Source organism: Xylanibacter ruminicola (assembly GCF_900142525.1).
GTDB lineage: Bacteria > Bacteroidota > Bacteroidia > Bacteroidales > Bacteroidaceae > Prevotella > Prevotella ruminicola_A.
The window spans coordinates 115344-173014 of sequence record NZ_FRBD01000003.1; the positions used below are offsets into that span (position 1 = coordinate 115344).

Annotated in this window: 50 protein-coding genes, 3 tRNA genes and 1 pseudogene (2 of these 54 cut by a window edge); 23 read left to right on the forward strand and 31 right to left on the reverse strand. The window is 45.6% G+C overall.

Features of this window, described 5'->3' with window-relative positions; all coding sequences use genetic code 11:
* The 4 genes in view from BUB86_RS02800 to BUB86_RS02815 are tightly spaced (at most 15 nt apart) and all read right to left on the reverse strand, a layout consistent with a single transcriptional unit that may run on beyond the window.
* Window positions 1-2015: the 5' portion of a DNA methyltransferase gene (locus BUB86_RS02800; protein ID WP_081373055.1), read on the reverse strand. 631 nt of this gene lie to the left of the window's left edge; only the first 2015 of its 2646 coding nucleotides appear in the window; its start codon is at window positions 2013-2015; the stop codon falls past the left edge of the window.
* 9 nt (window positions 2016-2024) lie between these two features.
* Window positions 2025-5693, reverse strand: a complete 3669-nt coding sequence (locus BUB86_RS02805) for a DUF6079 family protein (protein WP_073205024.1) — start codon at window positions 5691-5693, stop codon at window positions 2025-2027.
* 15 nt (window positions 5694-5708) lie between these two features.
* Window positions 5709-6134, reverse strand: coding sequence for a hypothetical protein (locus tag BUB86_RS02810; RefSeq protein WP_073205029.1), 426 nt, complete (start codon window positions 6132-6134; stop codon window positions 5709-5711).
* A 2-nt stretch (window positions 6135-6136) separates the two neighbouring features.
* The gene (locus BUB86_RS02815; RefSeq protein ID WP_073205032.1) at window positions 6137-6358 is read right to left on the reverse strand and encodes a helix-turn-helix transcriptional regulator; all 222 of its coding nucleotides are present in this window, start codon (window positions 6356-6358) and stop codon (window positions 6137-6139) included.
* 449 nt (window positions 6359-6807) lie between these two features.
* Here BUB86_RS02815 and BUB86_RS02820 point away from each other — a divergent pair, with 449 nt between their 5' ends.
* The gene (locus BUB86_RS02820) at window positions 6808-9579 is read left to right on the forward strand and encodes a PD-(D/E)XK nuclease family protein (RefSeq protein WP_073205036.1); all 2772 of its coding nucleotides are present in this window, start codon (window positions 6808-6810) and stop codon (window positions 9577-9579) included.
* Entirely contained in the window at window positions 9579-14015 is a 4437-nt protein-coding gene (locus BUB86_RS02825) for a UvrD-helicase domain-containing protein (RefSeq protein WP_073205039.1), read from the forward strand. The genes BUB86_RS02820 and BUB86_RS02825 overlap by 1 nt, the downstream gene beginning before the upstream one ends.
* Before the next feature lie 117 nt (window positions 14016-14132).
* Here the strand turns inward: BUB86_RS02825 and BUB86_RS02830 are convergent, their stop codons facing one another.
* Window positions 14133-14528, reverse strand: a complete 396-nt coding sequence (locus BUB86_RS02830; RefSeq protein ID WP_139261339.1) for a hypothetical protein — start codon at window positions 14526-14528, stop codon at window positions 14133-14135.
* 263 nt (window positions 14529-14791) lie between these two features.
* On the opposite strand from BUB86_RS02830, the gene BUB86_RS02835 reads away from it, so the two are divergent.
* From BUB86_RS02835 to BUB86_RS02850, 4 genes are all read left to right on the forward strand, one after another.
* Window positions 14792-16954, forward strand: a complete 2163-nt coding sequence (locus BUB86_RS02835) for a hypothetical protein (RefSeq protein WP_073205045.1) — start codon at window positions 14792-14794, stop codon at window positions 16952-16954.
* A gap of 93 nt (window positions 16955-17047) precedes the next feature.
* Window positions 17048-17410, forward strand: coding sequence for an HIRAN domain-containing protein (locus BUB86_RS02840; RefSeq protein ID WP_175549390.1), 363 nt, complete (start codon window positions 17048-17050; stop codon window positions 17408-17410).
* A gap of 8 nt (window positions 17411-17418) precedes the next feature.
* On the forward strand, window positions 17419-17709 hold the full coding sequence (locus BUB86_RS02845; protein WP_217653207.1) for a hypothetical protein: 291 nt from the start codon (window positions 17419-17421) through the stop codon (window positions 17707-17709).
* 18 nt (window positions 17710-17727) lie between these two features.
* On the forward strand, window positions 17728-18603 hold the full coding sequence (locus BUB86_RS02850; RefSeq protein WP_073205051.1) for a helix-turn-helix domain-containing protein: 876 nt from the start codon (window positions 17728-17730) through the stop codon (window positions 18601-18603).
* A gap of 74 nt (window positions 18604-18677) precedes the next feature.
* Here the strand turns inward: BUB86_RS02850 and BUB86_RS02855 are convergent, their stop codons facing one another.
* The 5 genes from BUB86_RS02855 to BUB86_RS02860 all read right to left on the reverse strand — a co-directional run bounded on the left by BUB86_RS02855 (window position 18678) and on the right by BUB86_RS02860 (window position 22914).
* Window positions 18678-20942, reverse strand: coding sequence for a hypothetical protein (locus BUB86_RS02855; protein ID WP_073205055.1), 2265 nt, complete (start codon window positions 20940-20942; stop codon window positions 18678-18680).
* A 194-nt stretch (window positions 20943-21136) separates the two neighbouring features.
* A tRNA-OTHER gene (locus BUB86_RS17475) sits at window positions 21137-21256 on the reverse strand.
* An 85-nt stretch (window positions 21257-21341) separates the two neighbouring features.
* Window positions 21342-21459, reverse strand: a tRNA-OTHER gene (locus tag BUB86_RS17480).
* 10 nt (window positions 21460-21469) lie between these two features.
* Window positions 21470-21561, reverse strand: a tRNA-OTHER gene (locus tag BUB86_RS17485).
* Window positions 21562-21741: 180 nt separating this feature from the next.
* The gene (locus tag BUB86_RS02860; protein ID WP_073205058.1) at window positions 21742-22914 is read right to left on the reverse strand and encodes an RtcB family protein; all 1173 of its coding nucleotides are present in this window, start codon (window positions 22912-22914) and stop codon (window positions 21742-21744) included.
* Between the two features lie 242 nt (window positions 22915-23156).
* Between BUB86_RS02860 and BUB86_RS02865 the strand changes: the two genes are divergently transcribed.
* Both BUB86_RS02865 and BUB86_RS02870 read left to right on the forward strand, forming a co-directional pair.
* Complete coding sequence (locus BUB86_RS02865) at window positions 23157-24185, forward strand: helix-turn-helix transcriptional regulator (protein WP_073205061.1); 1029 nt, start codon at window positions 23157-23159, stop codon at window positions 24183-24185.
* Between the two features lie 173 nt (window positions 24186-24358).
* Window positions 24359-25054 carry a hypothetical protein gene (locus BUB86_RS02870; protein WP_073205065.1) on the forward strand — a complete coding sequence of 232 codons (696 nt, stop codon included), beginning with the start codon at window positions 24359-24361 and terminating at the stop codon, window positions 25052-25054.
* 227 nt (window positions 25055-25281) lie between these two features.
* On the opposite strand, the gene BUB86_RS02875 is transcribed toward BUB86_RS02870, so the two are convergent.
* From BUB86_RS02875 to BUB86_RS02885, 3 genes are read right to left on the reverse strand one after another with little or no spacing between them, the layout of a single operon-like run.
* Window positions 25282-25617, reverse strand: a complete 336-nt coding sequence (locus tag BUB86_RS02875; RefSeq protein ID WP_073205067.1) for a hypothetical protein — start codon at window positions 25615-25617, stop codon at window positions 25282-25284.
* A complete protein-coding gene (locus tag BUB86_RS02880; RefSeq protein WP_073205071.1) occupies window positions 25598-26380 on the reverse strand; it encodes a DNA-deoxyinosine glycosylase in 783 nt (260 codons plus the stop codon). The genes BUB86_RS02875 and BUB86_RS02880 overlap by 20 nt, the downstream gene beginning before the upstream one ends.
* A complete protein-coding gene (locus BUB86_RS02885; RefSeq protein WP_073205076.1) occupies window positions 26370-26753 on the reverse strand; it encodes a hypothetical protein in 384 nt (127 codons plus the stop codon). Before BUB86_RS02885 ends, BUB86_RS02880 begins: the two co-directional genes overlap by 11 nt.
* Before the next feature lie 105 nt (window positions 26754-26858).
* Between BUB86_RS02885 and BUB86_RS02890 the strand changes: the two genes are divergently transcribed.
* Window positions 26859-27392 (forward strand): helix-turn-helix domain-containing protein, encoded by a 534-nt coding sequence (locus tag BUB86_RS02890; protein WP_073205079.1) that lies wholly within the window; start codon window positions 26859-26861, stop codon window positions 27390-27392.
* Window positions 27377-28231: pseudogene (locus tag BUB86_RS02895) on the forward strand (IS3 family transposase); the annotation flags it as partial. The gene BUB86_RS02890 and the pseudogene BUB86_RS02895, both read left to right, overlap by 16 nt.
* A 143-nt stretch (window positions 28232-28374) precedes the next feature.
* On the opposite strand, the gene BUB86_RS02900 reads toward BUB86_RS02895, so the two are convergent.
* The 7 genes from BUB86_RS02900 to BUB86_RS02925 form a co-directional block, all read right to left on the reverse strand.
* A complete protein-coding gene (locus tag BUB86_RS02900) occupies window positions 28375-29190 on the reverse strand; it encodes a hypothetical protein (protein WP_073205082.1) in 816 nt (271 codons plus the stop codon).
* A 20-nt stretch (window positions 29191-29210) separates the two neighbouring features.
* On the reverse strand, window positions 29211-30095 hold the full coding sequence (locus BUB86_RS02905) for an agmatine deiminase family protein (RefSeq protein WP_073205084.1): 885 nt from the start codon (window positions 30093-30095) through the stop codon (window positions 29211-29213).
* Between the two features lie 306 nt (window positions 30096-30401).
* Window positions 30402-31067, reverse strand: coding sequence for a hypothetical protein (locus tag BUB86_RS02910; protein ID WP_073205087.1), 666 nt, complete (start codon window positions 31065-31067; stop codon window positions 30402-30404).
* A gap of 36 nt (window positions 31068-31103) precedes the next feature.
* A complete protein-coding gene (locus BUB86_RS17490; RefSeq protein ID WP_175549391.1) occupies window positions 31104-31268 on the reverse strand; it encodes a hypothetical protein in 165 nt (54 codons plus the stop codon).
* A gap of 28 nt (window positions 31269-31296) precedes the next feature.
* Window positions 31297-32337, reverse strand: coding sequence for a hypothetical protein (locus tag BUB86_RS02915; protein ID WP_073205090.1), 1041 nt, complete (start codon window positions 32335-32337; stop codon window positions 31297-31299).
* 1 nt (window position 32338) lies between these two features.
* Entirely contained in the window at window positions 32339-32863 is a 525-nt protein-coding gene (locus tag BUB86_RS02920) for a hypothetical protein (RefSeq protein WP_139261341.1), read from the reverse strand.
* A 15-nt stretch (window positions 32864-32878) separates the two neighbouring features.
* Complete coding sequence (locus BUB86_RS02925) at window positions 32879-33766, reverse strand: hypothetical protein (RefSeq protein ID WP_073205096.1); 888 nt, start codon at window positions 33764-33766, stop codon at window positions 32879-32881.
* A 165-nt stretch (window positions 33767-33931) separates the two neighbouring features.
* Between BUB86_RS02925 and BUB86_RS02930 the strand changes: the two genes are divergently transcribed.
* Complete coding sequence (locus tag BUB86_RS02930) at window positions 33932-34375, forward strand: hypothetical protein (protein ID WP_073205099.1); 444 nt, start codon at window positions 33932-33934, stop codon at window positions 34373-34375.
* 167 nt (window positions 34376-34542) lie between these two features.
* Here BUB86_RS02930 and BUB86_RS02935 read toward each other — a convergent pair whose 3' ends face one another.
* Both BUB86_RS02935 and BUB86_RS02940 read right to left on the reverse strand, forming a co-directional pair.
* A complete protein-coding gene (locus BUB86_RS02935) occupies window positions 34543-34941 on the reverse strand; it encodes a helix-turn-helix transcriptional regulator (protein WP_139261343.1) in 399 nt (132 codons plus the stop codon).
* A 335-nt stretch (window positions 34942-35276) separates the two neighbouring features.
* Window positions 35277-37076 (reverse strand): DNA topoisomerase 3, encoded by a 1800-nt coding sequence (locus BUB86_RS02940; protein WP_073205105.1) that lies wholly within the window; start codon window positions 37074-37076, stop codon window positions 35277-35279.
* A gap of 228 nt (window positions 37077-37304) precedes the next feature.
* Between BUB86_RS02940 and BUB86_RS02945 the strand changes: the two genes are divergently transcribed.
* The 11 genes from BUB86_RS02945 (at window position 37305) to BUB86_RS02995 (ending at window position 48410) form a co-directional block, all read left to right on the forward strand.
* Window positions 37305-38075 carry a hypothetical protein gene (locus tag BUB86_RS02945; protein WP_073205109.1) on the forward strand — a complete coding sequence of 257 codons (771 nt, stop codon included), beginning with the start codon at window positions 37305-37307 and terminating at the stop codon, window positions 38073-38075.
* Window positions 38076-38085: 10 nt separating this feature from the next.
* A complete protein-coding gene (locus BUB86_RS02950) occupies window positions 38086-38550 on the forward strand; it encodes a hypothetical protein (protein ID WP_139261345.1) in 465 nt (154 codons plus the stop codon).
* A gap of 15 nt (window positions 38551-38565) precedes the next feature.
* Window positions 38566-39150, forward strand: coding sequence for a hypothetical protein (locus tag BUB86_RS02955; protein WP_073205116.1), 585 nt, complete (start codon window positions 38566-38568; stop codon window positions 39148-39150).
* On the forward strand, window positions 39147-39476 hold the full coding sequence (locus BUB86_RS02960; RefSeq protein WP_073205118.1) for a hypothetical protein: 330 nt from the start codon (window positions 39147-39149) through the stop codon (window positions 39474-39476). Before BUB86_RS02955 ends, BUB86_RS02960 begins: the two co-directional genes overlap by 4 nt.
* A 197-nt stretch (window positions 39477-39673) precedes the next feature.
* Complete coding sequence (gene mobV / locus BUB86_RS02965) at window positions 39674-41200, forward strand: MobV family relaxase (protein ID WP_073205121.1); 1527 nt, start codon at window positions 39674-39676, stop codon at window positions 41198-41200.
* A gap of 15 nt (window positions 41201-41215) precedes the next feature.
* Window positions 41216-41521, forward strand: coding sequence for a hypothetical protein (locus BUB86_RS02970; protein WP_073205124.1), 306 nt, complete (start codon window positions 41216-41218; stop codon window positions 41519-41521).
* A gap of 85 nt (window positions 41522-41606) precedes the next feature.
* Window positions 41607-42767 (forward strand): OmpA family protein, encoded by a 1161-nt coding sequence (locus tag BUB86_RS02975; RefSeq protein ID WP_081373058.1) that lies wholly within the window; start codon window positions 41607-41609, stop codon window positions 42765-42767.
* A gap of 3 nt (window positions 42768-42770) precedes the next feature.
* Window positions 42771-44780, forward strand: coding sequence for a hypothetical protein (locus BUB86_RS17910; RefSeq protein WP_254795078.1), 2010 nt, complete (start codon window positions 42771-42773; stop codon window positions 44778-44780).
* A gap of 23 nt (window positions 44781-44803) precedes the next feature.
* Window positions 44804-45523: a hypothetical protein gene (locus tag BUB86_RS02985; RefSeq protein ID WP_073205136.1), complete on the forward strand. Its 720-nt coding sequence runs from the start codon at window positions 44804-44806 to the stop codon at window positions 45521-45523.
* A gap of 92 nt (window positions 45524-45615) precedes the next feature.
* Window positions 45616-46221 carry a hypothetical protein gene (locus BUB86_RS02990; protein WP_081373059.1) on the forward strand — a complete coding sequence of 202 codons (606 nt, stop codon included), beginning with the start codon at window positions 45616-45618 and terminating at the stop codon, window positions 46219-46221.
* Complete coding sequence (locus BUB86_RS02995; RefSeq protein ID WP_073205143.1) at window positions 46221-48410, forward strand: type IV secretory system conjugative DNA transfer family protein; 2190 nt, start codon at window positions 46221-46223, stop codon at window positions 48408-48410. The genes BUB86_RS02990 and BUB86_RS02995 overlap by 1 nt, the downstream gene beginning before the upstream one ends.
* A 24-nt stretch (window positions 48411-48434) precedes the next feature.
* On the opposite strand, the gene BUB86_RS03000 is transcribed toward BUB86_RS02995, so the two are convergent.
* Window positions 48435-49607 carry a pyridoxal phosphate-dependent aminotransferase gene (locus tag BUB86_RS03000; protein ID WP_073205146.1) on the reverse strand — a complete coding sequence of 391 codons (1173 nt, stop codon included), beginning with the start codon at window positions 49605-49607 and terminating at the stop codon, window positions 48435-48437.
* Window positions 49608-49611: 4 nt separating this feature from the next.
* Window positions 49612-50109, reverse strand: coding sequence for a nitroreductase family protein (locus BUB86_RS03005; protein WP_073205455.1), 498 nt, complete (start codon window positions 50107-50109; stop codon window positions 49612-49614).
* A 95-nt stretch (window positions 50110-50204) separates the two neighbouring features.
* Here BUB86_RS03005 and BUB86_RS03010 point away from each other — a divergent pair, with 95 nt between their 5' ends.
* Window positions 50205-51203 (forward strand): 2-hydroxyacid dehydrogenase, encoded by a 999-nt coding sequence (locus BUB86_RS03010; RefSeq protein ID WP_073205150.1) that lies wholly within the window; start codon window positions 50205-50207, stop codon window positions 51201-51203.
* A gap of 102 nt (window positions 51204-51305) precedes the next feature.
* On the opposite strand, the gene BUB86_RS03015 is transcribed toward BUB86_RS03010, so the two are convergent.
* From BUB86_RS03015 to BUB86_RS03045, 7 genes are all read right to left on the reverse strand, one after another.
* Entirely contained in the window at window positions 51306-52247 is a 942-nt protein-coding gene (locus BUB86_RS03015; protein ID WP_139261347.1) for a hypothetical protein, read from the reverse strand.
* Between the two features lie 10 nt (window positions 52248-52257).
* Window positions 52258-53412: a leucine-rich repeat protein gene (locus BUB86_RS03020; protein WP_073205158.1), complete on the reverse strand. Its 1155-nt coding sequence runs from the start codon at window positions 53410-53412 to the stop codon at window positions 52258-52260.
* A 17-nt stretch (window positions 53413-53429) separates the two neighbouring features.
* Entirely contained in the window at window positions 53430-53999 is a 570-nt protein-coding gene (locus BUB86_RS03025) for an HAD domain-containing protein (RefSeq protein ID WP_073205162.1), read from the reverse strand.
* A 92-nt stretch (window positions 54000-54091) separates the two neighbouring features.
* Window positions 54092-54892, reverse strand: coding sequence for a hypothetical protein (locus BUB86_RS03030; protein ID WP_139261349.1), 801 nt, complete (start codon window positions 54890-54892; stop codon window positions 54092-54094).
* Window positions 54889-55692 carry an ADP-ribosylglycohydrolase family protein gene (locus BUB86_RS03035; RefSeq protein ID WP_254795079.1) on the reverse strand — a complete coding sequence of 268 codons (804 nt, stop codon included), beginning with the start codon at window positions 55690-55692 and terminating at the stop codon, window positions 54889-54891. Before BUB86_RS03035 ends, BUB86_RS03030 begins: the two co-directional genes overlap by 4 nt.
* A gap of 83 nt (window positions 55693-55775) precedes the next feature.
* Entirely contained in the window at window positions 55776-57179 is a 1404-nt protein-coding gene (locus BUB86_RS17825; RefSeq protein ID WP_317041752.1) for a DUF6804 family protein, read from the reverse strand.
* Between the two features lie 14 nt (window positions 57180-57193).
* Window positions 57194-57671: the 3' portion of a nucleoside phosphorylase gene (locus BUB86_RS03045; protein WP_073205173.1), read on the reverse strand. The gene runs 389 nt beyond the window's last position; only the last 478 of its 867 coding nucleotides appear in the window; its start codon lies off the right edge, out of view; its stop codon occupies window positions 57194-57196.

Consider the following 57671-nt stretch of genomic DNA (forward strand, 5'->3'; position numbering starts at 1 on the left):
AGCATTCTATCATATAGTATTTTGGGGTTTCTTTCTACAATTGAAGTAGTCGCGTTTCCTTTAATTATATGGACAGGAAGATGATTCAAATGATCATCTATGAAATCCCATATATTAATTGAATTCGACAAATTAATCTCTTTTAAAATAGAATCGTTAGGCTTATAACAGGTTATTATCAAATCTTCTTTGACAGATGTGGTATATCTCATGGATTTAATGCCTCCATGAACTTTATCAAAAGCTGTAACACTGGATATTACAAAGCCAGCATTCTGTATGGCAGTTTGAATTGCATTCCATATGCTTGCCTTGGTATTGCTAAACTCTACAGTCATCCATTTGCCAGGTTTTAATATTCTAAAATAGTCCACAAAAGCCCCCTGAATGAGTCTCATGTAATCAGCAGCCTCTTTATTTTGAGTTTTGTTGGCAATGGCTTCATCTTTAGAGTTAGTTATTACATTAAGCCAGGCTTCTGTTATTCTATTTAATTCTGAATACATAATATTATCACCAAAAGGAGGATCAGTAAAAATGTAGTCTACAGATTGATCCGGTATGATACTATTATGAAGAGCATCACCAACTTGGATAATATTATTTAAGTTCATATTTTCGACCTCAGGCGAATGTTTTACCTCCAAAAGATCGAAAATGTTTTGTTCTACTATTTCACTTGGAACATATAGAGTACCACTTAATGGACCATTAATACGCCCATTCATGTGGTATTTATTTACTATAAATCTATTTAGTTTAGTAAGGTTTCTTGCAATACTATTTGTGAGACAGAACTTGTTGTACATAGAACATCTTTCCCATAATTTTGAAAGAATAAACAATGTTCTGTCTGTATATAATTGATGGATATAATAAACCCCTTTTGCTTTAGGATCCTCCATCTTGTCACCTTCCCCTAGTGGCAAGGTTGGTACCCATGAGTTGTTGGGGGTATTTTTAATATCTTCTATTAGTGCAATATCTTCAGCATCAGGCGTTTTCCTGAATTTATGTCCATTATAATAATAAACAATAAGATAAGGCACAGAAACAGTTCGTTCTCGAGACTCTCCAAGCCTATTGTCGAAATAATTCTCTTTTTTCTTTTTGCACGTACTCCTTTTGATTTCAGCGCCACAATGTGGACAAATAGCATAATCATCAATTCTGCCTTCACCAATTCTTGAAAACAAATCCATAAATTTTGCTTCGCCACCACAACTGTCACATATAACTATATCTGACCATACCATAAAAAAGATTTCACCATATTTCCCGTTGGTATGCTTGGTCCGATACAAGTCACCATATTCTTGCTTAACATCTTCAAGTATGGCGGAAAAATTACGTAATTCAGCAGAATTATTATTGTTTAAATTAAAAGCAATAAAACTTGCAATAGGACTTAAGTCACTACAGATACAATGCCGCTTTCCTAAACTTCTTTCTTCGCCTCTAGTAGCATCTGAGCCAAATTCGCACATACCAGCTGCAACTCCTGTCATACCAGTTCCTGCAAAACCATCATATATAATATCGCCCGGTTGAGTATAATAGTATAACAATTTCATGATAGCTTTGTGTGGTACTTTCGTATGATAAGAATGCGCTGTGTATATTGGGTCATTCTTTCCAACACTAATGTCTTTAGAGTAAGGAAAAGGAACATTAAAAGAATTCGATCTTTTGCCTTCTTTTAATAAAGTTTCTTTTTCGTTATTCCATTCATTTATTATCTCTGGTGTCCACGGATTTGGACATGCAGTATAATATGGAGGATCAGAGAGATTAATGATATCATCATCTTCTCCGATGGGGAAACCTTCAATTTTTCTTAGTTCTGGTAGTTTCTTACGAAGTTCTTCTCGGAAATAAGATCGACGTGTTTCATCGTTTTCAAATTCCATACCAAGACAAGTGACAGGGGTGTTATCTTTAAAGTCAAAACCACCCATAACACGAGTCATCTCCTCTTCAGAGAATAGACTACCAGTTTTATCTTGATTTGCCATATTTTCCTTTTACTGTTTAATAATGATACGAACATCCTCTGGGCGCATGCCAGAAGTTTTACTAAGAATAAGCTGCTCAAAAGCATCCATAGCAGCCTGCTTCGTCATAGGACGTGAGAAAGAGTGTACAATTTCATCGAAAGATATCTCCACTCGCTCGAAACTATGGTTCAGTTTCTGAATAACTTCGACCAGTTGTCGAGCATAGGTGTGGTCTAATTCTATCTTGCCTTCAGAGAACTGCTTGATTAAGACCTTTTCTGGCTCATTGAGATATTGCTTGTTACGGTCAACAGAAGGATCGTCAAGAGCATCGTGGAACTGTTGTTCAATATCTGCAAAGATATCATCAAGCTCTGTTTTTAGGGCGTTCACATTGGGTTTCAGACCACTTTGAACTGTGGGATTAAAACCGTCTTGGAAAGGAGAGATTAAGATATTCTCACGTGTTACCAAGCTATTTGCCGGTTTCAGTTGTCCTATCTTATTCTTCCACTGGGTGAACATTACCATATTGAGGAAGTTAGCATTAATAACATCTTCGCACACCTGATATTTCTTGCTGCTCAGTATGTCTAGTTTCGTGGCATTTTCCATTTCTGTGATATGTGCTGCAGTATATCGAGCTAAATACCAGTCTGCATAATCTCCCTTTATCTGCTCTAACTCGCGAAGATAGGCTGTACGATCAGTATCATTCATATCAATGATGGACGATAGCTTCTGCATTCCCTGAATTAGTTTCATCATTAGTGGCTTATCACACATTGCAAGTTGCTGAGCCTGTTTCAGGTAACTGATAATTGCCTGGAACTTCTCCATGTCAGCAAACTTCTTTTCAAACTCATCGAGCTTACCTTTGTCATCCACAAGTTTTGAACGAACATTATCTACAGTCCATGTAATATTGCGAAGTTTAGCTTCATTGTTATAATTAGGTATTTGGTCACACATGCCTGCAAGTGCGGTAAATCTGCTATAATAGCTGTTTCCTTCCGAAGGTGAAAGGATTTCTGCACCAGCGAAAGTATAGCCATTACGAATTTCGGAAGCCATCTTTACTGCACGTTTAGAAATATCACGGGCAGCAATAGCGAGATCTGCGTATGTGCTTGCCTCTCCCAAACGGTTAGTACGGTCTTCTTCAATCAATGCTAGCATCAACTCTTTTACTACAGCAAGATTAATTCCCTTTGGTGGACATACACTCTTGAACTCATAGTAGTCATTATCATTAAGGCGGGTTACCATATCAATAGTACTAGCATTGATGCGACTGCTGTTGTTGAGTACAATCTCCAACTCGCCTTGTGCAGCCATTGCAGAAAGTACAATGAATTCGAGATCTGCCTCAATATGGAAGTCCTTACTCAGGAACTCATTACCTTCTACGTAGAATGCTTCCAGAATTTCTGAGCGGTTAACCACTTTGCCTCCCGCAGCATCAAGCATGGCTTTAATAGAACGTGCATATTGAGAATCTGATGTTGACAAACGTCCGTCTTTCCAAAGACCAAGGCCATGTAAGATTGCAATACCATTGCTGTTGGCATTCTGTGGCTTAGATATCACACTTCTTGCTGAAGACAAAATATTCTTCCTATTGTCATCAGCCAGGGGTTGTGAAAGCAAAGAGAAGCTAGGATACTCTGGATTCTCATGATCGAAGTGGGGCTCCATAATAACTGAAACAATACTGCTGACGGCATCAATCTTTGCTTGGCCAGTTCCGAAACCTACCATTGTTCGCATTGGTTGAGCACTTCCATTATACTCAACATTTGTCTTGTCATAGAATTCACGATCAAACACCTCACAACACTCTTTAAAGAAACGCTTTCTAAATGTTTCGTATTTGGGTTTCTGAGCAGAGTCAGCACCATTTTCAAGCTGCAAGGCTGCACCATAGTATGATACGGTCTCCTTAAATTTGTCACTTAATTCGTTCAGAAGGAAGAATACTCCATCCTCTTCATTATCGTGAGCCATAGCTGCCGCATCAAAGATGGGCATGAAATAGATGTAAAAGTGACGTCGGGGATGGGTTGTTGATTTCGCTGCAGGGTTACCCATGAAAATATAGCCAGCTCGAGTACACATACGTGACTTCCAAACGATATGATGTGGCCAAATAAGGAAACCATTACGATATGTCTCATCTTCTACAGGCAGCACCTTGGCCAAAAATTGGAAGAAATAATGGTCTTTTGTGCTATCGTCCATTTGAGATGCGTAATCCTTAATCTTTTGCTCGTAGTTGACACCACCCTCAATTCGAAGATGGTATTCATCATTGATGTCATTCCGCTCTAAATATTCGCCAATTGTTGCTTGAACAATATTGTCGGCTGCTGGTTTAACAGCCAATTCAACAAGGTCATCATATCCCTCGCACATGTCATCAACAGGACATAGGTCACGTGTTAGAGTCTCTGCTGTAGCACCATTTGTCTTGGCCAAATCTGCCTGAAGAATCTTCACTGCGAGAGCATTCGCTATCCTATGAGCGAGGGGCTTCTGAGAAGCGCGACCACCAGTGAAGTTGTTGTCAATCTTCTGATCAACAATGGTCATGATATCACTCACACGGCGTACATCTGGGATGGCCATAAGGTCAGTATTCCGTTTCATGTCATCCCAATATGAATCGTAGCTGATGATACCTGGTTCTTCATCTGGAACATCTTGGTCGAGCATCTTTGCGAACTTTTCTGAAAGGACTTTCAGCACCTCGCGTTGGCTCTTTCCAATACGTATCTCCTGGAAATTCTCAAAATATGATGGATGAACAGGGAACAAATTGACATAGGTATCAAAATCGTTATCCATGTCGGGGAAGAGGTTTCTGAATTTACCAAGATGATCAGAAATGGTAGACTTTTGCTGCTCATTCTTCTTTAACAGACGTTCCTGTGCAATGAATTGAACATCTGTTTTCAATATAGTAAGATTCTCGTATCGGTCACTTACATGTGAAAGCATGTCCTTTTCAAACTGGAACTCCGTTGACTGATAAATCAGTTCCTGAACACCAAACACCATTCTGAAATGTGTCCTGTCGCTTTGATGGCCGAGGGCCTGAAGAACCTGGAGGTCTGTATTAAGAGCAGCTGGTGTGGCATGTCCCTTTAGGAATGACAGCATCTCGTCAATGACTAGGAGGAAGCCCTTGTTAGGATACTTCTCTTCAAACTTAGCCATCATTTTTGCTATCTTGGTCGCATAGCTATCAGGTGTTTTGTCGTCAGAAAGGCTATAATCAATACCCCATTCATCAAGAGCTTTATCTATCTCCCATGCTACTATTGTCCAGAGATCTTTATTGCTGCCAATCTCAAATCGATGAACAAGATATTTTCCTGCGATTTTCCCCAAAGCATCCTTCGCTTTCTCATTCTGAAGCAAGTCAAGGTACTTTTCGTCTTCTGCAATGATAGAGAACAATGACATAAGGTGAGATTTACCGGTACCATAATTACCGACTATCTGAATGCCTTTGGTCTCTACTGGTCGTGAGAAGTCGAGATGCTTGCAGATTGTGGGAATTGTGTAGCTCTCGAAAGTTTCAGAACAAACAAAGTTCTTCACAACGTTAGTGCGATAATCCTCATTTTCAAGTTTCTCAAACTTGATAATCTCATCGATAGGATTAAATTGGATAAGTTCTCTGTATTTCATATTTGATGCTATTTATTATTCGACTATTGTGTAAGTTAGATTTTTGAGACTGAATGAATAGTTGTTTTGTTGTGAAAGAAAGTAAAACCTCTCATTCGCAATACCCCCCTTCGCTTGGATAATAAGCAATTCATCCTTTGCAGTCTGTTCTACAATCGTCTCAAGATTGAAGGAAAGAGCCGGTTCGAAAAGAATGCCAATATTGCAGAGTGCCACATAGCGACCATATTCTGGATGCTCATGTGTGTGTTGGCGAATCATTTTACGAATGGCATCAGACGCATACATGTTAAGATTTGCCTTCTGAGCTTTTGTTTGCAGGGCATCGGCAAGGTATGTACCAACATCAACACTCTCAACTTCTAATGATGACGAGAGGTCGAATACAAGTCTGTACTTGGGATTCTTAGACAGATATGAAGATAGGTTACTATTCATCATCGTTAAGCGATTGGTTCTGGAATGTCCTTGAAACGCATAAGCTCACCAGGCTCCACATTAAGCAGTTTCGCAATCTTCATAAGGGTCTCGAGTGTAGGTTGGCAACTGTTCGTACACCACTTGGAAACAGTTGCGGGATCCTTCCCCAACTGCTCTGCCAGCCATTTGTTGGTCCTCTTCTTCTCTGCCAACACGACTTTGATGCGGTTAATATCTTTATCCATCAGAGTAGTTATTAGTAAATTAATGTGGCAAATATAGCAAATAAAATTCAGAAATTGCATAAAAAGAAGGAAAAACTGATGAAAAATAACATTTTTATTGCATTTTTCTCACTTTTGGCACTGAAAATCGCCAAAAGTTGTGTCACTCAATGACACAACATATTATAATATATACTTCTCCTTCCTTGTCCCTTGCTACTCCCTTGCTACGGCCTTCCTATAATATCCAGATTGCGTCAAAAATAGGCGCAGATATTCTTCTATGAACCAAATGTCATCATCAAAATGGTGTTTTTCTCACTTTTTTGCACCAATATCCAATGAAAATTCGTAAATTCGCACCAAATTATTACTGTTGGCAGAAAAAAGTTATAGCTTGTGCCACGATTTGGGACAACTATATACTAATTTCGCAGCGGAATTTGAAAATTAAAAACCTAGTGAACGATATGAAGATACTGTTTTCGCCTGAGTTTAGCGGGCATGTTTTTATCGGATTGAGCGAGCAGCAGCCAGAACTGATGGACACAATGGTATGTGACACCATGGGGTTGGTTGCCATGTTGGAACTGAGAATAGGCATCCATGTGGAGGACGTATCGGGTAACAACCGCACAGTACTTTACTACAGGGCTTTGTCGGAGTATATGAAACGGCACCCCAAGAACATCCTGGCAGAGTCGTTCAGGCTGTCGGGACTAGGAACGGCAGAGCAAGCCCTGAGATGGCGTGACAGTCTGATGATGGACAAGTGGCAGCCGGTGGCAGACTCAGGCAGTGGCCGTCTGGATGTGCTGGCAGGAACAGAGCAGTACTTCGACTGCGTGGGTCTGGCAGACAGAATAGCCACGGTGCTACATTATATATATAATAAAGTAGAGAAGAGTGCCTTCACGGACCTGGAGATAGAACTGCCCTGCGAGAAGGATCTGCTGCATCCGGCGATCAAAGAGCTGTTGGAGGCCTTGGAAGGGTTAGGCGCTATGGTCAGCTATACGGCTCCCAAGGTTATGGGCGAGAGCAATCTGGCCAAGGTGACCCAGCTCTTGCAATCGGACACGAAGGGAAAAATAGAGCTGAAGAAAGGTGACACCTCCTTCCTGATTTACCGCTTTACCGACGAGAATGCAGCCAATGAGTACCTCTCCATGAAGGGCGAGGAGCTGGCTGCTGATGTCTGGATAAACAATAGCAACAAGTCGATGGACAACTGGCTGCGCATGATGGGTAAGCCAACGATGGGCAGCAGCATGGCAGAGGCAACACCGCTGATGGTGCAGCTGTTTGTGTTGGGGCTGGAAATGATGAAGGAACCGCTGAACATACAGAGCATCATCAGTTGGCTCTATGCACCTATGCAGCCACTGGGGACATACTTCGGAGGCATACTGGCTGAGAAGATTATAGGCGAAGGTGGCTACAGGAACGAGAACTGCCAGAAGATGGTGAACGACTACATCATGGGCAAGTACACCTTCCATGACAAGGAGGAGGATATGGAGCTCTCGGACAAGGAAAAGGCCAAGCGGGATGAGCGTGAGAAGAAGGAGCGCGAACAGCTGGTGAAGATCTATCTGCCACCGTTTGAGGTGCAGAACGACGTGAAGACCACCAGAATCAAGTCGTACCTGAACAGTCTGTCGGGGTGGGCTACCAGTCGTGCACACTTCCTTGGTGAGAAACCCAATAACGAGGGTTGGATCAGTCAGCTGCAGAGCCTGGCCCAGATGTGCGACACCTTTATCCTGTTGCTGGATTCATCGGGCATGGGCGAGCAGGCAGACTGGAAACAGGTGGACAGTTGGGTGAGCACCCTCTACAAGGGCGAGACCTTCCTGCAGTATGCCGCACAGAAAGGCAGTCGCGAACTGATAGACAGTCCGGCAAAGATGGCTGCCAGAAGCAAGCGCACCATCTGGATGAACTTCACAGGTGACAACGGGCGTCAGTTGGACTGCGGATTCCTCTATCCCAGTGAGCGTAAACAGGTGGAGAAGAGTCTGACGCTATGGGATGAGCGCAAGGAAACGGACTACCATCAGAAGATGGAGATGATGCCGATGCTGATGACTGACGAGCAGCTGATACTGGTGGTTACCGACTATGTGAGTGGTGAACCGGCACAGAAGCATCCATTTATGGTGCGACTGGAAAGCCAGATAGACAAAGATAACCTGAAGGACTTTGTTATCACGCCCAATCTGCTGGAGGAGAAGATGGAGGATGTGAAGCTGGTGAGAAACGAGAATGTGCAGTCGAAGATTGAGTTTGAACATGCCGACCTGCTGAAGTGGCCCAACCACCTAAGCTATTCCTCGCTGAGTACACTGGTGGAGTACCCGCTGGACTTTGTAATGGAGCGTATGCTGAACATTGTGAACACTGGTCCTGGCAGCATTGCAGACGTGAAAACCACCAAGGGTACTGTGGCCCATGCCGTGATTGAGGGACTGTTTGCACCCCGTGACGGCAAGGAGCGCAGCACTGCTGATGAGATAGAGCAGAGGGTGAAAGAGGAGTTTGAGGAACAGGTGAGAAAGAGCATCGAGGCCTGTGGTGCCATCCTGTATCTGCCCGAGAACAGGCTGGAGGCTGAACTGCTGACGGAACAGTTGCAGAAGTGTCTGAAAGTGCTGCTGACCATTCTCCGCGAGAATCGCCTGACAGTAACAGGCTGTGAGCAACGTATCACCAAGGACATGGGTATGATAAAGACCGAGGAAGGCTGGGATATGATAGGCTTCATCGACATGACCTTGGAGGATGAGAACCACCATCCTGTGATATTCGACTTCAAGTGGACTTCATCGAAGTCGTACTACAGAGACCTGCTGGAAGCCAACCGCTCCATTCAGTTGGAACTCTATCGTACCATGCTATCAGCTGAGAAACGTGATGCTGTTGAACGGGTGGCCTACTTCCTGATGCCAGAGAGTCACCTGTACAGTCTGGAGCACTTCGAGGGCTTGCACTGTACGCAGCTGGTGCCAGCCAACAACGACAACATCGTGGAGCAGTTGAAGAATGCCTTCTTCTATCGCAAGAAACAGATAGACAGTGGACAGATAGAGATAGGTGAAGGATTCCCATGCGGTATGCTGGACTACTATAATGCCACAGAGGCAGACTCTCTGTTCCCACTGAATGTCAAGGACGGACAGCAGGAAACCAATATTTTCAGCAATTACACCATATTTAAAGGATTGAAGGAGGGCGAATAATGAAGAACGTAACATATATCAATGCCAGTGCCGGTAGTGGCAAGACCTATACGCTGACCCATACGCTTGCTGACCTGATCAGCGACCAGAAAGTAAAGCCGGAGCAGGTCATCATGACAACCTTCACCGTGAAGGCTGCCAGTGAAATGAAGGAAGAAGCCAAGAAGGTGCTCTATGAAAAGGGACTCTTCGAGGAAGCCTCCCGACTGGATCAGGCCATGATAGGTACGATTCATAGTGTGGCCAATGCACTGATCAACAAGTATTGGTTCTTCCTGGGACTGTCGCCCGACATGGGTGTGATGGCAGAGGAAGATACGCAGTTCTATACCTCGCAGTCGCTGTCAGACCTGCCGACACAAGAGGAACTGAAGACGCTGCACGCCTTCTGTGAGGACTTTGATATCCAGTACAAATATGGTGTAGGCAAGCGAGGTGTCAACTACGACTATTGGAAGGAAGACATCCTGCGTGTGATTACGTATACCACCAATTATGAGCTGGACAGCTATGAGCGCAGTATCAAAGAGTCGCTGGACTATATCCGTCAGTTTGTGAGGTCGAATATCAAGTCAGATTACACCAAAGAGGAGCTGACGGCCATACTCAATGCCCAAAAGCGCTATGCCGAGACACAGCGTGAGAGCAAGAAGAAGCAGGACATTCTGGCTGAGATTCGCAGCATGCGACGTGGTTTAAGTGACCCCACCATCGGATGGTACAAGAGACTGGCCAAGCTGCTGAATGCCTGGACAAGTTGTGCGCCAGAGGCAGAGGAAATGAGAGACCGACTGGCTGAACTGTGGCACTGGCCACTGGTCTATCAGAAGCAGGAGGCATACATCCGTCTGCTATTTGACCTGGCTGCACGTTGGAGAGACAGATACACCAACTATAAGAAGGAGAAGAACCTGCTGGACTACAACGACATGGAGAAGTACATGCGAGACCTGTTGACCGACGAGAAACTGTCTGAGGAGATCTCGATGGACTACCGCTACCTGTTCGTGGACGAGTATCAGGACTGTTCTCCGATTCAGGTAAAAATCTTCGACCGCCTGTCAGAACTGATGGAACACAGCTACTGGGTGGGCGACTACAAGCAGGCCATCTATGGTTTCCGTGGTAGTGACATCACACTGACCAAGGCTGTGGTTGACCGTATTGCTACGGGCCAGAATGGCTGTGAGATGGCCAAGCCGCTGGATACGTCATACCGTTCTCTGCCTGACATCGTGAAGGTATGCAACGAGACCTTTAAGCGTACCTTTGCGGGTGTGCTGGATGAGAAGTCTATCACGTTGAAGGAGCACCGAGAGAACAAGGAGGGTATTACATCGCTCCGCTATTGGGATTTGTCATCTCAGGAGGATGTGGGTCTGCCGCACCATATTGCACATCTGATTCAGCAAGGTGTGAAGCCCAGTGACATTGCTGTTTTGGGTAGGGCTAATGCACCCTTGAACGAAATGGCCGGTGTGCTAACTGATAACTTCGGTATTCCTGCCAGCAGAGAGAACCTGCCCGTATCGCAGATGGCAGCAACACCGCTTGTACTGGCGCTGCTGGCATTAGTGGCCAGTGAGAAGGACTCGTTGGCAAAGGCCCAGATAGCTATACTGACCGAACAGGACTTTGGCACCAAGGAACTGATAGAGAGTAAACTGTTGTTTGATGCAGAAGAGGACACCAAGGATAAGGACTTCCTGAATGATGTGCCTCTGGTAAAGCGTCTGCTGGAACTGCGTCCGATGCTGAAACAGCAGTCTGTAGCCGCTTTGGTGGAAACCATGATCATTGAACTTGACCTGTATAATGTGGTGAAGAAGATAGGCCGTGTATCTGAGTCGCAGTCCTGTCTGAACACGATTATCAGGACGGCTTATACCTACGAGCAACACTGTGTGCAGATGAACCTGCCAGCAACCGTGAACGGCTTCATGGATTATCTGACGGTGATTGATCCTGTTGGAACGGGCGATGCCAATGGTGTGCAGCTGCATACCTACCACTCCAGTAAGGGTCTGCAGTGGAAGTATGTCATCCTGACTTCACTAAGGGAAAGAATGGATGATCCGGCAAAATGCGTGAAGCAGAGTATTTACGGCATCCACTTCAACTACTCGGAGCAGCCTTCTGCAGAAACACCTTATCCAGAGGTTTATATCCGTGTGATGCCGTTTGTCTATGGTTCTGGAAACACCAAAGTTCCCGAAGATATTCAGGAGGATATTGAGAAATCTGAACTTTATAAGAAGGTGAAGAGTGATTCGCTGTCTGAGTGCAATCGCCTGTTGTATGTCGGTATGACCAGACCGCAGGATGTGATGATTCTGGCCTTGGAGAAGCCTGCAAAGAATAACCATGAGCTTCAGTGGTTACAGGATGTGGGGCTGGATTGTGTACAGCCACAAGATAACAGCGACCTGCTGGGCGTAGGCATGCATTTCATTGATGAGACACTTACCCCAGAAGAGGGCGAGCAAATCAACTCATATCACTATATGGCTGATAACGAGAAGATGAAGACTCGTCGTATTCCTTATCAGCAGGAACTCTGTGAGGCTGACAGAAAGTATCTGTCACCAAGCTCACAGTGGGAGAAAGGTCATGTGGAGAAGGACTATAAGATCTGTGATAGCCTTAAACGTGGTACTCTGGTTGGCAGAACAATGGCTGATGTGGGTAATTGCATCCACCAGATTTACTGTGGTATTGAGCAGAAAATCGATAATGAGGCCTACTATAAGGACCTGATTGCCAGCTATGGTCTTTCAACTTACCTGATTGACTATGAGGGCATCAGAACTGCTTGGGAAGAACTGGTGGCATGGTTGACTGAGGAATATGGTCCGGCTACGCACATCTATCATGAGCGTCCCTTCTCCCATCTGAAGGATGGTCAGGTGTTTACGGGTAGTATCGACCTTGTATGGCAGACAGAAGAAGGTGATATTCTCATCGACTTCAAGACCTGTCCGTTGGGCCATAAGCATATTCTCAATGAGGAATCCGACCACTATGCAGGGTGGTATGCCGGACAGTTGGATGCCTACACCGATGCTTTGGAAGCAGCTGGCGAGAAGGTTATCAAACGTTACATCTACTATCCCGTCAGCGGTATGCTGTGTGAGATTAGCAGGGCTTTCAAGGCTCCCAAGATCGTGATGAACGCCAATATTTATTGTTTCGATGCCAGCAATGGCTTTGATATTAACAAGATGATTGAGGGTGCTGCCAAGGTACTTGATGCTGCCATTATGTGTGCCGAGCACGACCCTGACGAGGAAGAGATTGCAAGGACAACCATGTATATCAAGGGTGGTTCTTCCCAAGGTATTGAGACAATCCTGTTGAAGTCGGGCTTGTTTACCATCAACTTGCCTTATCTGGCATCTCGGACAGACGTTGCTTTGGCATTTACTCTCATGAGGGAAGCCAAGAAGCTCCGTCCTGATTTGGTCATCTATGATGGCGATGAAGAGACTTTCGCTGACTTGTCAGAGGATAACGAGGTTGAGACCTATTATTATCGTCTCGACAATATGTCAAACATCATCGAGAAGCAGGACAACCATATCGGAGTGAATGGTTTGATGCATGAGTTCCATATCTTCCCAGAGTACATCAAGGCACAAATGCCTGATGTTGAGCCGCAAGAATGGACGTACAAGGCATTTGAGGACTTCATTGACATTCAGTGGAACTACGGGGACTATGACAATTTCAGCCGTGCAGAGATAGGTGCTCCAGACGGTGAAGAGTTTATCGGGCGAATACTCGGCAACAACAAGGGTTTTGCCGGAGTATGCCAGAAAGTAATACTCTATAAGGATAAAGAGACGAAGATTGTACCCATCGATGACTTCTTCGAGGCGACAAAGGACAACAAGTACGTCAAGCGACTGGACTATGCCCAGTTTGTGATTGACGAAATGCCAGATGATGAGTGGGAGAGGTTCTATGACTCTTTTGAAGCAGAACCATTACGTCATCCCAAGACCTATCTGTTGCGCTGGAACCCGACTATCAGCAGCTATACATTGAATGACTATCGTAATGATATGGAGGAATATCCCGATGGATTCCGTTCAAACTGGAGCATCTATGAATGGGAAGAAGCTCATAAGGGTGACCGTTTCTTTATGCTGAGAACAGGTGATGACAAAGCTGGTATCGTATATCGCGGTGAGTTCCTCTCTGATCCATACGAGGGTGACGACTGGGCTGGCCAGAAAGGCAAAAAGCGTCAGTACATCGATATTGGCTGCTACGATTTTATTCCCGCTGATAATCAGTCACCCATTGACATTGAGCTGTTGGAAAAGGAAATCCCGGAAATAGACTGGCGCAAAGGCCACTCTGGAGAACTTCTCTCCGAAGAGACGGCAGATAAGTTGAATGATTTGTGGAATAATACATTTTTAGTAGAATGAAGGTATTATCAGTTCACTAAATCGAGATCTCAATTATGAGCTATAAGGTAAATTATAAGTAGGTTGTCATTTAGGCAGCCTACTTATGTTTATACGGAGTGAGACTTTTTCTATTTGCTAAGATTCGAATGGATACTCAAACCCACGAGGCTCGTAAAAGTCTTTAAAAATATGGTCAAGCCCCAAACTGATATATTGTTCTCTGTCTACTGGAGGTATATTGGTGGGGACGGTATGCTTGCTGAAGTCAAACTTAGCCTTACAATCAAGTACGTCGTCGCTTGTTTTATCATCTGCACCCCATGCTTCCATAATCTCCTGAATCAAGCACTCTGACTGGGTATCAATATAATCCCAGTCGTAATGAACGAACTCCCCTGTTTCATAGAAATGCTTTATAACTGCCAGAAATACCCAGCTATAATGCCTATTCCATAGGTCGTCAAACCATAGCGCAGCTCTTCCCTTGCCTCTATCACGTTCAATATTGGCCACAAATTCGTCATCGCTCATTGTGACGGTTTTGAGCCAAGGAAACTTTTTGCTGTCTTGGTCATAAAACCACTGCTCATCTGCAGTCATGTCCCTATATATTTTTCCCATTGTAATCCTTTTTACCTTTTGTTGCACAAAGGTACGATTTTTATTTGAAATAGGCAAAAGATAACCGGGAAAAACAACATTTTTACCATCTTTCCGAATAATTTCTGAGGTTGTCCCACGATTTGAGATAACCTAGATGTAATTTCGCCATCGTAAACTAAAAAAGTAAGGTTATGGCATACAAATTCACAATTAAAGGAATCCGGAAGTTCAACGAAGAAAAGGTCGTTGAAAAAGCTCTTTTGTCGTTTAGGGGAATTGCTAACGACCCCGAAGTCAAGGTTATGTACCATGAACCTTCTGGAGAAGAAAAGGAATCATATACTGTGATGACGGTGAATGTGTCTACACAAGGTGTTAACATCAAGCACCTGATTGGTGGAAACATCATTGTTGAACTACCTTGGTTGGCATCCCAGATGGATGTCCGTTTGTGCTATGCCTATCTCAATGCTGTGAAAAAGGCTCATCGGGGCGCCAGAATCATGGACGAGGAGGATAAAGGTGTAAAACTGACCGAAGCAGATGCCAAAGAGCAATGGCAGCAGCGGTGGCAGAATATGGATGAAATCATTAACAAGGGTGAGAAACTCGTGGTGGCTGGTGCGGTCAGAGACTTCCATCTGAACCCCTCGAAATACATCGGACGGGATGAAGCCACTAATAGAATTGGGGAAGCCTTTGACGATCTTGTCACCATCCAATGGGCCAATTTGGATGCCATTAACGTTAGAGAGGAAAAGCGTCACGTCTCTGAGGAGGAAGAGCTAAGCAGCATACGTATCGTAGATAATCAGGAGGATGTGTTTATTGGTGCTTGTCAGTATGTAGGCATGATGAAGGGTAATACCTGCAAGATGGTGAAATTCGAGGATTTCTGCCACTTGATGGAGAAACAGGATGAATTCCAACTCCTTGATGAAGCACAGGCCTTGCTTAACAAGATGGACGTTGAGCAGTGGAACGAGCTGTTCGATAGGGCAGGGGGGATCGTTCGTGAAAACTTCCGCAAGACATTCATCATGCGCTGGAATACGGACATCAGCAACTACACACTGTCTGAGTTTGAGGATGCTATGGAGGACTTCTTCGATGAAGGTTTCTACTACGACTGGAGCATCTGGGATTATCAGAAAGCCCATATTGGCGACAAGTTCTATATGATTCGCACTGGTGAGGGCGCTAATGGCGTTGTCATGCGAGGAACTATTATTGGTACTCCTTATCCTGATGAAGACTGGAGTGGCAAGGGTCGTAAGGTATACTATATCCGTATGAACCTCACAAATATGATTCATCCTGAGAAAACTCCGCTGCTGCTGACAACGGATGAGTTGACCGAGGCAATCCCTGACTTCAACTGGAAGGAAGGCCACTCTGGAGAAATCCTTAGCGACAGTCAGGCTGACAAACTGGAGGAGGTCTGGAAGGACTATATCGAGCGTACACATGCTATTTCTTCTGAAGAAGTGATGGAAGGCGACTTCAACGAGTTCTACAAAGAGAAGGGATGGAAGAAGCCCGAATGTTATCAGGGTCATGGCGACCACATTGACACCATCATGGAGCCGGAGGAATTCCTGACCCATCATCTTCCTGACGTTGGCAAATGGACTTTTTATGATACGGCCCATACGGAGATAACTCACAATGAATACGATAATGAAAAAGGAGATTTGCTTGTCGTAAAGACTGGTGGGGAAATGGGTATGGTGGCATTACTCCTGAACAACGAGAAGGTCGGACGTCTTGACTTTGTATGTACTTACCCTTTTCACAAGGGTATCCCTCATAAGCTGAAAATAAAGAAGGTCGCTGAGTGGGATAGCCAAGTGGAAGCTGTCGTCTATGCCGAGACAGAGGAGATGAATATTGCTTTCTATGCCACAGACTACTATACCAACAAAGCCAAGTATGTGCCTGGCGCAGAACTCGACATTGAACTCGCTGCTAGTGGCTACAAGGTGGTTGAAGGCGAAGAAAAAACGGTGCTCGATGCTGAGACTTCGGCCAAAATGCGCAACGACATGGGTATTGAACCTGAATATGATGATGAGGGCAATGTCCTTCCGATGGAGCTATATCATAATGAACTGGTAGCATACTTGTCCCACAACGAGGAATATCCTGATGATGCAGAGTTTGCTTCACCCATCAAGTCAGTTGAACAGGTTTCGCTCTTTGGCATCGACTTCATCAAGGCAGTCATCTCCATCTGCCATGAGCCGGAAGAGACTTATGTGCATCTCTATTTCAAAAAGGAGTATCTGCCCAATGCCAAGAAAGGCACGTTGGTAAGAGGATTCTTATGGATGCAAGGTAAAATTAAAGCTTAAAATTATTATTTTGGAAGGTTGTACCACGATTTGAAGCAACTTGATGATAATTTTGCAGTGAAAATTGAAGTTGAACACTAATAATGAATGGTTATGAAGGCTAAGAAGTTATTTTTTAAGGAATGTCATCTGGCAGGTCGTCAGTATCATGACGTAGATGAAGTATGGAACGAACTTCATGTTGGTACCCAGCTGGAACTTCAGCGTGATTTGGACAACAGGCATGACAAAAACGCTGTGGCAGTGGTTTATCGCACCGTTGACGTGGACACGGGAATCGTCGAGGAATACCTGCTTGGTTATATACCCAGTGGTGAAAATGAGACCATCGCTCAACTCTTGGAAATGGGTTGGGAAGACATCTTTGAGTGCCGTATCAGCAAAATTAATCCTGAAGCTCACTACGAGAACCAGATACGTCTGACGATTCGCATTGTCAAAAACGAGAAGGAATAATTATTGTCATGGCAGAGCCAGATTACGACAAACTACGTGAGATGATTGCCCGCTGTCAATGGACATTTGCTAAGACGATGCCCTGGGCACCGCATGAGTATATTGTGCGAGGCAAATGTCCGCTGGCAGACGAGGGTTTCGTATATTTCGTCAATATGCAAAGAGAGCATGGCGTTAAGGAACATTGGGGTAAGTATTTCCATCCATACCTCTATATTGACGATTCTAAATATTGGACGATGGGTGCTCCTATTGAGGAGACTATCATAATAAATAGAGCGAAAGTCGCCAATAAATGAAGAGAATTTCAGGATAACATGGCAAGACTGGTTACACGACAAGAAGCGGCAAGATTGCTCAATGTGTCAACCCAGACGGTGAGCAATTGGATTGAGAAAGGCTATATCAAAGCCCACATGTTGGATAATCACTTGTTAGTTGACAGGGAAACCATCGAGCAACACTTTGATAGCCTTCAAGACTTGGCACATCTGGAGAAAACAGTAAAGGAAAAGACAGAATATTTGCGTAAAGAGGACTTTAACCTTGAGTTTGAGATAAATGATCTCCTTGAAGCCCGTGATAGGCTGAAAGATGAACGTCTGTATGGCGTTTATCGCTGGATTGCCGATTATGCTACAAGGTCTGCAGATGGTATGTTCACAGAACAACAGCAGAAAATATTTCATCGGATGATGGATAATGGAAGTGCAGACTATATTGGCAAGGAATTAGGGCTTAGTCGTAGTAGAGTCGTAGATACTTTTTTCAATTGCCTTCGAAAAATCGCTAAAGTGATTGACTTGGCGAAAACTCAGGAAAAATGGGATGAAATGGAACAGGAGAACAAGCGATTGAAACTACAGAATGCCTCACTGATACAACAGCTTAATGAATACAAAGCGAACATGGCTGCCCAAACGGCTACACCCTCAATCCCTGAGAATGAAGCAAAAATCAAATTGCTCGGAAGCAATTTTGAAGAGTTCGCTTTCAGCGTAAGAGCTACCAATGTTTTAAGAGGTCTGGGTTGTGTTACCATGGCTGATGTAGCCTGTCTGAAAAAGGCTGATCTGATGAACGCAAAGTTGTGTGGCAAAAAAACTGTCGAAGACATTGAGAAACTCCTGGCAGAGCATGGACTTTCCCTTGGTTCAAAACTACAGCTCCTCATGCATCCATCTGTCAAGTAACCCCCCCAGACAGAAAAGGATGGCAAGGCTTTTATACCCTGTCACCCTTCTCATTATTGAAAGCTGTAAAGATTCTATCCGTTCAAAAGCTTTGTCACATCAGCCGGATTAAGCGCCCACTCGTAGGTGTATGCTTCATCTGCATCCTCCACATTCTCCACTACGATAAGGTTCTGGGCCTTTGCCTTCATGTCGAGCAACTGACCAATGGAAAGCTTGGCCTCCAACTTATGTAGCAATGCCTCGATGGCCTCACTGTTGGCTCCTCTCAGTGTCTGTGAGGTGAATGGCATTTCAAGCCAGATGATCTCATGCTTTGCTACGTCGAGTACACCGAATACCAGACCCTTGGAGAGATTACCCTCACTGATACGGACCATGTGCTGTACGCAGGAAGGATCGTAGGCCACACCCTTCTTCTCGGAAATCTTCATCGGATTGGCTGAGTCCATCCATCCAACCACCAAATTTGGGGAGAGAGCACCTACAGAGTAGGCATTGCAGGTGAAGGTGACATACTTGGCACCAGCATTTTCCAGTTCCGGCAGCGACAATTCGATATACTCGGCAGTTCCTACCATCTCCGGGATGGAACGGATGTCTCCTGAGTGCTTAGCACCAACGCACCTTAGACTATAGTAAGCACATTCAGATACCTTTCCATTGGCCAAAGCAATACGGGCACTCAAGTCCATGTCGAGGTGCTGCGCATGCAAGCCCTTACCCCACTGAAGGAACAAGCGGACTGCGTCATCTTCTACAGGGAAGCGCGTTCCCATCAGAGCACAGGATGTATCCTGAATGGTAGTTGAACGGTCACCAACGCTGACAGGAATGTTGTAAAGCGAAGAATCAATAAAGATTGTCTTCGCCTCAGTTCCCTGAGCAGCAAAGCGTCTCGCCATAGAAGCCTTGTACAGGCCATCGACAGCATCTACCATTGCCTTACGAGCATCATCATCGTAAAGCGCCAGTAGCTTGTTGGGCTCTATCTTGTGAGTGACACCTGTGATTGGACGAGCCAGACGTACTTCCTTGGGATCGAAGTATGTCTCTGCAGCATTGCCCAGTGACAGGAGCAGACGAGCTGGCAACTTGTCGGCAATCTCCTCAAAAGCTACAATTACCTTATCACTGCCAAAGCGGAGCATGGACGCGAACAGGCAACGAGCGAAGAGACCTGGACGTTCCTTCAGCAATGCCAGAGTCATGTCAGCATCGTTCTCTGAACGAGCCCTATCCACACGCCCCTGCCATGTAGAATACTCCTGCTTGTAGAACACATCGAGAATCTCTGCAAGATGGTCGAAACCATTCTTGCGTGAGTATTCTCCCAGACGGAGCGCACGAATCATGCGTACCCACATGCCGCGCTTCGGGTTCATATTCTCAGCAGCCTGCTTTGCAGTCAAAGGAATCGCGTTCAGCCATAGTGCCACACGTAGACATGCCCTGTGGTCGTACTTCAGCATCAGCTTCTTCTTCATGTCCTTTGCGGCATCTACACCACGATCAAGCGGCCCCCACATGTGGTAGTACAGCTTACGGGCATGGGCAACAAGTGTCTTTGGCTCGATAATCTGAACGTAGCCGGTCTTCTCATACCAGAGGTAACGCAGTATATCGGTAGGAGTCTTCAGCAGCTTTGCTGCCTCGCCTGCCTTATCTTGCTCTACCAACAGCTTGATGACGAGCGTGGCCGTTTCCTTCATCGTGATATTGGCATCCTCGGGTATCGGGAACTCGCGTAGCAGTTGTTCCAGCGAATCCTTCTGGGTTGCATCCAGAGGAGTAGAAGAAGCCAAGAGCGACGTGAATACATGTTTCATGTCGCTGATAGTGAACAGTCGCAGTTCCTTCAGCTTACTTCCCTGTCCCTTATAGACAAAATCGGCAGTCTCGAATGGTGTACCGCAGAACGGGCAACCATTATAGCGCTCGATGGGGAAGGTTCCTTCAGGAATAAGGTGTCCGCAAGGAAGTGTCGTTCCCTTGAAGCCAGCCTCCTTGCCAAAGAAATTGGCAATGAAAGTGATAAGATGGTCTGCAAGTGTTTCATCTGTAGGAACATTCCAACCCTTTACGAGCGATGCCCAGTTGAGCTTAACACCCATAACGTCATTGATGCACTCAGTTATCTCGGCAAGACGATCAGCAGGAACAGCATTCAGAGCATGAAGCAGTTCCTCACTAACGCAGAAACCGTTTTCCTTTAAACGCTTTGTGAATGCCAATACTGGCACAGAAGCCTCTGATCTCATGTTGATGTCCTCACGGTTAATGTCGAGGAACACAGCCCTGTAGCGCAAAGCTACTCTTGTCAAAATCTCGTTATTCATATCGTTAATAATTTAAAAGGTAATTGGCTGGCAGCGACAGGTTGCATGTCTGTCTCAATGTAGAGCACAGGAGTATGCCAGCCTTGACCTTGTTAATACTAAGAGGTAATTGAGAAACTGAGCTTGAAAAGTTAGAGCCGTAGCCCTATCCGAATTGAAGTAAGTCCCACTTAGACCTCGTTGTCTTGTCTCTGAGCTGCGAGCAGGGCTCGAACCTGCGACCCATAGTACCACTTTAGAAGTATGTGGCGATTGGTCCTTCTCAGGAAATGTCATCACAAGACCTATTGCTCTACCAACTGAGCTATCGCAGCATAAAGAGAGGTAATTGAAACGGCTAATTGGAGCCTCTTTAGCGTAAAGTCATAGAAGTAAGCCGTTCTTGACCTTCTCTTTTTGAGGTGCGGGGCAGAGTCGAACTGCCGACACTTGACGGAGTATGTACTAATTGGCCTTGCCGTCTGGAAGGAAATTTCAGCACAAATTATCAATGCTCTACCGTCTGAGCTACCGCACCAATATGTTTGAGCGGCGGGCTGGAATCGAACCAGCAGTAACCATTTAGGAGTAAGCAAGCGTTTTGGCCATCTCTTTGGCAATTACGAAGCTTAACCGCCGCATTTGGAAAAGACGGAAAGTGCGACTCTAAACACGCCCCACAGTTAGGGCTCTAACTGGCAAGGAGTAAGAACTCGCTTGGTCCGTCTATTTAATTTCTGTGTGCAAAATTACTTGCACGTTGTGTCAATTTGTGGGACAGGATGAAAGAAATTTCGTTTTGATTCAATTTTTCTTTTCTTTATCCCTTAATCACTGCCACAGGAAGCAGTCTGGTCTTCACTTTTACAAGGTCTCTTTCATTGGCAATGACCTCCTCAATGTCCTTGTATGCTCCTGAAGCCTCCTGCATGTCCTCCTGAGAACGAATGGCATGGACGATGCCTTTTGCCTCAAGCTGTGCCACCTCTTGCTGCAGGTCCAGCGTCTTAATGGCCATCTTTCTTGAAAGGACGCGACCGGCTCCGTGAGAGCATGAACAAAACGAATCGGGATTACCCAGACCTTCTACAATGTACGATGCAGTACCCTGTGAACCAGGAATGATGCCGATGACTCCTTCACGGGCAAGTGTTGCACCCTTGCGATGTACAATGACATCCTGCCCGAAGTGATGCTCAAAAGCTGCATAGTTATGGGCGATGTTAATCATCGGCTCAAACTCTATGCCCTTAAGAGAATCTGCCAGCACCTCCTCAATGCGCTCCATCATGAGCTTCCTGTTGCAAAGGGCGAAGTCTATGCAGTACCTCATCTCCTTCCAGTACATCTCAAATTCCCTGCTACCTCTGGCGAGGAAAGGCAGATGGATGTCTGGAGATACATTAGAGTACCATTGTGCATTGAGAGTAGCTGCTATCTTGTTGTAGTAATCACCCACCTGCTTACCGAGGTTACGTGAACCGGAGTGAATCATGATCCAAAGAGTACCTTCTTCGTCCTTCTGAAGCTCAATGAAATGGTTTCCACCACCCAGAGTACCTACTTCGTGACGAATAGAGTGCTGACGGCGATTAGCCACCTCCAACTTATCTATGTCATGACCTTCAGGCAGGTATTTCTCATCCTGTGGCTCGTTGTGGTGATCCATTCCCAGAGGAATACGCTCACGGATTCCCTTCATGATTCCCTTTCGGAGAACCTCTATAGGAATCTCACTTACCTTCCAGTTCGTCTTGACGGCACACATGCCACAACCGATATCCACACCTACGGCATTCGGGATAACTACATCCTTGCATGCAAGCACACCACCGATAGGCATTCCCATACCAGCATGCACGTCAGGCATGATGGCCAGGTGATGGAAGAGGAAGGGTAGGGTAGTCAGATTTTCAATCTGACGCATGGCCGACTCTTCTACATTGTCCGTCCAAATCTTAACAGGACAGTTGTTGATCATCTTAACTTCCATTGTCGTTTTCTTTTTAATTGTTACACATCTTTAATAATAAGTGGTGCCTCGTAGCTCATTTCTAAACGTATCCGTTTTTCAGGAACGCGATGCAAAGTTAACTATATACTACGCAATCTTTCTGCGTAGTCGGAAAAAACTTTCAAAAATCAGTGAAAAAAGTACAAATTTTGAGTTCTGCGCAAATAGGTTGCGTAGAAATTGCTTATCTTTGTGACGTCTTAATCAAAAACGTGATAATTATGCCTGCAAACAAGAATGCTTTGATTCGGTACAAGACTATCGATAACTGTCTTCGCAACTACTATCGTCGGTGGACACTTGAAGACCTCGTGGATGCCTGCTGTGATGCCCTCTATGACATGGAGGGAATCCGCAAGGGTGTTTCTGTCAGAACCGTTCAGGGTGACATACAGATGATGCGTTCTGACAAACTCGGTTACAATGCGCCCATTGAGGTGTACGACCATAAGTATTATCGGTATGCGGATAAAGGCTATTCCATCATGAATATGCCGATGTCACAAAATGACTACGATGTGATGCAGGAGGCCGTTGACATGCTTCGCCAACTGGAGGACTTTGAACAATTCTCGGAAATGTCGGACGTGGTCAGCCGCTTGCAGGACAAGCTGGCCATTAGCCGTAATAATCGCAAACCCATCATCCATTTCGACAGTGTTCCGAATCTGGCAGGTATCCGTTTGCTTAACCCTCTCTACAACTATATCGCTCACAAGCAGACGCTGCGCATCATGTATCAGTCATTCAATGCGAGGAAACCTACGGAGTTTATACTTTGTCCGTATCTCTTGAAGGAATTCCGTAACCGCTGGTTCCTTTTTGGCTCTAAGCAGGATGACTTGAAGCTTTATAATTTACCCCTTGACCGCATCAAGAGTGTAGAGCCAACTAAGATTCCGTTCAAAGAGAACCCAGACTTTGATCCGGAGCATTTCTTCGATGATGTCATCGGTGTCAGCAAGAACGTCGGCAACAAACCTCGAACGATTAAGTTTTGGGCCAATAGAGAGCAGAGCCATTACATCAAGACAAAACCAATACATCGGTCTCAGCAAGTAATAAGTGAGAACCATGAAGATGGCAGTTGCATATTTCAGATTGAGGTGGTCATCAACTTCGAAATGTATTCAGTCTTCATGTCGTATGGCTCCGGCATTAAGATCATCTATCCCCGCAATGCCTCAATGTATATGCGAGACAAACTTAAAGAGGCTTTGGCACTCTATAATACTGAAGAAGAAAAATAAGGTATATTCAAGACCGAAACAGGTTTTGACTGCATCCCAAATGGTGGTAATGTAGGAATCGTGGTCCTATTTGGTAATTCCAAGTGAGGGAATGAAAAGTGAATGAAACTGTTTTTTTCCTTGTTTGTTTCTAAATCAATGTGTACTTTTGCACTCAAAAATTGAAATTAGGAATGAATACAAACAAAATGAATTCTTGTAACATACGTAAGATAAACGATGGTATTTCACAGAGATTTGTTCAAACTGCAGAAGAGTTACGCCTCACAGGAGCGCAGTTGTTCCGTGATGGTGTTGTAGCTAATGAGCAAGTTTTGAGCAAAATAAAGCATGGATGGCAGAAACCATCAGAAAAGTCAATCAATCTGTTTTGTAAGAAATATGATGTTAGTTTAGGTTGGATGTATTCAGGCGAGGGGAAACCATACCCTAACAAGAATGATCAATCTGAAAAATGCAAGAATGTGGGTGACGTAATGTTATTATACAACACAGGATTCGACTCTTGCCTTGACAACAAAGGTCAGTTGGTAGCTACAGGCAACGAAGTCTCAATCTTATTCCCGAAGGCTGGCGACACGGATTTTTGGTGTATCAATTATGATAACTCACTTATGCCAGTTATTATGCCGGGAGATACCATTGCACTGAAGAAATTAGATGCTTGGCAGGAGTATATACCTGGGGATTATATCTGCGTATTTGTTACTGATTCTTATAAAATACTCCGTAAGGTATCTGCCAGACAAGATGATGAACAAAACATATCCATCATCCAAATGGAAGATGGAGAAGCTGTAGAATCGAAAATTCCTAAGAACATTATCGTGGAGGTTTACAAGGTTGTAGGCTACTATCGTAAACTATAGTATCCACACTGCAGCCCCTTCCTTGTCCCTTTCTACTTCCCATGCAACCTTCGCACTTTTTCCAACGGCTTTTTGTGGAATCACCGTCATTTTTCCAACGACTTTTTGTTAAGCCGTCGTTATTTTTCCAACGACTTTTAGCTGAATAATCATACTTCTCGCTTTTTAGTAAAATAGCACCACCTTTGCCAAGAGCAGACGGCAAGGGTAGGGGAGGTGTTGAGGAATCAGTCTTCGTTAGCATCGAAAATCTCAGGAGGGAAACGGATTTCATCCTCTGGATCATCGAGATAGTCATCATAATGGTCTTGAAAGTACGATGCTTCGTCAAACTCGTGTTTAACCCCGCAGCCTTCCGAATCAACGGGCCACTCAGGAGGCAATGACTTAAGCTTCTTTGGCGTAGCGCTTGGGCGAGGAGTTGTAGCCTGATGCACCACCACATCATCTTTCTTACTGTTCTTTTTCTTCGGCTCAATCATCCAGGCGTAGCCAATCATATAGAGTGCAAAGATGATGACAATGATGATAACATCGGTTCTTTTAAACTTTGATCTGTTCATCGATGATTTCTTTCACAATACGCCATGCTTCCAATTTTTCATCAAATGCCTTAGCTAAGGAATTCGATGTAGAAGGCAAAGAAATGACTCTGTATTTTTGCCCAAGTCTTGCTACTGCAAAATTCTGCTCAAAGATTTTTGTTGTTTCTCCTGTTCCATTCAAAACGATGGTTGTTATCGTCGGATGAAGAGCCAGAAAACTTTCTATCTCATTAGGCACATAGCTCTTAATGTTGGAATCGAGACTTCCTTTCCTATCTGCCTCCTTCATGCAATCCCAAAGTGAAATGTGATTCTGGGTGATGAAATCTTTATCAGATATGCCAACAGGACGGCTAAATAGCGTTTCCATTATCTTGTAAAAAGAGTTATGTGCCCTGTCTTGATAATAAGCCTGGGCTGACAATGATTTTTCGCCAGGGAAAGTACCAAGAATAAGTACGATAGGGTTATCTCCAGACCATGCATCAAGGCCTGCTTTCATTGGGCTATCCATTTTGTGATTCTTGCTTTTCTCGACTATGCTTGTTGGTGCGCTAATGACTTGCTTGGCATCTGATAATTTAATTTGGCCTGTCTCTATCAATCCACGGAATTTTTCTATTGTCATGTCATTAATGCCGTAGTCACTCCCATAAAAACCCAAACTACGCATCTTACTGCGTATGTTCTTCTGCTGAGACTTGTCAGCATTACATCTTTGCTGAATTAATGATTCTATCAATTCAACTTCTCTTTTGCTGAAGACACTTTTACCCTTCATAAATGTATTTTATTAGATGATTCGTATTCTCTTCAAAATTCTTTGTGGCCATCTTTTTTGCTTTTTTCCAACTCTTCACAACTTCTATTCTGTGCTTTCTTAGTTCGTCGCGTAATTGGTAGAGCGGCTTATAGTTTTCAGAAACGGCCCCTCCCATCATGCACAGAAAATGGTGGACATTCGTCTGAAATAAATCTCCATACTCATCTTCGAGGACGAGATATACTTGGTTTTCGTCCTCGTTAATGAACAAACTTTTGAAGCAAAGTTGCCTCTGAGAGCCATCCCTAAAGAAAAAGACTTGCTGGACATCGTAATGCCCAGCATCCGTCCAGTCTTGCAGATAGCAATATAACTGATGACCTATTCTCATACATTATTCTTTAATGTTGTCCCCATATATGTCCCCGTGGTTGTCCCTGCATGTGTCCCCAAAGTGAAGTGAACCCAGAAAGTTGGACACAACTTAAAGGTTCAAATGAAAAAGGAATTTAGTTTAGAAGAGAAGTTGGAAGCGATTTCTTTAGTGTTCCAAGGAGAGTCTGCCCGTTCTGTCTCAGACAGGCTTCATCTAGGTCATCATTTGCTTTATGAGTGGTTGGAGGCATATAAGAGTAAGGGTACATTAGGTCTTAAACCCAAGAGAAAAGGCAGAAATAGGCTTCGTTATGAAGAAAAATGCAGAATTGTTCGTGAATATCAGGAAAGTGATTTAACTTTGTTCCGGCTTTCCGTGAGATATGACATATCGAGTTCACTATTAAGTAACTGGGTTAGATTGGTAGAAGAAGGTGGATTCGAAGCACTGCTTCCCCAAAAACGTGGGCCAAAGACTGGTATGGTAAGAACAAAACGACTTCCAAAAGAAGAGTACGAGAAGGAGAATGAGCGCCTTCGCAAAGAGAACGAACGCTTAAGGCTGGAGAATCTCCTGCTAAAAAAAGTGAGAGCCTTAGTCGAGGAAAGAGAAGCCCGAAACAGAGCGATTGGGCGCAAGCCATCGAAGAACTAAGGCGTAATGAGCATGCGGACTTGGATGTTCTGCTGGAGCTCAAGAAGATGGCACGTAGCACGTTCTATTATCACCTCAAGCATGGCAAGAAGAAAGACAAGTACAAGGAAGTAAAAGATATGATATACACCATATTCCATAAGCACAAAGGTCGTTACGGCTACAGGCGTATAACGCTAGAACTCCGTAATGAGGGGCGTCTTATCAATCATAAGACGGTCAAGAAACTTATGGATGAACTTGGGCTGAAAAGCGAGGTAAGGAAGGTGAAATACCGTTCCTATAAAGGAGATGTAGGTAAGACTGCTCCCAACATCATCAACAGGAATTTTACGGCAGAGAGGCCTTACCAGAAACTTGCGACGGACGTGACTCAGGTGACGATAGAAGGGCGTAAGGCCTACCTCTCACCGATACTCGACATGTGCGGCGGAGAAGTGCTCTCTTATGTCATAACAGACACTCCGAACCTTGAAATGGTAATCACTATGCTCAATCGGATGTATGAGAGTGTAGATCTCCCTGAAGGCGTCGTATTGCACTCTGATCAGGGTTGGCACTACCAGCATGCAGCCTATCAGAACAGCCTGAAGAAGCATGGTATTATCCAGAGCATGTCTCGTAAGGGAAACTGTCTGGACAACGCCATGATGGAGAACTTCTTTGGTATCATGAAGTCAGAACTGCTGTATCCAGGCAAGTACACATCTATGGAAGTCTTCATAAAAGACCTGAAAGAGTACATTGACTATTATAATAATGAGAGAATAAAGCTCAGATTAAAAGGAATGAGCCCAGTACAATACCGGACTCAATTCCAAATGAGCAATAGTGTTTAATCCGTCCAAACTTTGGGGTTCACTTCAAAAGGTGTCCCCACTTTAAAAACTGATTTTTGCAAAAATATAAAAAATAATTCAGATTAAAGAAAAAGAAGTGCTAAAAAATTGAAATATGCTCGAGATTTGTGCTTTTGAAAGATTTAATCATCATGAATGACTACTCCAGGAATAAGATCAATAAAAGCGGTAATGGATTTCACTATTTTGTATAGAAGCCCGTTTGGAAGCATATAATTGCCATCTGTCAGACTATTCTTCATCGAGGAGAACATGCTGTCATTATCAAAATGGCCGCCATAGCCGACCTCATTATCCCAGTAATTCTCAAAACCGCCATCAACAACTTCCCAAACGTGGTCAGGCAGATAGAAGCCGATTTGCTGATTCACGACCATGTGAAGAGTATATGAGGTAAACGCATTGACTTGAAACGGTGATATAAGTTGTATAGACGATGCGACTTCCCTTTCAGATAATGTTTCCTCTGCCTTTCCCGTTGATGGTATGTGTGATAATGCTATTATTCTTGTGACATCGTCTTCATCATCGTCTAATATATATTCATCTGTCGCTTTGCTGTCTGTTTGCAGATGCACAATTTTATGTATCTCATCCATGAGCATGCGAATGGAGACATAATAGTTGTTGCCAAATAAATAATTGCTCAGGATTTCCATTTCTGCCTGATCAATCAGACAGTCACTTTGGTAAATAAGATAGTAAAGTTCCTTCTTCTGCTGTTCGACTGATTGCAGCCTGACACAAAGGTTATCGACAACTCTTTTCACGTCATCGTCGGAAAGGTTATCGAGATATTCGCCAAACGCGCGATAGGGTAGGGAGAACTGTTCTGGCTTCAGATGGGCATATCCATCCAGATATGGTCGAATCTCAGCCAGACTTTCCAGGCCAGACACCTCTAATAACCTTTGTATGAATGTATCTGTGAAGCTCATTGCTGTCCTATTGCATCAAGCTACTTATTTATATTCCAGGTAATACAGTGGATAGCACCGCCATTTCTGGCAATATTTCTCATACGGAAACCTCGAACTATGCATTCTGGGTTGGCCGCACGAATATACTTTAGGGCCTGTTTGTCTTCAGGTATGCCGAATGTGGGGACAATTATCTTGTTGCCAACTCTAAGGTAGTTGATATATGCCCAATTGAAATCTTTGCTGGGATTGGGCACATCAAACAGCATCTCAGTTACCTCGAATCCGGCATCTTCCAATCGGGACCTTATTTCATCTGCCTCCTCTGGCTGGGATTCACGATGGTTTGACATCAGGACTTTGTTTCCTCCAGTCCATTGCACAAAACCATCTGCATGGCCATAGACATCTGCATATGGGTCATGGGGGTAAAGGCAGCGCCAAGGCAGCAAAATGAGATTTGGAGATAGAACTGCTTTCAAATAGTTACAGAAGTCGGAATCATATAGGAACTGGCCATTCTCCCTAAAGACCTTGTCTGTAAGGACTACATAGTCGCCACACACAACAAAGTTGCCACCATCCATTTTAATTCTTATATCTCTACAATGGGAGTGATGGAGTACGATTTTGAATATGGTTTTGGAGTCTGTCAGGAACTTCGTGCCAGTTTCCTTCAGGTAATCTGGATCGTATTTATAAACCAGGAAGTGGTCATGAGAGATTTGGATAGGCATGTAATCACGAATCCAAATATCCTTTGTACCTTTAATCACGTCCCACTCAATATCCATCTCGTCGAAAAGACGAGTAAGACGTGTATAGGTACCAGGATAAAATTCCTTCAGCTTGTCTGAGATATACACGAAATTGGTACATGCATCATTAATAATTGTTCTTGAATTAATCTTCTTTTTGTTCATAATCTTACGCTTTAGTTCGATGCAAAGTTAGAAGGAATAACCTTACAATCCAAATTTTGCGCGAGGAAAATGGCACCTAGAAAAGAACATTTAACACGCTGTATATCAGTTATTTATAATATATTTTATATACAGATTTACAGGGGTAAACCCCTGTTAAAACAATAATAATATATAACCTAAAAAGCACGATTTACACTTTTTAAGAGATGCAAATCTGTATGATGTGTTTTCAAGAGCGGGTATGGGAATACTCAAAAAAAGCTATTCCTTTTGCAGAAATAGCTTCATGATAATTTATCTTGATTATAAAACGATATCTTCTTCCCTCCAGAATGCCCACTTACGGTTGTCTCTTTCTGTAGTTGGGATGTATTCCGTTTCCAATTCTGACCGAAAGACTCCTTGTCTATATGGTTTTACAGTTATCTCTTTTTCCTGTTTACGGCATTCATTCACCCAAGTTATTTCGGTATTTCCGCCCATTGGAAAGCCATTAAGAAAAGTTTTCAAGTAAGTACTTTGAGTATTATAGGTCTTGCGCCCAGACACTTTTCCCAACTCTCTTCTAACAAATTTCCCTTTCCCATTAGTGACTTCCCAACACCATAAACAATGCTCTTTCACATCATACACTTCATAAGCTCTGATTAGCACCGAGGAGCGTATTTCTTTCTTCTTATTTTCAAATGCAATATCAAAGCCGGAACTATGTGAATGAAGTGTCATGGCAGGATAATATGGGACTTGACCATCAACATCCTTATTATTCCTATGGTATACAATAGGATCTTTTATTGGACCTTTCTCTTCATGATAATAGAACTCAACAGCACGTAGATATATGAAAAAACGGTCTCTTACGTTAATATAGCCGTTGTAAAGGAAATCATTAGCCAATTCTTTAAACTTGCTGTCTATTTCCGTTTCATTAGTGGAGAAATTCTCTAGTTTTTTCTGTAATTCCATCATCTTGTTACGTAGTTAACATGCTTTATGATATCTTCCCTATTTGTCGGTTGCCTTTTCGTATGTCTTATCGTCAATGGTGAATTCTACAAACTCAGCATTATCACCAGTCAACAGGATGTCTCTTTCACTCTGTGGAGCATCCTTGCCATGGACGTGGACGTATTTGGCATCCTTGCCAGTCATCAATATTCTTCTTCCCATATTGTCCTTGTTCTAATTTGGTATTTCTTCAGTTCTTCAACTTGGGTTTGGGCTTGCGACGGATGTCCATGTCGGCCATGCCGGTGGGCATACTGCCATCGGCAACACCTTGCTCACCATATATCAAGCCCCAGTAGAAGACCTCTGCAGCAGCCTTGTCGTCAGCGGCAGTAACAATTTGCTTTGACAGCTTGTCGCCCATCAGCGACTTCTTCGCGGCCTGGTACACCAGTTTCGCATTGTCCCTCGAACTTACAATACCCTTACGGTTGATGTTCTTGCCAGGCATCATCATAGCGAAGGTTCCTGTCATAAAGATGCCGAAAGCCGTATCTTCTTTTTCCTGACAAAAGCGCAGAACATCACCTGAAGCCAGCATATCAACCAACTTGCGGAATCCCTGTTGCAACTGGTTCACATGCTCTTTGCCTTGTGCCATCTCCTCGTCGTTCACATACATGCGCTTGGGTTTCTTCTTCCAAGGAAGCGGACCGTCTGCCTCGCGCAGTCTGGTACGCTCTTCGGTGACGTTCAGGGCTGTCTCGTGGCGGTTCATCGCATTGACAAAGCGGTAGTTCTTCGGTTCATCCTTACCCAGCCAGCGCATCAGATCTTTGGCGGGTGTGTTGAAGAAGTAAAGGCCGAATAGGGTAGCGTATGCAGTCTGAAGCATGTCCTCCTCCCATTCCTCATAGGGAACATTGTCAGGCCACTCAAAACTTTCGTCCAGTCCCTTTTCTACGGCATTCTTTGCAGGAGTGCGGAAACGAACGAGGTCGAGTAGGGTGACATCGTGTTCCTTCTTGAAAAGTTCGATGGGGTTCTTGAAATCCTCTGTGGATGGTGCTTCGAGTTCATCGGTAAAACGGCTCAGGCACCATGAGGTGAAGTTGAAGAGGTTGCCTTCACCCTCGGGTTTGCCAGCCGATTCTGCCAATTCATGATGTTCACTAATCATGTGGACCAGCACAAATGTTATCCTTGCCTCGCGGTCGCTTATCTTAGCGGCAACATTCACCTGACGCTTCATCTCAGCCAGTACCTCTTTATTTTTATAGTCTTTCAGCATACTACTTCTTTTTCTTCTTAAATTGGTCTATTCTTCTTTTCAATTCCTTATTGTCTCCCTTCAGAGGATGGTAGACTCCCCATTCGAGGACAGACGGATCAAAGTCTTTAAGAGCACGCTCCATAATGCCAAGTGCTGCAGGAGCACTCTTGGCAAAGCACCAAAAAGACAATGCCGTACCATCTAAATCGCTCTCCAGCCTGAGTGTCCGCAGACTGGCGTATGAAACCGTCATGAAATGGTCCACTTCTACGAGCGCAACAGGTTCTATATTCATTAATTCCTGGTACATTTCCGTAACAGGAACATCTTTATTTGCCTTCCATGGAACCCTTCGTTCTACAACATAGATCTTCTCTGCAGATATTTCATCCATCGTAACGGCATCCAAATCAACAGCTTCGTAGAACAGTTCCCTTCCTGTACGCATATCACGACAGTATCTCTTGGCAGTTTTCTCGTCGCTCACAGCACAGACGATTATCTCCCTATAACCATAGCCATTCTCCTTGATAACGTATATCATGCTCATCTGAAGTCTTCATCGATTATAGATGTCACCACTACCTGTTGAAACCATACCGGTGATATTCTTGCAATGAACGTCGCCACTGCCGGTATTGACGTTCACGGCATCATTGCATTCTACGTCACCACTGCCTGTACGGATATTCTGGACGTTGCCATTCACTGTGACATCACCGCTTGAAGTGGCCAGGTTCTGCACGTCACCATTGATCTCAATGCTCACGACACTGCTTTCCGCATACTCACCTCCAATGGAGTCCCAATCGACGGCCTTTCCGTCGGCATACCAGCGTCCATCAATCTTCTCAATCGTGTCACCCTTGATGGTATATTTCTTGTCACCACGTCTGATGTTGACAGAGCCGCCCTTGATGACAGTACGTCTTCCTGTCTTAATGGTGGTTGTGCCAGTACCGTGGATGATGGTTTCACCGCCTGAAAAATCGTTCTTGATATTGAAACTACGAGTTGATGACTTATGCTTACTGCCTGTTTGGTTGCAATTGATATTGGTGATTCCGAATGTGTTAAGAAAGCTGTTAACAGCATCGTCTACCTTTTCATCTACCTTTTCTTCCATCTCCGTGATGTCTTCGGCCATGTGTGGAGCTTGCTCTTGCTCAGGCAAATCGACAATGCTTCCGTCAACGTACCAAATACCGCCTTTGCGCTCAACCAGATTGCCTGTCATCCGATAGTCCTTACCATTGAGTCGCAGACTGATGTCGGCATTCTCATAGCGGACATCCTTATCGTCCATGAGGGTCACGATTGCACCCTCATAAGTACTTGTACCAAACTGGGTGCGCTGAGTACCACGATGCACAATCATTACGCCGTCTTTCTTCTTTTGTTTATCTACCCACTCTTTAAGTGGCTTACCCTGTATGTTAATACTCATATACTACCTTAATTTTGAATCAGATCACAAAGATACTAAAAAGATTCGAATTTAAGGCTGAAATCTATCTGCAATTAACCTATTTAACAGTAAAATATTGATAGAACTGTCCGTTTTTACCGTATTTTGAATGCCGTTTCACGATTATTTAGTACCTTTGCACCCATGATTGAAGCGGAATATATTACAAGAAACGAGCACAAGAACGCTACAGAGGATTTTGTTCGTGGCTCAGTATGGGCATATAAGAAGGTCACTGAAGTTACATTTGCTGACAAGTCAAATACGCCTTACGAACTATTGCAGATTGTTTTAGGATTAGAGAAGACCTTCCCAGATATGATTGCTGCAGAGAAGGATTCGTTTGAGTTTAATCGTGGTGCTGAATGGTCGTTCAACCGTTTTGCACTTCAGGTGGCAAAAGACCAAGATATGTCTATCGAGGATATTATGGTCACCATCGGTGGATTCGGGTACGATGTGATTAAGGTCAGAGAGGAATTAATCAGTCACCAGGAATCCGAAGGTGATTTTGATCCTGAACTTCTCAAACAGAACAAAGCAGAATTAGAGCAACTGAAGGAAATCGACAGAACCAAGGGCTGGTAAATAATTAACAGGCTCCAATAGGGGTTCTGTTAAACCATCTTCTTGCGTCTATTTATCATAACATGGATTATATTCATAAAAGTCTGACACTCAGGCGGTTAAAATATGAGAATCGCGATTATGATAAGTAGAGCCTACAGAACCATCATATATCTGCGCTCCAGAGGTCATTCTGAAACGCAGAAATTTTCGAGATCGTCGAGGGCTTGCTGAAGTTTGGTTCTGGCTTCGTCAATCGCATTGTTCATATCCTGACGAACCATTTTGCACTTACCACGGATGATAACATCATGTTGCTTGTTGTCGGTACACAAGCTGCGCTCATCGGTGATATCATACGTATCGCCTGGCTGCAGGAGGAAATTGAGATTGAGCTTTCCACGGAAGAAACAGAGAACATCGAGCAAGACAGAGGCGTAGACCATGCCACCATTTTCAAACTTCGACAGAATGGCCTGATTCAAGTCCAGGGCCTGAGCTAAGTCTTTCTGTGTAATACCTAACTCCTGACGGATGAGTTTCAGCCGTGGCCCGAGTTCTGCTACTGTTATATGACCTTCCTTCATAAACGTTGACTTTATATCGTTAGCTCGCCGCACCAAGGCAAAGCTGGTCTTTAGTTAGAAAGCGTGGTGCCAGACCTTCGAAAAAACGGAGGCTTCGGCAAGCCGATCATCTTCTCAAGAATGACACACACGCCTGAGGATATGTGATTCCATAAGGACACAATTATCCCATTGGCGCGTCTTCCTTCATCTGATGATCTTTTGGGGAATTTTGCCGAATTTCCGTTTAGAATCCAGAATGCGCTTTGCAAGGTTAAATTATTCCACTTTCGTGAATTTTTCGCCTATGCGGTTGCAAAGATACTGCGAAATTTTCATTTAAACAAAACTTCTGCTCACTTTTTTAGAATTTTTTTGCCCGAAGAGTCGGCTTGCACCTCTTTGATGATGTCGATAAGCTGCGACTGAAGTTCCTGCATGAACTTATCAAGGCTGTAATGGCCTCGCTCAATCTCACGGAGCTTCTTCTCCCAAACCCCAGTCAATTCTGGACTTTTCAGCATCTGGGCATTGATGACATCAATCAGTTCACGACCTGCCGCACAGGAAATGAGCGCTTTTTTATCACGTCGGATATAACCTCGTTTGAGCAGCGTCTCGATGATGCCCGCACGACTGGACGGACGGCCAATGCCGTTTTCCTTCATCGCCTCGCGCAGGGCTTCGTCGTTGACCAGCCTTCCCGCAGTTTCCATCGCCTGCAATAGTGAGGCCTCCGTATAGCGCTTTGGCGGTGTGGTGGTCTTCTGTTGGAGCGTGGGCTGATGGGCACCCGACTCCCCTACCCTGAATGCTGGTAATGATGCCTCTTCTGGAGAGTCATCTTCCTCGTCACGCTGAACGTTGGCATAGACCCCTCGCCAGCCCTGGTTCAGGATGGTACGGCCTGTGGCCTTATACTCTATAGGACCGGTTGTGGCCAACACAGATGTCTGGGCATACTCACAGTTGGGATAGAACACGGCACAGAAGCGACGCACAATGAGGTCATAGACCTTGCGCTCAAAGTCGTTGATGCTGTTCAGCGCACGGGTATCACCTGTAGGAATGATAGCATGATGGTCGGTGACCTTCGAGTTGTCGAAGACGCGCTTGCTTTTCTGCAACTGCTGCCCCACAAGCGGACGGGCTGCATCATAGACCTTGGAGAGGTTCTGGATGATGCTAGGACACTTGGCGTAGATATCCTCGGTCAGGAACTTGGTATCGACACGCGGATAGGTGGTCAGACGCTTCTCATACAGCGATTGGATATTGCGCAGCGTCGTCTCGGCAGAGTAGCCGAACTTACGGTTACAGTCCACCTGCAACGAGGTGAGGTCGTAAAGCTGTGGCGGTTGTTCGCTGCCACGCTTCTGCTGTACATCCTGAATGGTCAACGGGTACTGCTTGGACTGTGCCAGAACGAGACTGCCTACCTGATCGGTATCGAAGCGCACATGGCTGCTGCAGGTGAACGGGATGCCACGGTAGAGGGTGGTCAGCAACCAATAGGGCTTTGACTTGAAGTTCTCAATCTCCTTGTCACGAGCCACAATCATGGCCAAGGTGGGTGTCTGCACACGACCGATACTGAGCACCTGTTTGAAACCGCCATACTTCAATGTGAACAGTCGGGTGGCGTTCATTCCCAAGAGCCAGTCACCCTCGGCACGGGCCAGTCCGGCCTGATATAGTGAATCGTAGTCGGATTGTGGTTTCAAGTGCTGGAACCCCTGTCGGATGGCTTCGTCGGTCAGGGACGAAATCCACAGGCGTTTGACGGGGCATTTGACGCCCGCCAGTTCCATGACCCAACGCTGGATGAGTTCACCCTCCTGACCCGCATCGCCGCAGTTGATAATCTCGGAGGCATGCTTATACAGGTCCTTAACGATTTTGAACTGTTTCTTCACACCCGGATTGGCAATCACCTCGACGCGATACGTCGGGGGAATCATCGGGAGAACCGACAGATCCCAGCGCTTCCACTGAGGATAATAGCCGTCGGGAGGCAACAGTTCACACAAGTGGCCAAAGGTCCACGTTACCTGATAGCCATTACCTTCGTAATAGCCATCCTTCTTCACTCTCGCGCCCAGAATATTCGCAATTGACTGGGCTACACTCGGTTTTTCTGCTATACAAACTATCATAATTCTGAAAATTTTGGCTGCAAAGGAACGGAAAAACGCAGAAGGAGCAGGCTTCAGGAAATTCTTTTCCGGTTTTTAACGCTGACACAGATGGGGAGAGAAGTGCGGGTTTTTAGCCCGAAAATCGTGAAATAGTTAATAACCAGAATGAAGTGTTAAGCGGGAACGGGTTGTGTGGGGTTTGTCGTAGTTTTGCAGCCCGAAAACAACAACGAAATCGAAACAGGTATGAAACAGCGTATTCTACACAACACACGACACCTTATTATTATAAGTTCAGTCGTCATGGCAGCAGCCTTCATGGGTTGCAGCCACAACAAACACCCCTTCGTGTTCCACACACCGCAGGAGGCCGTCGTGGCCTGCCACGAGGAGTTGGCGAAGGTGAAACAGATGAACAGTGCCACCATTGACGAACTGGCACAAGTGATTAACACCTGGGCAGAGCTGCAGGACTCCACGATGAGCCTGATGATGCGGGATTCGACAATGACCGTCCACAACGACCTCGCCAGCGAGTTCTTTGCCGTGGCCGACAGCTTCAGGATGGAGATTACCGACCTGGCACTGACCCAGAAGCGCTCGATGGCCGACGTGATGAAACTGAAGGTGGCCACGTCGAGCAACCGAAAGGCGGCTCTGGCATCGGAGGAATTCAAGTCGGTGAGACAATACTATATGGACTTCAACCGAAGGATTATCCAGAGTGCTGAAAGCTGCAGAAACGACATCAACGCCAAGAAGCCGTTGACGGCAAAGCAGGGAGCCAACTACCGATGGTTGCTTATCCAGCCGTTCCTGGCATTGGACAACTACGCCACGGCAGCACTGACAGACCAGCAGATTGAGACACTCAACCAGCTGGCCGAAGAACTGCCCAAACTCCTCGCCTACGTTGACGGCAAGGACTATGACCGTTCGCCCAAGGAAGAGACGGAAAAACTCTCCACTGTGTTGAGCGAGTATTTCCTGAAGTCGTACCTCAAATCCATCCTCTGACATGGACGCTATGGATAAGACCATCCGCATGGCTGGTGACATGATAGCTGAGAACTTCGACAGGTTCAGCGAGGAGATAGGCAATACTGCCCTGTTCACGAATGAAGAAGTGACCCTGCAGCGCAGTGAGAAGAGCGGTATGGCGACCTTCCACCTGAAAAAGCAGGTGATGATGGAGGACTTCATCGACGAGCTGACCAAGTATCTGGCAGTGGAGGTGCTCTGCGCCTACTGTCAGAACGAGGGGCAGGACTATAAGGCCATCGCCTACAGCAAGCCCTATCAGGAAGAGATGTATGTCATCGTAATGGAGTCGAACCAGCACGGGCTGATGGATGAAATCAGCGTCGTGTTCTTCGAGTCGATGGATGCCATGCTGGAGATGTTGGAGAAACAGCTCCACCAACTGAAAGGTAAGCAGGTTGAAGTGCTCGAACAGCAACATGAAACGGCATTTTACAAGAACTTTATTTAAACCAATCACACGATTATGATAGACGCAAAACTGATCATTGTTTTTCTGCTTTCAGCAATACCCTTTCTGATTGCTTCATCCTGGCGCTCCAAGAGACTGCGCCGGTTCTATGAAGGGATGAAGCGTAGTGACAATTTCCGCAAGTTCTTCACACTGATGATCCTGATGGGGATGATTCTCATCCAGTTCGTGGATTTCCACGCATCGACGGAGATAGCAAGGATGATTCAGGACAGCAGTGTGACCAGCACTGAGGCCGCCAAGATGATTGCCATCTATGCGCCCCTGATGACAAGACCGTATGCCACACTGTTGGCAGCAGCCGTCAGCCTGTCGTTCTTCTCTTATAGATGGGCCGACTACGTGCTGACTTTCTTGCACGATTATCCGAAACTCTTTCTCGCGGTGGCTGCGGTATCGATGGCCATCCCGATGGTCTCGGTCCGCTACCTGATTGTAACGGAAATTATGTATATCATCCTCATTGCCGCTTATCTGTACCCAGACAAGAACGGCAGACAGACTCCTCGACTCAGGCTGCAATGGCCATTGCGGAATCTGTTGGGGAATAAACGAACATCAACCAATCCGAGCGTATGAACACAATAGAACAAAACAACAGTGACAAGACGCAGCTGAAGATTGTGACGGACACCCGTCTCTGGAATCTCCTGCTGCAGGGCATGAAGAAGTCGGAGAAGCTGACCAAGGTGGAAGCTTTCAACGACCTGATAGAACGTCAGCGCATCGCGCTGCTGACAAGTTATGACGAATACATGAAAGGCAACGTGCTGGAGTTCTCCAAAGCCTGGGGCTGGGACAGAGAGACTGTCAACCGTTTCCTCGAACGCCTTCAGGAACTGGACATCGTAACCATCAGCATGGCTGGTAACCGAAAGGCCATCAAGTTGAACTACATCATCTGAAACCCCAACGGGGGAAGGGTGAACACCATAGCGCTTGCGCGTATTGCGGCCCCAATGCCGCAATAGTGGTAGCCTAATCCCACCTTTGCATCGGAATGCCGCAGGTGAGAGGCCACACTTTAAAAATGAGCAAGCTCAGTGGCCGGAATTAGGCTCAGGGTTTCACCCTAAGAACCCCATTAACACAATAATCGAATATGGCAAAAGAACAAAAACAGGTCTGTGACCTGAAATCAGGCAAAAGAATGACTGTCGCACAGAGCAACGAGCATCTGCGCGTAGGCGAATCATCGGCATGGAATGCCAAAAGAGCAGGTAATCTTGACCTCACGAGGTCACATTTGAACTTTGAAGTAGGTAAAGGAGGCGTTATACTGGAGGTGGATAAGAAGACATCCATTCCACAGCGCATCAAGTCGATCTTTGCTGAACGAGGCATCAAAGACCCCAATGCAGGTTTATCAGACGAAGCGCTGGAGAAGCCAAGAGTCGGGGTACGAACCCATGCAAACATTATCCTGAATGGCTCGACTGAGACCATGAGGAAACTTGCTTTCGGCAATCAGGATGTGAAGTATGAAAAAGATGCAGATAATTCACATGTCACTCGATGCAAGGACATCGAAACATGGGCAGTGGATATGTACAACTTCATAGCGAAAAAGTATGGTGAGGAAAACATTGCTGCATTTGTGGTGCATTTGGACGAGTCAAACCCACACTGCCATTGCACACTGTTACCCATCACCAAGACCAACAAACTTTCATGGGTAGAGGTCTTCTCCGGTAAAGACAAATATGAATTCGGACAACGGCTGAGACAACTCCATGATGAACTTGCTGAAGTCAATGACAAGTGGGGACTAAAACGCGGGGATAGTATCTTGGAAACTGGCGCCCAGCATAAGTCGTATCTGCAATGGCTCAAAGAACAGGTGGCTACCAACAAAGAAACCATCAAAGTTCAAGTCCAAACTATACAGGAAAACAAAGATCAGCTTTACTTGATTAATGCCGCAATCAAAAGGGCAGAGACAAAGTTGAAAGGCCTGACCACGATGGTCAAGAATCTGGAGAACAAAAAGCAACAGATTGACGACCAGATTAGGACTCTCGATAAAGAGTTGGAGAATGGCAAGGCTTCTAACCGCGAAGAGCTGGAGGCACTCAAGCAGAAACTGAATGCCGAGCGTGAGAAAATCGAAGCCAACATTGCTGATAAGAATGAGAAGCTTAATGCGGCTACTTCGGAACTGCAGGAGTTGGCTCAGCGTAAAGCGAAGTTAAAGGAGAACTATGACGAACTACAGCGTAAGGTCAACAAAGAACTGCCTACAATCTTCGACAAGGCCACACATGACATGAGTGTGAGCCTGTGGGAAGAAACGGTTCAGAATTTCAAGAAGGATAAAGCAGACTTCGAGCAGTTTTCCCGTGAGTTGCCGCCCAACCTCAGGGTGAAGTTCGACAGTTTGTTGGAAGATTCGGTTCTCGTTGAGATGGCAGAGCATGGAAACGACATTGCAGCGACTGCGGCAGCCCTCTTCCTGGGATATGTTGACAAGGCCACGGACTTTGCCGAGAGCAACGGCGGTGGCGGTGCCAGTCCTGGTACTGGATGGGGACGCAAGGAGGACGAGGACGAAGAAGCCTACAAGCGCCGCTGTTGCATCATGGGCCGCATGATGATGCGACCTGCTGGACGGAAACTTAAACGATCATAAAAACAGATAAGCACAATGGAACAGAACAAGTTGAAACAGATGAAAGCGAGCGAAGTGCATCGCATCATGGCCACCGTGTTGGCTACGGCTGAAAAGGCAAGTTTCTCACCCTCTGCAGATGTGAACATCCAAGAGGTGGGACAAGACCACTGGAAAATGGTGTTCAACAAGAAGAGTACCACACTCGACGAACTGACCAACCTCCGCAAGGAACTGGGTCAGAACTTCCAGGTGAACGTCGCACCCAAGGACAAGGCCATGCTCCAAATCAGCATCGAGGCACCAAGCAGCGACTTTGCGGCTCTCTTACAAAAGAGTTAAAAGCAGAAATGGAATTTCGCGGGGGTATACGTCTCTGGAAGATGTTGTACCTTCGCGCCATCTTAACACAAAAACGAAATCGCAAATGAAGAAAACAGCTATTTTATTCGCAGTCTGTCTCACAGTGGGAACGGCTGCTGCACAGACCCCGGCTGAAGACTGGGGTTCAAACTGGTTCCTCTCGGTGAAGGGAGGCGTGTCGGCCTTTGTGGGGAAACCTGTGGGGCATGGTGACTTGTTTGACAGGGAGAAACCATTGCTGAATGTGTCAGCGGGTAAGTGGTTCACTCCTTACGTCGGTGGCCGACTGGCTTTTCAGGGTCTGCAACTGAAGGATGCCAACATGGTGGCGTGCAACTACCAGAACCTGCACGTGGACTTCCTCTACAACCTGACGGGGCATAGTGACGGTATGCAGAAGTGGGACATCATCCCCTATGCCGGTTGCGGATTGATACACAACAGTCATAACGGGCAGAAGCCATTCGCCATCTCGTATGGTCTGATAGGTCGCTACAGACTGAATGACCGTTTGCACCTGTCGGGAGAACTCGGAGCCACGACGACCTGGCAGAACTTCGACGTACAGGGCGTATCGAACAAACTCGGTGACCATCTGCTACAGGCCAGCATCGGTCTGAGCGTCACCATCGGCAAGGTGGGATGGAAGAAAGGTCGCGTGCATGATACCGAACTGGTTTGTGACACCTGGCAAAGCCGCGATAAGGTTCTTGTTGCTTCGGAGAAAACCACAAAGAGCTACGAGCGTAACAACTACAGCGGACTCAACTCGCTGCGCAAACGTCTCGCCAATAAGGACTGGGACGGCATCAGCGACACCACGACGGTGGACAGTCTGGCTGATTCAACCGCCACAGCTGCCAACAAATACCTCCACGTCATCAAGACGGGTAAGAAGTATATCGGTGCGCCTATCTATTTCTTCTTTAAGATTGGCACCCATGAGCTGACTGAGAACGCTCAGTTCATCAATATCAAGGAGGTGGCAGAGGTTATCAAGAAGTACGGCCTTCAGGCACGAATCATCGGTGCTGCCGACAGTGAAACGGGTACGCCGGAGATTAATGAGCGCCTGAGTGCAGAGCGAGCCGACTATATCGCTGGACTGCTGAAGGCTCATGGCGTGGACGAGAGTCATATCCAAAAGAAGCACCGAGGCGGTATCGACAGCTACGAGCCGCTGAATGGTAACCGAAACACCTGTGTCGTTCTTTACTTCAAGTAGGCTATGGCAATCAGGAAATACAGTAATCCGCGAGAGCTGGATCTCTCGACGGGGCTTCAGGAGGTCTTGCGCAAGAACGGTATGCAGGCGCATATCAGTTTGGCGAAGGACGGTGGTCGTGAACTCATTGTATTGGGTCACGACTCTCCTGTTTTGACCTATAAGCTGAATGAGAAACAGGTAGAGGACCTGATGGGTTGGGGCAGCACCTACGAGAACAAGAAAGCCTACAACACCTTCGCCTCGATTGTGAAGAACGACTTCTATATGCCGCAGAACTTCGTTTCTGCCAGCAATGCCTTCGGTCGTGTGGCCATGGGATTGCACGGCTATCGCATCGGACATGGCGAGTATGGCTATGATGCCAGACCTGCCAGACGGATGCCTTGGTTTGCGCCTTTCAGCCGTCAGGGACGAGGATGGGCTGGTGACTTCGTAGGCTTCGCACCTCGTGGTGAAGGTTTCCACCTGCGCCGTATAGGTGACCATGCCTATCGCCCGATGGGAGGTGGCCCGATGGTCACGGAACGACCCGACAACCGAGTGAAACCAGGAGAAATGCTTTCCGGTGGGTATGGGTTCAACTACAAAGGTCAGCAAAAGGACAACCCCGTCGAAGTGCTCGACAAGATAGCCATTGAACCGAAGATCAAGCCACTGGAGGCGGCACCCCGTCCACAAGGGCAGGGAATCCCCTACTCTTCTGTCATCACATCGGATGTCTATTTCAGTAATGACAAGTTTCAGGAGGTGTTGAAGTCGCACGGCATCGTCATCGATGCGGACAAGAAGACGCTTACTATCCAGTCGAACCTCTCGAAGGTGGATCTCCAGTATGACCTGAAGCCAGAGGAAATCCAAAAACTGATGGCTAATAAGGTCAGTGGCAAGGGGGGCGTTTCAGTCGATGCCCGACTGGCCATCATCAACGACATTATCGGTAAGGACTTCGACACAAAGCTCACCAAGGACATGCTCGAGACCAAGGAACTGGTATCGCTCGACCTGAAGCCAGAGGTTCGTCAGGAAGTGGAAGCACCTTTCATCGAACAGGAGCGACGGATTGCCGAACAGCAGCGTCTCGCCGAAGCCAGAGCTGAACAGCAAAGGGAGGCAGAGCGCATCGAGCGAGACCCGAATGCCATCAATGGCCGGGAGATTCAGGCTATTCTGGGTAACAAGGGTTGGTTCCAGCCAGTGGCCAATGGCCGTGAGATGGTCGTTGGCGAGATTCGTGTGGATAAGACACTTAATGGTAATTATGTGATGGAGGCAGAGGTCAATGGCCGACTCCTCGCCCACTCTATCTCTGCCAAGGACTATCGGAAGTTCCTCGACCTCGACGATGCCCATCGCCTGAAGATGTTCGATAAGGTATTCTCTGAAGTAGAAATTAAGTCGGCACACGGTGAGAGCCTGTATCAAGACGACTTATACCTTGCGCATGACGGGCAAAGCATCGTCCACCAAGAGGTCGTGGACATCCAGAATGCCACTTCCAACAGGGTGGACGGTGCAGCCCTTTTGGAGTTGAATGAGCGCAAGGGCTTCTACCGCGAGAGAGCACATGGCCGTGAGGTGGAGGTGGGAAATATCCAGGTTGACCCGACAGCAAACGGGAAGTATAAGATGACGGCTGTTATCAATGGACAGACCATCTCGCATGAGATTACCCAGAAACAGTACGACAAGTTCCTCGCTGTGGATGACTACCACCGTATGCAGCTCTTCTCGAAGATATTCAATGAGGTGGATATCAAGACACGTCCTGGAGAGGGTCATAATATCGGTGCTGCGCTGTTGGCGGCTTTGGTCGTTGGTGGTGAAGTGATGCGTGACGGATTGGTCACTCCCCATGAGCCAAGACCAGAGATCTATGAGACCCGTACAGGACCTGTCTATCACAAGGCTGGTGTGGTCAGTCCGGCAGATGTGGCCGCTGCTAACTTCCGCTCAGAGGAAGCTAATCTGGGTATTCCCGGGCCTGATGAAGGTATCAGACGGGGCATGTAGATAATTTATCTTTAATAAATACGATGAATTATTCTTTAATAATTAAGAAGCAATGCAGACTACTGGCTATGGCTGTCCTGATGGGCATGCCTGCCAGTAGTTTGGCACAGGTTGGAGAGGCTAATCCGTTGCAATATGCCGCTATTGCCGAGGGTACGTACATGCTGAACAGTGCCATCAACAGTCAGACGAAAGGGATGCAGAAAACGGCAGCATTTCAGGGAACTATTGCAGCTGAGTTCACGAAGATGAAGCAGTGGGAAGGTAAATATAACGCCTATCTGAAGACGGCTCGCGGTTATGCGGAAGCCCTGAAAGCTGGTACGACACTCTATGCCGATGGCGTTCAGACCCTACAGCACCTGTATGAGATACAACGGGCTGTCAATGCCAATCCGGCGGGTATCGGTGCCACACTGGCCATGAACGACCTCTATCTGGAGACAGCAAGTGAATTTATCAAGACCTACCGCCTGTTAAAGGTGTCGGTGGCCAAGGGTGGTACAGACAACATGCTGACGGGTGCAGAACGGACGGAAATGCTCTGGCAACTGGCCGACGAGCTGGCCCGACTGAACGCCAAACTGCGTACCCTCGCCATCAGTATTGCCTACCATAACTTCACCGATGTATGGAACCAATATACGGCAGGAATGGTTGACAAGAGCCATGGCGAGATAGCCGCTGATGCCTACGAACGCTGGCGAAGGGCAAGCAACGTGAGTAGAATATTAAGTGAATAGTTATATATATGGTTTTCAGATATTTCATTCTTTTTATTATAGTATTACTTTTATCCACAAAACCCGCTTTTGCAGGGATAGACCCTGGGCGTGTGGCGGCCATAGAGTTGGCCTCTGACCAGGCCAAAAAGGCGCTTAAGTCGCAAGAGAAGGCACAGCTGCTGATGACGACCGGCCATGCCTGGATCAAGGAGGAGGTGGAAGCAACGACGGACTTTCAGCGGGAGTTCAACGACTACCTGGATAAGTTCCATGACGTGCTGTCTATCGCTGCTGAGATCTATGGCATTTACTATGAGGTGACGCAAACCTCAAAGAATGTAAAGGCCTTGGGCGAAGTATTGTCGGACAGTCCGTCGAATGCCTTGGCCGTGGCGTTCTCGACCCGCAGGAATGTGGTTTATCGCAACATTGTGCGCACCACGCTCGATGTCATCATGGATATTCGCAAGGTGTGTTTCGAGAAGAGTAAGATGACGGAAGAAGAGAAAAACAAGGTGATTTCAAGCATCCGTCCCAAGCTGCGCACCATCAACAAACAGCTGCGCCAGCTTACCCTCACGCTCCGTTACACGTCGTTTCTGGACGTATGGAACGAGCTGATGGACCGGGCCTATTACCTGAATCCGGCCACCAAACATGATATCATTACCCGTTGTCGCCGCCAGTGGTGGAACAACGCCAAATCCGTAAGATAATGGAAGAGTCGAAAGAAATACAGAGTATATACAGCATATTCCGAGTCGTTATTTACGTCTCGCTGGTCATTGAGTTTTTCGAGTATGCATGCAACCCCGACTTGCTCGATTCGTTCGCCGGAGTCCTGACAGACATCCATGAGCGAATGGGACGATGGACGATTTATCAGCCGGGACATCTGGCCTACAGCAAGGTGGCCACATTGTTGCTGGTCATCATCACTTGCATCGGTACACGCAACAAAAAACAGATAGAGTTTGATGCCCGCAAGATGGTGTTTTGGCCTATCTCTATCGGGCTTATTTTGGTTATAGTATCGGTTTGGCTTTATTATACTAATATACTGGATTATAGGTTATTATGGTTTCCTGTAAATATATGGCTTTACATGATTGCTTCCATCGTAGGCACGGTGTGCATCCATGTGGCTCTCGACAACGTTTCGAAGTATCTGAAGGAGGGTCTGATGAAGGACCGATTCAATTTCGAGAACGAAAGCTTCGAGCAAAATGAGAAGCGGATCGACACGAAATATGGGGTGAATATTCCCATGCGATATTACTATCACGGCAAGTTCCGTCACGGGTGGATTAACATCAACAACCCCTTCCGTGGCACTTTCGTCGTGGGTACGCCTGGATCTGGTAAGACCTTCTCGGTCATCGAGCCGTTCATCCGTCAGCACTCGGCCAAGGGTTTCTCAATGGTGGTTTACGACTACAAGTTCCCTACCCTCGCCCAGAAGCTCTACTATCACTACCGCATCAACAAGGCGAAAGGCAGGACGCCTGCAGGCTGTCAGTTCAACATCATCAACTTCGTGAATGTGGAGTATTCGCGACGGGTGAACCCTATTCAGCACAAGTATATCGACTCGCTGGCGGCTGCTCAGGAGACGGCTGAGACGCTGGTTGACTCTCTGAACAAAGGTAAGAACGAGGGTGGCGGTGGCTCTGATCAGTTCTTCAAGACTTCTGCCGTGAACTTCCTCGCGGCCTGTATCTATTTCTTTGTAAACTACAAGCGTCTGCCCTACGACAAGGACGGCCACGAGTTGGTGCCGGAATACACGGAGGACAAAGAGACGCACCACAAGAAACTGACTGGCCGTGTGTTCGACCATAACGGCAAGGTGGTGACGCCTGCCTATTGGCTGGGCAAGTACAGCGATATGCCGCATGTGCTCTCGTTCCTGAACATCGACTATAAGACCATGTTCGAGATTCTGCAGACCGACCCTGAGATATTCCCGTTAATTGCGCCTTTCAAGTCGGCCCTCGACGGAAAAGCTATGGAACAGTTGGAAGGTATGATTGGTACGCTCCGAGTGCAGACCTCGAAGCTGGCCACCAAGGAGGCTTACTGGATATTCCACAAGGATGGTGATGACTTCGACCTGAAGGTGAGCGACCCCAAGAGTCCGTCGTACCTGCTGATTGCCAACGACCCGGAGAAGGAACAGATTGTGGGTGCCCTGAATGCTATGATTCTGAACCGTCTGGTGACGCGAGTGAACAGTGGACAGGGCAAGAACATCCCCGTTGACATCTGTGTGGACGAGGTGCCAACGCTCTATTTCCACAAGATTGACCGTCTGATTGGTACGGCACGAAGCAACAAGGTGGCAGTCATCCTCGGATTCCAGGAACTGCCACAGCTGGAAGCCGACTACGGCAAGGTGGGTATGCAGAAGATTATCACCACCATCGGTAATGTCGTGTCCGGCTCTGCCCGTTCCAAAGAGACGCTGGAGTGGCTCTCCAACGACATCTTCGGCAAGACAGTTCAGCTGAAGAAAGGTGTCACCATTGATCGCGACCGCACCAGCATCAATCTCAACGAGAACATGGACTCGATGGTGCCTGCCTCTAAAATCTCGGATATGCCCTCTGGCTGGATTTGCGGACAGGTAGCCCGCGACTTCACCCCCACCAAGACCGGCCGTCATGGCTCGATGAACATTCAGAAGTCAGAGGAGTTCCAGACCTCGAAGTTCTATTGCAAGACCAACTTCAATATGGCAGAAATCAAGGCAGAGGAAGAGGATTACAAGAACTACCCTCTCCCCATTGCCTACGATTTCAAATCCGTCGATGCCCGCGAGCGCATCCTATACATGAACTACAACCGCGTCAAGGCCGATGTAGACCAGCTCATCATCGAAGTGCAGCAGGAGTTTAAGAAGTAATGTGAGCTTCAGAATGGTGCCTAATTATGGCTGATAGCGTTTCGCCTTACTGTCAAGTTCCGACAATCGGTCAAGGGCGGCATTCAGCGTTTCGTCGCGCTTGGCAAAATGGAAACGGATTAGGTGATGCACATCCTCGCGGAAGAAACAACTGCCCGGGACAGCACCTACTCCGACATGCTCAGCCAACCACTCGCAGAAATGCAGGTCATCCTTTACCCCATATTTCGACACATCGAGTAACACGTAGTAGGCTCCCTGCGGGTCTGTGAATGTCAGACCAAACTGATGCAGCCTGTCGCAAAAAAGCCGTTTCATGTGTCTATAGTGTTGCTTTAACTCATCATAATAACTATCTGGAAAACAGAGTCCAACAGTGGCAGCTTCCATTAAAGGAGCAGCAGCGCCGACAGTCAGGAAGTCATGTACTTTCTTCACCCGTTCGATGATGAGTTCTGGGGCTATGACATAGCCCAGCCGCCAGCCTGTGATGCTGTAGGTCTTGGACAGCGAACTACAGGAAATGGTACGCTCCCACATGCCAGGCAAGGTGGAGATATAGACATGCTGATGGGGTGCATAGACGATGTGCTCATACACCTCATCGGTGATGACATAGCCGTCATACTTGATGACAATATCTGCTATCGTCTGGAGTTCCTCACGGGTAAACACCTTGCCACAGGGATTCGATGGATTGCATAGAACAAGAGCCTTTGCCCCATTCCTGAATGCATCCTCCAGCAGGTTGGCATCAAAGGAAAAAGTTGGCGGTACAAGCGGGATATAGACTGGTTCCGCTCCCGTCAGGATGGTATCAGCGGTATAGTTCTCATAGAACGGTGAGAAGATGGCCACCTTATCGCCAGGATTCACCACAGTCATCATCGCTGCCATCATCGCTTCGGTAGAACCGCAGGTCACGACGATATTCTTATCCGCATCAATCGGCAGTCCGGTCCAATGGCTCTGTTTCTTAGCCAATGCCTCACGGAAGTTCTGTGCTCCCCAGGTAATCGCATACTGATGCGGGCCGACATTGGCTATCTCTACCAACCGGTTAGTTATTTCCTTTGGCGGGTCAAAGTCGGGGAATCCCTGCGAGAGATTGATGGCACCATACTTATTGGATATGCGGGTCATCCGTCGTATGACGGAATCAGTGAAGCCTGCTGTTCGTGTCGATAATGGTCTCATACTTTCACTTCACAATATCATCGATGCCCTTGCGATTCTTTGGCTTCACTTCGTCAGCAGCATAACCCAAGGGAATAATCACTGCTGGTTCCTCGTTTTCGGGCAGCGCGAACAGTTCCTTACACATAACAGAATCGAAATTACATACCCAACAGGTAGCCAATCCCTGCTCAGTAGCTGCCAGACAGAGGTGTTCAACCGCAATGGCAATATCGATATCGCCATGATGCTTACCGTCTGCCCTCACCCACTCTTCATCATGCAGAATGGAGGCAACGATATACATTGGAGCCGTCTTGAACCAGTCACGGTTATAGCATTGCTGCAGCTTCGCCTTATCGTCCTCACCATTGACAATGTGGAATCGCCAAGGCTGTTTATTGACTGCTGAAGGTGCAAAACGAACACACTCCAGGATGTAGTCCAACTTCTCTTTCTCCACGTCGAGGGACTGATAGGCCCTGCAACTGTATCTGTTCTTAACAAGTTCCAAAAAGTTCATAAGTTCATAAACTATCATAAATAACAGGTGCAAAATTAATAAATCTCGCCCAAAATGCGTAAATTTGCTCAGTTAATACAACATCATTTAAGATTATGGCAATAAGAATAGCGTTTTTCGATGCGAAGAGCTACGATCGCGAGAACTTCGCCAAGGTGAATGAGAACTTCGGTTTCGACATTCAGTACTACAAAGAGCGTCTCAGCCTGAACACCGTTTCGCTGACTCAGGGGGCTGACGCCGTGTGCATCTTCGTCAATGCAGAGTGTGACGCTCGTGTCATTGAACGCATGGCAGGCTATGGCGTGAAGCTGATAGCCCTGCGCTGTGCCGGTTTCAACAATGTGGACGTACAAGCTGCCAAGCAGTTCGGCATCCGCGTAGTCCGTGTACCAGCCTATTCGCCTCATGCTGTGGCCGAGTATGCCGTCACGCTGATGCTGGCCCTGAACCGCAAGGTGTATCGCTCTGTCTATCGCACCCGTGAAGGCAACTTCCGCTTGGGTGGATTGTTGGGTTTCGATATGTACGGCAAGACCGTAGGACTCATCGGCATGGGAAAGATTGCCAAGGAACTGGTGAAGATCCTGCGTGGCTTCGGCATGAACGTGCTGGCCTACGACCTCTATCCAGATGAAGCCTTTGCCAAGGAGCATCAGGTAAAGATCGTGTCGCTCGATGAACTCTATGAGCAGTCGGACATCATCTCGCTGCACTGTCCGCTGACCAAGGAGACGCAGTTCATCATAAACAGCGACTCCATTACGAAGATGAAGTACGGTGTGATGATTATCAATACCGGTCGTGGCAAGCTCATCAAGACTGCCGACCTTATCGACGGCCTGCGCTCCCATCAGGTAGGCTCTGCCGCCCTCGACGTGTACGAAGAGGAAGCCAACTACTTCTACGAGGACCGCTCCGACAAGATGATTGACGACGACAAGCTGGCCCTACTCCTGATGATGCCCAACGTCATCGTCACCTCCCACCAGGCATTCTTCACCCGCGAGGCCGTGCATAACATCGCCCTCACTACCCTCCAGAACATCCTCGACTTCAGCGAGGGCAAGGAATTGGTGAATGAGGTGAAATAGTTCTGTTTATTAGGGATACCTACTTCTGAGACCCTCGCGGGACGAACCTTTTGTTAGGCCTCGTCCCGTTATAAGCTATTTACAATCGTCGAAATGGCTTCCCTATCTATTGATCAAATCCAACCAATAGCACGATTCTATTTCATACTGGGTCTCTTTCCCCTCCTTCTTTATCATCATTAATTGCTTTCCATCCTCATAAAACGAATCCCCAAACTCTATTTCTATGTTTCCATTCTTGAAAACATAATCCATCATATTTGCAGAACCACCTATATCAACATATCCTGTTGATGATATTTGGGGCTTTTCGTTTAGCTTATATCCTTTAGGGTAAACTGACAGTCTAAACTCTTCGTCACCTCTTATCTTGAATGCCTGAAGTTGCGGATAAGCCAAGGCGACCCCATCTTTATGGAAGTTATTCTCCTCCATAGTTCCCCTCGCTCTAATATCTACACGCACGATTGAGCCATCTGTTAAGTTCTTATAGCAACAGAATGGATACCAACCGTTTCCTCTTAATGATTCATGTAGACTTGCCATCTCTTTCTTAACCAGTTGGTCATATAGTGCTTTTTCTTGTGCAGAATAATAATTGATGATAGTCAGTGAATCATAGACCCACAAGGCATTGTCCTCTCCATAGCTGTAGCCTCTCCATCCATAGCTATGCCAGTCTGAGGCCCTTGATGATTTCATCCTGTCTCTGAACTTTTGATCGAAAATTAGGTCAAATCTCTTAACCATGTCGGAGGGACTGACTATATTATGCAGAGGATACCTTCTTTCAATAGGATAAATGGCTAATGCGGCCAGTGTCTTGGTATCGCCACTTGCAATGCTCTTCATAATGGCTCCAATATGTTCGGTGCTTCCCGATACATTTGGATCTCCATCAAATAGAGTCTCTGATTGCACATTGCTGTATTTCTGTTCTTGTACAACAATGCTATCTCTTTCAGCATTATCGCTTGATGCCTTACGAGCTCCACATGAAGTGATTACAAAACAAATCGCACCTATCAAAAATATACTTTTCATACCCATTATTTTAATCGTAAAATGAATGTCTAATCACCCCCAGGCCTTTAACGACATTAGTATTCTTGCCATATCGGAGTTCTATTTCCTTCGATGGATATTCCTTGCTTTTATGCTTAACTTTCCCGTCGAAGCCATAAGTGATGTCTTCAAAAGCAAAGTCCATTTCTGCCGAACATTCTGCCTCAGGAGTAGTGCATCTTGTTTCTGAAGCAACCGTGAAGCCATCTTTTTCTAATCTCCATGCAGCAACCCCGTTCACAAGTTTGGCTTTAAGCGTCTTTGTATCTACTTGATAGATGATAAGCGTACTTATCCATCCGGTACTATTGGCTAGAATATCACCAACCACATAGACAAATCTTCCATCAGGGCTTGCAAATCCAGATAGTCCAGCTGCCCCGTCATTCAGATAAACATCTGCATTAAAGTCGATGTCATAGTACTTGTCCTTGGAAGAATCATATACCATAAACCGATAACAGCTTTCTCCACGAGTAATGAAGAAATCACGATACAGTCCACTGCCCAGCGATTTCTTATAGACAGACATGTAACCGTTTTCCTCTTCTATTGCCTTGAAGTTTTTCCAACCTTCACTCTTCCTATATAACCCTTTGGTACCCTTGGGAACATAAAGGACACATGAATCCTTATTAACACCATCCATGCTGAATTCCTCAATATAGGGAGGCTTTAGATTTCCCAAATGCAATTCCCTTAGATGGTCATAATGATTAAAGCATCTAAAAGGAATGGTGTCAATGGAAGCATACAGATATACATATTCCAGCTTATGGCAACTCTCGAAAGCTGCCATTTCTATATGATTAATGGATCTGGGTACATACACTTCTTCGAGTTCTTTGCAACCCAAGAAAGCTCTTTCTTGTATATACCTGACTGTATATGGGATAGAATATGTTCCTCCCATCTTTATTCTTGGGAATCTGTATAATGTATCTTTCTTCTCCGAGAAAGACACCTCTGTCTGGTCTTTGTCATACCAATACGGACTCATCGGCTCTAATTCCACAACAGAATCAGTAGCCACGCTATCAGTCTCTATTGGCTGTTGACCTTGTTTGGTACTAGTTTTATTTGTGCAAGACAGATTGGTCATGAGCATTCCTGCTATAGTTATCAATACAATCCTTTTATTCATTCTTCCTCATTTGTTTGTTACACATTCGAGTTTGAGAAGCAGAAGTCCTCATGGCAAGAATTATCACTTCGCCAACCAAAGCAATTCTCCTTTTGCATGGAAAGTCTCTGATTTTCTGGACTATTAAGCAAGGCGATGGCCTTTTCTGCAATATCTTCATCAAGACCTACAAATGGATTTACGATTAGCAGTCTTGGGATCTGATGCTCATTAAAGTTGTTAGCCTCTAAGTCATCGATAATGATATACAGGCATTCTGTGCGACATTCTTCAATCCAAGCATCAATTTCATCGCCGCGATTACGTCTGTTAGGAGGTTCTGGAGTAACATCTGTCACAAAGCCTGGTAAGCCTCTGTCTTTCCACATATTCAGGAAATCCTGATAACTCATTAGGTATTTCCATGATGATGACACTACAATATCTGCGCCTGTCTCATCAATTATGTGCTTGAGATTCTTGATACAATTAGGGTCAAACACACAGCCATATTCATCGTTTCCTGGTTTCCCTTCTTTGGCAAGCACGTGGTCATAATATGCTGTGTCCATTACACCGTCAAAATCAAGGAATATCACTTTCATCATAGACTTATCACCTTAACAAGAGTTTACCAAATATCAATTCCACATATCTCTAATTGAATGTCAGGGAATGACACCATAGCACTTCTCCTTTTTCATTCTACAATTCTATTCTCAACAAGCTTTAATGAGTCATTGACCAACTTATATGTGGCAATATGTTCTTTTCCATCAGCCCACCATTCATGCTCTTCCTGCTTGACGACCTTTATTTTGGCTTCGTTACCGAAATTGTCACCTTCAAAATACTTCGCCCAGGTTTTATAGTATGAACAGCATCCCATCGTTTCATAAATATAAACCTCTTTCTTCTTGCGGTCGAACACAGTATATGCTGGTTGGACTTTGCCAAGACCTGATACGATATTGTTATAAGGCGGTTCGTTGTTGGCTTCAAGAATACCTGGACATGCTCCATTAAAATTGCCGTTTACCAAGTCGAAACAGGCATAATAATAACGATTGTACCCTTCATGCATGACAATGAATTCCTCTTCACTATCAAAGTTAACATCCATGAAGAACATTTCAGGAGCATCTTTAGAGCCTCCCAACGTGTCTAATTGGAGAATAGGAAAATCTATGTCCACATAGAATACACCTATAGAATCTTCTTCATATTGTCTAAGTTCAAAAGGAAGTTCATGAATTGCGCAATACCGACTAATCGAATCCCCTCTTTCAAAATGGACTAAATCTAATTGCTTGTTATGAATAAGGGATATTCGATATCCATTCTGGAGATCTTTGACAACAAACACTGCTGTGCTGTCACCAAAGAAGGAAAGGTCACATGGCGATAGAGTGTTAATCTCAACGCGGTCTTTGTCAGATTTACACATTGTAAATACAATAGCTGACAAAACGAAAATCAGCAAGTGCGCTATTCTTTTCACTGTCTACTTTTGACTAAATTAAGGAACCTGTCTTGTATTTCCCTCAGATCTTCTGTCAATATATTATTGCAGCGTTCCGCAATTACTTCAGGTATTGGATACATGCAAGCAGCAATGGCTCCAGCCATAGCTCCAATAGTATCAGAGTCACCACCAAGAGAGATGGCTAAGCGAATCACTTCCTCAAACGAATTACCTTCTAAGAAAGCAATGATTGCTTCTGGCGCACTCCCCTGACAGGAAACGTCAAAATCATATCCTGGACGAATCTCAGCAATAGTACGATGTAGGTTGTAACCAAAAGTCCTCTCCACATAATCCTTAATTTCTTGCTTCGATTTTCCTTGCTTACAAAGAAACACACACGTAGCGATTGCCTGAGCTCCTTTTACTCCCTCAGGATGGTTGTGGCTAACGGAAGCGGTTAGAGCGGCAAGGGCCAAAGCTTCATCAAGCGTCTTTGCATATAGTCCCACAGGACTTACACGCATTCCTGCCCCGTTCCCCCAGCTATTATAAGGTTGTGGATTATCTTCACATAGCCATCCTGCAAATCGCCCACCGTAACCAGCATTGGGATGATGATCACCAAGTTCCTGCATACAATATATCAAGTAATGAATGGTATGCGCTTCGTCTTCCAATAACCATTTTGCTACAGCCAATGTCATCACTGAGTCATCCGTGAAGTTACTTGCTCTACAGAACAACTCAAAATCTGTTGATTTTGTATTGTAAAATTCATACACCGAACCAATTATATCACCCGCCAGTGCACCTAACATCTTTGTTTTATTCATATCCGACTATTTTGATGCAAAAATACGAAAAACCTCTGAATAAAAAGAATGAAATACTATCACAAGCCTTGTGGAAACAAAAATCACTCCCACACAACCAGTTTCCTTGGCAGAGAAATTTTTTTCGTTTCTCCACGCTGTCCATCAACATAGTAGCTCCTTGCCATGTAGTCATCAAACTCGCCCAAAAAGGCTGCACGTATTCGAGCGCATTTCTCATTAATAGAGTTCAGCATGGGATTCGTCACGTCCTCAATACTTTGTATGGCTCTATCGGTTAGCCCCGACGGTTTTAATTTATTGTAGATTATGGTCAATTCCTCCCGATAGTCAGGCAATTGTTTGAATGCGATTCCTTCCGAATGCCTGAGGAACAACAGATATACAGCCTTTACCAGCGGTTCCATTTTAATCTCCATATTATTATAGTCAGGCAAAATGATGCGGAAGTCCTTTGTAATTACCATCCGACTTAAACGGTTGTCAGGGTGAATTAGCTGCTCTAATATATACTCTGCTATACCTCTTTGCCGTAACTTTGATATTCTCTCTCGTACCCCTTCAATCAGTTCGTCAGTTGTCTCATCCTCTCTCCCAGAGTCAAAGTCCAAATCTGTAGGTGGCTCAATAATATCATCCCAGCTACTAGCTTCCGATGATTTGTTTTCCAAATATCTGTCGTACTTCCCTTTTTCGACAGATATTTGTTTCCCTATTCTGTGAAGTTGGTCTGCCAATGGTTCACCACTCGTCGACGACAAGGGATAAAAACGATTTGTCGCCTTATCCTTGCCGTCTCTCCCTCGGTGAATGTTCTCAGTACGGATAAATCCTTGCTTTATTTTCTTCCTATCAGAAGGATTCTCCAAATACTGAAGCATAAAGTCGTTGCCAACAGCCACATCCGACAATTCTGCGTCACTCAAATATGGAGCCCTATATCGCAGAACACGCTTGTCCTTCAATTTTTTCAAGAGCAGCGGTAGATAGATAATTTGGAACCCTATCATCTGCCCCCAACCTTCAAGCACCTCAGGATGTGTCTCAAAGAGTTCTGTCAGAGCCTTGTCTTCCTCACTTGCCACATAAACAAGTTCCTTGGGCGACAACTTACCATTGAGTTTAAAGACTATCTCATTGTCTTCAAATGGTACTTGTTCTTGCGGTGAAAACTGCTGATAGCTAACTGTAACCTTTTTCAAATGTCGTCTCTCTAGAATAAACAATCCTATCAACAGTACTGCCACTAAAACATCTATCACATTCCATGTCACTCGTCCTAATGCAATCTTGTATATGGGCTGAAACAGCAGTGCTAGCACTCCAAACGTGACAGATGCTATAGCCTTCTGTCTCGTATAGTACTGATATGCCATCAAGCCAAATGCTACCATCGCCACAAATCGTACCAACATGTAATAGCCATATGGCATTGGAGCGAGGCAAAGCAGCATCAAGGCTGCAAGAATGAGATAGACCTGTTTCACTGTTGATAAAGAAATTAGATTCTATCCAAAACCAATTTTATTAGGGAATTAAAAGCTCTGTTTTCGCTTAAATTGGAAATACGCTTTGCATCATCAACAATGCAACACGAGATGGCTTTATGTCCCAACAATGAAGCGAGACCGGTTATCGAAGCCGATTCCATGTCAATATTACAAATATGGTACCCCCCGTACTCAAATGCAGCAAGTTTCTCTTTGAAATTTTCATCCTCTGAAGTTAGTCTTAATCCGCGGCCCTGGGGAGCATAGAAACCAATGCAGGATATAGTATAACCACACATAATGTCAGTTTGAGCAATCTGTTTCAAAAGATCTTCCTCAGTTGTAACAACATAAGGTGTACCCTTGATAGGATTCCAATTCATATAGTCCATAAAGCATTTTTCAAGTTGTAAGTCACAAACCTCATTTCTTCCAGCATAAAAGTTAAGAAGTCCATCAAGACCAATGTTCTTCTTCGAAGCTACTATT

Excerpts from the sequence above, each read along its gene's own strand:
- BUB86_RS02805 (WP_073205024.1), bottom strand. The coding sequence starts at position 5,693 with ATGAAATACAGAGAACTTATCCAATTTAATCCTATCGATGAGATTATC.
- BUB86_RS02810 (WP_073205029.1), bottom strand. The coding sequence starts at position 6,134 with ATGATGAATAGTAACCTATCTTCATATCTGTCTAAGAATCCCAAGTAC.
- BUB86_RS02815 (WP_073205032.1), bottom strand. The coding sequence starts at position 6,358 with ATGGATAAAGATATTAACCGCATCAAAGTCGTGTTGGCAGAGAAGAAG.
- BUB86_RS02820 (WP_073205036.1), top strand. The coding sequence starts at position 6,808 with ATGAAGATACTGTTTTCGCCTGAGTTTAGCGGGCATGTTTTTATCGGA.
- BUB86_RS02825 (WP_073205039.1), top strand. The coding sequence starts at position 9,579 with ATGAAGAACGTAACATATATCAATGCCAGTGCCGGTAGTGGCAAGACC.
- BUB86_RS02830 (WP_139261339.1), bottom strand. The coding sequence starts at position 14,528 with ATGAGCGATGACGAATTTGTGGCCAATATTGAACGTGATAGAGGCAAG.
- BUB86_RS02835 (WP_073205045.1), top strand. The coding sequence starts at position 14,792 with ATGGCATACAAATTCACAATTAAAGGAATCCGGAAGTTCAACGAAGAA.
- BUB86_RS02840 (WP_175549390.1), top strand. The coding sequence starts at position 17,048 with ATGAAGGCTAAGAAGTTATTTTTTAAGGAATGTCATCTGGCAGGTCGT.
- BUB86_RS02845 (WP_217653207.1), top strand. The coding sequence starts at position 17,419 with ATGGCAGAGCCAGATTACGACAAACTACGTGAGATGATTGCCCGCTGT.
- BUB86_RS02850 (WP_073205051.1), top strand. The coding sequence starts at position 17,728 with ATGGCAAGACTGGTTACACGACAAGAAGCGGCAAGATTGCTCAATGTG.
- BUB86_RS02855 (WP_073205055.1), bottom strand. The coding sequence starts at position 20,942 with ATGAATAACGAGATTTTGACAAGAGTAGCTTTGCGCTACAGGGCTGTG.
- BUB86_RS02860 (WP_073205058.1), bottom strand. The coding sequence starts at position 22,914 with ATGGAAGTTAAGATGATCAACAACTGTCCTGTTAAGATTTGGACGGAC.
- BUB86_RS02865 (WP_073205061.1), top strand. The coding sequence starts at position 23,157 with ATGCCTGCAAACAAGAATGCTTTGATTCGGTACAAGACTATCGATAAC.
- BUB86_RS02870 (WP_073205065.1), top strand. The coding sequence starts at position 24,359 with ATGAATACAAACAAAATGAATTCTTGTAACATACGTAAGATAAACGAT.
- BUB86_RS02875 (WP_073205067.1), bottom strand. The coding sequence starts at position 25,617 with ATGAACAGATCAAAGTTTAAAAGAACCGATGTTATCATCATTGTCATC.
- BUB86_RS02880 (WP_073205071.1), bottom strand. The coding sequence starts at position 26,380 with ATGAAGGGTAAAAGTGTCTTCAGCAAAAGAGAAGTTGAATTGATAGAA.
- BUB86_RS02885 (WP_073205076.1), bottom strand. The coding sequence starts at position 26,753 with ATGAGAATAGGTCATCAGTTATATTGCTATCTGCAAGACTGGACGGAT.
- BUB86_RS02890 (WP_073205079.1), top strand. The coding sequence starts at position 26,859 with ATGAAAAAGGAATTTAGTTTAGAAGAGAAGTTGGAAGCGATTTCTTTA.
- BUB86_RS02900 (WP_073205082.1), bottom strand. The coding sequence starts at position 29,190 with ATGAGCTTCACAGATACATTCATACAAAGGTTATTAGAGGTGTCTGGC.
- BUB86_RS02905 (WP_073205084.1), bottom strand. The coding sequence starts at position 30,095 with ATGAACAAAAAGAAGATTAATTCAAGAACAATTATTAATGATGCATGT.
- BUB86_RS02910 (WP_073205087.1), bottom strand. The coding sequence starts at position 31,067 with ATGATGGAATTACAGAAAAAACTAGAGAATTTCTCCACTAATGAAACG.
- BUB86_RS17490 (WP_175549391.1), bottom strand. The coding sequence starts at position 31,268 with ATGGGAAGAAGAATATTGATGACTGGCAAGGATGCCAAATACGTCCAC.
- BUB86_RS02915 (WP_073205090.1), bottom strand. The coding sequence starts at position 32,337 with ATGCTGAAAGACTATAAAAATAAAGAGGTACTGGCTGAGATGAAGCGT.
- BUB86_RS02920 (WP_139261341.1), bottom strand. The coding sequence starts at position 32,863 with ATGATATACGTTATCAAGGAGAATGGCTATGGTTATAGGGAGATAATC.
- BUB86_RS02925 (WP_073205096.1), bottom strand. The coding sequence starts at position 33,766 with ATGAGTATTAACATACAGGGTAAGCCACTTAAAGAGTGGGTAGATAAA.
- BUB86_RS02930 (WP_073205099.1), top strand. The coding sequence starts at position 33,932 with ATGATTGAAGCGGAATATATTACAAGAAACGAGCACAAGAACGCTACA.
- BUB86_RS02935 (WP_139261343.1), bottom strand. The coding sequence starts at position 34,941 with ATGAAGGAAGGTCATATAACAGTAGCAGAACTCGGGCCACGGCTGAAA.
- BUB86_RS02940 (WP_073205105.1), bottom strand. The coding sequence starts at position 37,076 with ATGATAGTTTGTATAGCAGAAAAACCGAGTGTAGCCCAGTCAATTGCG.
- BUB86_RS02945 (WP_073205109.1), top strand. The coding sequence starts at position 37,305 with ATGAAACAGCGTATTCTACACAACACACGACACCTTATTATTATAAGT.
- BUB86_RS02950 (WP_139261345.1), top strand. The coding sequence starts at position 38,086 with ATGGATAAGACCATCCGCATGGCTGGTGACATGATAGCTGAGAACTTC.
- BUB86_RS02955 (WP_073205116.1), top strand. The coding sequence starts at position 38,566 with ATGATAGACGCAAAACTGATCATTGTTTTTCTGCTTTCAGCAATACCC.
- BUB86_RS02960 (WP_073205118.1), top strand. The coding sequence starts at position 39,147 with ATGAACACAATAGAACAAAACAACAGTGACAAGACGCAGCTGAAGATT.
- mobV (WP_073205121.1), top strand. The coding sequence starts at position 39,674 with ATGGCAAAAGAACAAAAACAGGTCTGTGACCTGAAATCAGGCAAAAGA.
- BUB86_RS02970 (WP_073205124.1), top strand. The coding sequence starts at position 41,216 with ATGGAACAGAACAAGTTGAAACAGATGAAAGCGAGCGAAGTGCATCGC.
- BUB86_RS02975 (WP_081373058.1), top strand. The coding sequence starts at position 41,607 with ATGAAGAAAACAGCTATTTTATTCGCAGTCTGTCTCACAGTGGGAACG.
- BUB86_RS17910 (WP_254795078.1), top strand. The coding sequence starts at position 42,771 with ATGGCAATCAGGAAATACAGTAATCCGCGAGAGCTGGATCTCTCGACG.
- BUB86_RS02985 (WP_073205136.1), top strand. The coding sequence starts at position 44,804 with ATGAATTATTCTTTAATAATTAAGAAGCAATGCAGACTACTGGCTATG.
- BUB86_RS02995 (WP_073205143.1), top strand. The coding sequence starts at position 46,221 with ATGGAAGAGTCGAAAGAAATACAGAGTATATACAGCATATTCCGAGTC.
- BUB86_RS03000 (WP_073205146.1), bottom strand. The coding sequence starts at position 49,607 with ATGAGACCATTATCGACACGAACAGCAGGCTTCACTGATTCCGTCATA.
- BUB86_RS03005 (WP_073205455.1), bottom strand. The coding sequence starts at position 50,109 with ATGAACTTTTTGGAACTTGTTAAGAACAGATACAGTTGCAGGGCCTAT.
- BUB86_RS03010 (WP_073205150.1), top strand. The coding sequence starts at position 50,205 with ATGGCAATAAGAATAGCGTTTTTCGATGCGAAGAGCTACGATCGCGAG.
- BUB86_RS03015 (WP_139261347.1), bottom strand. The coding sequence starts at position 52,247 with ATGAAAAGTATATTTTTGATAGGTGCGATTTGTTTTGTAATCACTTCA.
- BUB86_RS03020 (WP_073205158.1), bottom strand. The coding sequence starts at position 53,412 with ATGAATAAAAGGATTGTATTGATAACTATAGCAGGAATGCTCATGACC.
- BUB86_RS03025 (WP_073205162.1), bottom strand. The coding sequence starts at position 53,999 with ATGATGAAAGTGATATTCCTTGATTTTGACGGTGTAATGGACACAGCA.
- BUB86_RS03035 (WP_254795079.1), bottom strand. The coding sequence starts at position 55,692 with ATGAATAAAACAAAGATGTTAGGTGCACTGGCGGGTGATATAATTGGT.